The sequence below is a fragment of the Melghirimyces profundicolus genome (genome assembly GCF_003054245.1).
GTDB lineage: Bacteria > Bacillota > Bacilli > Thermoactinomycetales > DSM-45169 > Melghirimyces > Melghirimyces profundicolus.
Map to the genome: position 1 here is coordinate 1 of NZ_QBKR01000026.1, position 50270 is coordinate 50270.

The 50270-nt window shown below is 52.8% G+C and carries 55 protein-coding genes, 2 tRNA genes, 2 pseudogenes and 1 riboswitch; of the genes and pseudogenes, 39 read left to right on the forward strand and 20 right to left on the reverse strand.

Features of this window, described 5'->3' with window-relative positions:
• From C8P63_RS19390 to C8P63_RS15470, 4 genes are all read left to right on the forward strand, one after another.
• The coding region (locus tag C8P63_RS19390) for a hypothetical protein (protein ID WP_211308295.1) at nucleotides 1-211 on the forward strand (211 nt) is incomplete at its 5' end.
• 167 nt (nucleotides 212-378) lie between these two features.
• The gene (locus C8P63_RS15460; protein WP_108025554.1) at nucleotides 379-1044 is read left to right on the forward strand and encodes a haloacid dehalogenase type II; all 666 of its coding nucleotides are present in this window, start codon (nucleotides 379-381) and stop codon (nucleotides 1042-1044) included.
• 96 nt (nucleotides 1045-1140) lie between these two features.
• Nucleotides 1141-2040, forward strand: a complete 900-nt coding sequence (locus C8P63_RS15465; protein WP_108025555.1) for an LCP family glycopolymer transferase — start codon at nucleotides 1141-1143, stop codon at nucleotides 2038-2040.
• A 173-nt stretch (nucleotides 2041-2213) separates the two neighbouring features.
• Entirely contained in the window at nucleotides 2214-2747 is a 534-nt protein-coding gene (locus tag C8P63_RS15470) for a hypothetical protein (RefSeq protein WP_108025556.1), read from the forward strand.
• Nucleotides 2748-2967: 220 nt separating this feature from the next.
• Here C8P63_RS15470 and C8P63_RS20110 read toward each other — a convergent pair.
• The 3 genes and pseudogenes from C8P63_RS20110 to C8P63_RS15480 all read right to left on the reverse strand — a co-directional run.
• A pseudogene (locus C8P63_RS20110) lies at nucleotides 2968-3150 on the reverse strand (hypothetical protein); the annotation flags it as partial.
• An 18-nt stretch (nucleotides 3151-3168) separates the two neighbouring features.
• Nucleotides 3169-3477 carry a YnfA family protein gene (locus C8P63_RS15475; protein WP_108025557.1) on the reverse strand — a complete coding sequence of 103 codons (309 nt, stop codon included), beginning with the start codon at nucleotides 3475-3477 and terminating at the stop codon, nucleotides 3169-3171.
• 106 nt (nucleotides 3478-3583) lie between these two features.
• The gene (locus C8P63_RS15480) at nucleotides 3584-4411 is read right to left on the reverse strand and encodes an undecaprenyl-diphosphate phosphatase (RefSeq protein WP_108025558.1); all 828 of its coding nucleotides are present in this window, start codon (nucleotides 4409-4411) and stop codon (nucleotides 3584-3586) included.
• A 452-nt stretch (nucleotides 4412-4863) separates the two neighbouring features.
• On the opposite strand from C8P63_RS15480, the gene C8P63_RS15485 reads away from it, so the two are divergent.
• The 22 genes from C8P63_RS15485 to C8P63_RS15590 all read left to right on the forward strand — a co-directional run bounded on the left by C8P63_RS15485 (nucleotide 4864) and on the right by C8P63_RS15590 (nucleotide 28100).
• Nucleotides 4864-5673 carry a hypothetical protein gene (locus C8P63_RS15485; protein WP_108025559.1) on the forward strand — a complete coding sequence of 270 codons (810 nt, stop codon included), beginning with the start codon at nucleotides 4864-4866 and terminating at the stop codon, nucleotides 5671-5673.
• Between the two features lie 174 nt (nucleotides 5674-5847).
• A complete protein-coding gene (locus C8P63_RS15490) occupies nucleotides 5848-6789 on the forward strand; it encodes a DUF6454 family protein (RefSeq protein WP_108025560.1) in 942 nt (313 codons plus the stop codon).
• A gap of 184 nt (nucleotides 6790-6973) precedes the next feature.
• Nucleotides 6974-8404: a hypothetical protein gene (locus C8P63_RS15495; RefSeq protein WP_108025561.1), complete on the forward strand. Its 1431-nt coding sequence runs from the start codon at nucleotides 6974-6976 to the stop codon at nucleotides 8402-8404.
• Nucleotides 8405-8671: 267 nt separating this feature from the next.
• Nucleotides 8672-10057, forward strand: coding sequence for a polysaccharide pyruvyl transferase family protein (locus tag C8P63_RS15500; protein WP_108025562.1), 1386 nt, complete (start codon nucleotides 8672-8674; stop codon nucleotides 10055-10057).
• A 517-nt stretch (nucleotides 10058-10574) separates the two neighbouring features.
• Nucleotides 10575-12011, forward strand: a complete 1437-nt coding sequence (locus C8P63_RS15505) for a hypothetical protein (RefSeq protein ID WP_108025563.1) — start codon at nucleotides 10575-10577, stop codon at nucleotides 12009-12011.
• Between the two features lie 159 nt (nucleotides 12012-12170).
• Nucleotides 12171-13073 (forward strand): LCP family glycopolymer transferase, encoded by a 903-nt coding sequence (locus C8P63_RS15510; protein ID WP_108025564.1) that lies wholly within the window; start codon nucleotides 12171-12173, stop codon nucleotides 13071-13073.
• A 118-nt stretch (nucleotides 13074-13191) separates the two neighbouring features.
• The gene (locus C8P63_RS15515; protein WP_108025566.1) at nucleotides 13192-13941 is read left to right on the forward strand and encodes a YveK family protein; all 750 of its coding nucleotides are present in this window, start codon (nucleotides 13192-13194) and stop codon (nucleotides 13939-13941) included.
• Nucleotides 13916-14578, forward strand: coding sequence for a CpsD/CapB family tyrosine-protein kinase (locus C8P63_RS15520; RefSeq protein WP_245920959.1), 663 nt, complete (start codon nucleotides 13916-13918; stop codon nucleotides 14576-14578). Before C8P63_RS15515 ends, C8P63_RS15520 begins: the two co-directional genes overlap by 26 nt.
• Nucleotides 14579-14609: 31 nt before the next feature.
• On the forward strand, nucleotides 14610-15374 hold the full coding sequence (locus C8P63_RS15525; protein ID WP_108025571.1) for a tyrosine-protein phosphatase: 765 nt from the start codon (nucleotides 14610-14612) through the stop codon (nucleotides 15372-15374).
• Between the two features lie 20 nt (nucleotides 15375-15394).
• Nucleotides 15395-16285: a UTP--glucose-1-phosphate uridylyltransferase GalU gene (gene galU / locus C8P63_RS15530; protein ID WP_108025573.1), complete on the forward strand. Its 891-nt coding sequence runs from the start codon at nucleotides 15395-15397 to the stop codon at nucleotides 16283-16285.
• 12 nt (nucleotides 16286-16297) lie between these two features.
• Nucleotides 16298-16924, forward strand: coding sequence for a sugar transferase (locus C8P63_RS15535; RefSeq protein ID WP_211308296.1), 627 nt, complete (start codon nucleotides 16298-16300; stop codon nucleotides 16922-16924).
• Between the two features lie 127 nt (nucleotides 16925-17051).
• The gene (locus tag C8P63_RS15540; RefSeq protein ID WP_108025650.1) at nucleotides 17052-18341 is read left to right on the forward strand and encodes an oligosaccharide flippase family protein; all 1290 of its coding nucleotides are present in this window, start codon (nucleotides 17052-17054) and stop codon (nucleotides 18339-18341) included.
• Nucleotides 18331-19575, forward strand: coding sequence for an O-antigen ligase family protein (locus C8P63_RS15545; RefSeq protein WP_170109704.1), 1245 nt, complete (start codon nucleotides 18331-18333; stop codon nucleotides 19573-19575). Before C8P63_RS15540 ends, C8P63_RS15545 begins: the two co-directional genes overlap by 11 nt.
• Nucleotides 19572-20495 carry a glycosyltransferase family 2 protein gene (locus C8P63_RS15550; RefSeq protein ID WP_108025577.1) on the forward strand — a complete coding sequence of 308 codons (924 nt, stop codon included), beginning with the start codon at nucleotides 19572-19574 and terminating at the stop codon, nucleotides 20493-20495. The genes C8P63_RS15545 and C8P63_RS15550 overlap by 4 nt, the downstream gene beginning before the upstream one ends.
• 69 nt (nucleotides 20496-20564) lie before the next feature.
• Entirely contained in the window at nucleotides 20565-21686 is a 1122-nt protein-coding gene (locus C8P63_RS15555; RefSeq protein ID WP_108025579.1) for a glycosyltransferase family 4 protein, read from the forward strand.
• Nucleotides 21687-21803: 117 nt separating this feature from the next.
• A complete protein-coding gene (locus tag C8P63_RS15560) occupies nucleotides 21804-23000 on the forward strand; it encodes a glycosyltransferase family 4 protein (RefSeq protein WP_108025581.1) in 1197 nt (398 codons plus the stop codon).
• 21 nt (nucleotides 23001-23021) lie between these two features.
• Nucleotides 23022-24089, forward strand: a complete 1068-nt coding sequence (locus C8P63_RS15565; RefSeq protein ID WP_108025583.1) for an NAD-dependent epimerase/dehydratase family protein — start codon at nucleotides 23022-23024, stop codon at nucleotides 24087-24089.
• A 6-nt stretch (nucleotides 24090-24095) separates the two neighbouring features.
• Nucleotides 24096-24902 (forward strand): WecB/TagA/CpsF family glycosyltransferase, encoded by an 807-nt coding sequence (locus tag C8P63_RS15570; protein ID WP_108025586.1) that lies wholly within the window; start codon nucleotides 24096-24098, stop codon nucleotides 24900-24902.
• 17 nt (nucleotides 24903-24919) lie between these two features.
• A complete protein-coding gene (locus C8P63_RS15575; protein ID WP_245920961.1) occupies nucleotides 24920-25879 on the forward strand; it encodes a UDP-glucuronic acid decarboxylase family protein in 960 nt (319 codons plus the stop codon).
• Nucleotides 25880-25910: 31 nt separating this feature from the next.
• A complete protein-coding gene (locus tag C8P63_RS15580; RefSeq protein ID WP_108025590.1) occupies nucleotides 25911-27320 on the forward strand; it encodes a UDP-glucose dehydrogenase family protein in 1410 nt (469 codons plus the stop codon).
• A gap of 46 nt (nucleotides 27321-27366) precedes the next feature.
• Complete coding sequence (locus C8P63_RS15585; RefSeq protein WP_108025592.1) at nucleotides 27367-27651, forward strand: BC1872 family protein; 285 nt, start codon at nucleotides 27367-27369, stop codon at nucleotides 27649-27651.
• A gap of 254 nt (nucleotides 27652-27905) precedes the next feature.
• Nucleotides 27906-28100 (forward strand): hypothetical protein, encoded by a 195-nt coding sequence (locus tag C8P63_RS15590; RefSeq protein ID WP_108025594.1) that lies wholly within the window; start codon nucleotides 27906-27908, stop codon nucleotides 28098-28100.
• A 160-nt stretch (nucleotides 28101-28260) separates the two neighbouring features.
• On the opposite strand, the gene C8P63_RS15595 is transcribed toward C8P63_RS15590, so the two are convergent.
• The 5 genes and pseudogenes from C8P63_RS15595 to C8P63_RS15615 form a co-directional block, all read right to left on the reverse strand.
• A complete protein-coding gene (locus C8P63_RS15595; RefSeq protein ID WP_108025596.1) occupies nucleotides 28261-28761 on the reverse strand; it encodes a hypothetical protein in 501 nt (166 codons plus the stop codon).
• Nucleotides 28762-28828: 67 nt separating this feature from the next.
• Nucleotides 28829-29266 carry a hypothetical protein gene (locus tag C8P63_RS15600; protein ID WP_108025599.1) on the reverse strand — a complete coding sequence of 146 codons (438 nt, stop codon included), beginning with the start codon at nucleotides 29264-29266 and terminating at the stop codon, nucleotides 28829-28831.
• Nucleotides 29267-29455: 189 nt separating this feature from the next.
• Nucleotides 29456-29743 (reverse strand): hypothetical protein, encoded by a 288-nt coding sequence (locus C8P63_RS15605; protein WP_146172190.1) that lies wholly within the window; start codon nucleotides 29741-29743, stop codon nucleotides 29456-29458.
• A 215-nt stretch (nucleotides 29744-29958) separates the two neighbouring features.
• A complete protein-coding gene (locus C8P63_RS15610) occupies nucleotides 29959-30465 on the reverse strand; it encodes a hypothetical protein (protein ID WP_108025603.1) in 507 nt (168 codons plus the stop codon).
• 25 nt (nucleotides 30466-30490) lie between these two features.
• Nucleotides 30491-30795 (reverse strand): annotated as a pseudogene (locus C8P63_RS15615) (iron chaperone); the annotation flags it as partial.
• 145 nt (nucleotides 30796-30940) lie between these two features.
• Here C8P63_RS15615 and C8P63_RS15620 point away from each other — a divergent pair.
• A tRNA-Met gene (locus tag C8P63_RS15620) sits at nucleotides 30941-31016 on the forward strand.
• 29 nt (nucleotides 31017-31045) lie between these two features.
• Nucleotides 31046-31121 (forward strand) — tRNA-Ala (locus C8P63_RS15625).
• A gap of 80 nt (nucleotides 31122-31201) precedes the next feature.
• On the opposite strand, the gene C8P63_RS15630 is transcribed toward C8P63_RS15625, so the two are convergent.
• Nucleotides 31202-32056: an EcsC family protein gene (locus tag C8P63_RS15630; protein WP_108025605.1), complete on the reverse strand. Its 855-nt coding sequence runs from the start codon at nucleotides 32054-32056 to the stop codon at nucleotides 31202-31204.
• A gap of 288 nt (nucleotides 32057-32344) precedes the next feature.
• Between C8P63_RS15630 and C8P63_RS19225 the strand changes: the two genes are divergently transcribed.
• Nucleotides 32345-32494 (forward strand): hypothetical protein, encoded by a 150-nt coding sequence (locus tag C8P63_RS19225; RefSeq protein ID WP_170109705.1) that lies wholly within the window; start codon nucleotides 32345-32347, stop codon nucleotides 32492-32494.
• A gap of 39 nt (nucleotides 32495-32533) precedes the next feature.
• Here the strand turns inward: C8P63_RS19225 and C8P63_RS15635 are convergent, their stop codons facing one another.
• Nucleotides 32534-32845, reverse strand: a complete 312-nt coding sequence (locus C8P63_RS15635; RefSeq protein ID WP_108025608.1) for an ArsR/SmtB family transcription factor — start codon at nucleotides 32843-32845, stop codon at nucleotides 32534-32536.
• Between the two features lie 31 nt (nucleotides 32846-32876).
• On the opposite strand from C8P63_RS15635, the gene C8P63_RS18835 reads away from it, so the two are divergent.
• Nucleotides 32877-33110, forward strand: a complete 234-nt coding sequence (locus C8P63_RS18835; RefSeq protein WP_146172191.1) for a hypothetical protein — start codon at nucleotides 32877-32879, stop codon at nucleotides 33108-33110.
• Between the two features lie 134 nt (nucleotides 33111-33244).
• Here C8P63_RS18835 and C8P63_RS19230 read toward each other — a convergent pair whose 3' ends face one another.
• Both C8P63_RS19230 and C8P63_RS15645 read right to left on the reverse strand, forming a co-directional pair.
• Nucleotides 33245-33403: a hypothetical protein gene (locus tag C8P63_RS19230; RefSeq protein WP_170109706.1), complete on the reverse strand. Its 159-nt coding sequence runs from the start codon at nucleotides 33401-33403 to the stop codon at nucleotides 33245-33247.
• Nucleotides 33404-33899: 496 nt separating this feature from the next.
• Nucleotides 33900-34904: an aldo/keto reductase gene (locus C8P63_RS15645; protein WP_108025612.1), complete on the reverse strand. Its 1005-nt coding sequence runs from the start codon at nucleotides 34902-34904 to the stop codon at nucleotides 33900-33902.
• Nucleotides 34905-35211: 307 nt separating this feature from the next.
• On the opposite strand from C8P63_RS15645, the gene C8P63_RS15650 reads away from it, so the two are divergent.
• The 4 genes from C8P63_RS15650 (at nucleotide 35212) to C8P63_RS15665 (ending at nucleotide 37048) form a co-directional block, all read left to right on the forward strand.
• Complete coding sequence (locus C8P63_RS15650; RefSeq protein ID WP_245920962.1) at nucleotides 35212-35703, forward strand: PTS sugar transporter subunit IIA; 492 nt, start codon at nucleotides 35212-35214, stop codon at nucleotides 35701-35703.
• A gap of 169 nt (nucleotides 35704-35872) precedes the next feature.
• A complete protein-coding gene (locus C8P63_RS15655; protein WP_108025616.1) occupies nucleotides 35873-36247 on the forward strand; it encodes a hypothetical protein in 375 nt (124 codons plus the stop codon).
• 176 nt (nucleotides 36248-36423) lie between these two features.
• Nucleotides 36424-36609 (forward strand): hypothetical protein, encoded by a 186-nt coding sequence (locus C8P63_RS15660; protein ID WP_146172192.1) that lies wholly within the window; start codon nucleotides 36424-36426, stop codon nucleotides 36607-36609.
• A gap of 193 nt (nucleotides 36610-36802) precedes the next feature.
• Nucleotides 36803-37048, forward strand: coding sequence for a hypothetical protein (locus C8P63_RS15665; protein WP_108025621.1), 246 nt, complete (start codon nucleotides 36803-36805; stop codon nucleotides 37046-37048).
• Here C8P63_RS15665 and C8P63_RS15670 read toward each other — a convergent pair.
• Together C8P63_RS15670 and C8P63_RS15675 are read right to left on the reverse strand one after the other, a co-directional pair.
• A complete protein-coding gene (locus C8P63_RS15670; RefSeq protein ID WP_108025623.1) occupies nucleotides 37027-37644 on the reverse strand; it encodes a hypothetical protein in 618 nt (205 codons plus the stop codon). The genes C8P63_RS15665 and C8P63_RS15670 overlap by 22 nt on opposite strands.
• 511 nt (nucleotides 37645-38155) lie before the next feature.
• Nucleotides 38156-39157: a TIGR00341 family protein gene (locus C8P63_RS15675; RefSeq protein WP_108025625.1), complete on the reverse strand. Its 1002-nt coding sequence runs from the start codon at nucleotides 39155-39157 to the stop codon at nucleotides 38156-38158.
• 180 nt (nucleotides 39158-39337) lie between these two features.
• Nucleotides 39338-39446: riboswitch (SAM riboswitch) on the forward strand.
• Nucleotides 39447-39524: 78 nt separating this feature from the next.
• Here C8P63_RS15675 and metH point away from each other — a divergent pair.
• Together metH and C8P63_RS15685 are read left to right on the forward strand one after the other, a co-directional pair.
• On the forward strand, nucleotides 39525-43004 hold the full coding sequence (metH, locus tag C8P63_RS15680; protein ID WP_108025627.1) for a methionine synthase: 3480 nt from the start codon (nucleotides 39525-39527) through the stop codon (nucleotides 43002-43004).
• Between the two features lie 16 nt (nucleotides 43005-43020).
• On the forward strand, nucleotides 43021-44883 hold the full coding sequence (locus tag C8P63_RS15685) for a bifunctional homocysteine S-methyltransferase/methylenetetrahydrofolate reductase (RefSeq protein WP_211308298.1): 1863 nt from the start codon (nucleotides 43021-43023) through the stop codon (nucleotides 44881-44883).
• Nucleotides 44884-45137: 254 nt separating this feature from the next.
• On the opposite strand, the gene C8P63_RS19235 is transcribed toward C8P63_RS15685, so the two are convergent.
• Complete coding sequence (locus tag C8P63_RS19235) at nucleotides 45138-45314, reverse strand: hypothetical protein (RefSeq protein WP_170109707.1); 177 nt, start codon at nucleotides 45312-45314, stop codon at nucleotides 45138-45140.
• Between C8P63_RS19235 and C8P63_RS15690 the strand changes: the two genes are divergently transcribed.
• Nucleotides 45313-45516: a hypothetical protein gene (locus C8P63_RS15690; RefSeq protein WP_108025631.1), complete on the forward strand. Its 204-nt coding sequence runs from the start codon at nucleotides 45313-45315 to the stop codon at nucleotides 45514-45516. The genes C8P63_RS19235 and C8P63_RS15690 overlap by 2 nt on opposite strands.
• Nucleotides 45517-45736: 220 nt before the next feature.
• Nucleotides 45737-46702 (forward strand): 4-hydroxy-3-methylbut-2-enyl diphosphate reductase, encoded by a 966-nt coding sequence (locus C8P63_RS15695; protein ID WP_108025633.1) that lies wholly within the window; start codon nucleotides 45737-45739, stop codon nucleotides 46700-46702.
• A gap of 98 nt (nucleotides 46703-46800) precedes the next feature.
• Here the strand turns inward: C8P63_RS15695 and C8P63_RS15700 are convergent, their stop codons facing one another.
• The 3 genes from C8P63_RS15700 to C8P63_RS15710 all read right to left on the reverse strand — a co-directional run bounded on the left by C8P63_RS15700 (nucleotide 46801) and on the right by C8P63_RS15710 (nucleotide 48199).
• Nucleotides 46801-46980 carry a hypothetical protein gene (locus C8P63_RS15700; protein WP_108025635.1) on the reverse strand — a complete coding sequence of 60 codons (180 nt, stop codon included), beginning with the start codon at nucleotides 46978-46980 and terminating at the stop codon, nucleotides 46801-46803.
• Between the two features lie 120 nt (nucleotides 46981-47100).
• Nucleotides 47101-47796, reverse strand: a complete 696-nt coding sequence (locus C8P63_RS15705) for a tetratricopeptide repeat protein (protein ID WP_108025637.1) — start codon at nucleotides 47794-47796, stop codon at nucleotides 47101-47103.
• Between the two features lie 55 nt (nucleotides 47797-47851).
• Nucleotides 47852-48199: a winged helix-turn-helix transcriptional regulator gene (locus tag C8P63_RS15710; protein WP_108025639.1), complete on the reverse strand. Its 348-nt coding sequence runs from the start codon at nucleotides 48197-48199 to the stop codon at nucleotides 47852-47854.
• Between the two features lie 133 nt (nucleotides 48200-48332).
• Between C8P63_RS15710 and C8P63_RS15715 the strand changes: the two genes are divergently transcribed.
• Nucleotides 48333-48719 carry a DoxX family protein gene (locus tag C8P63_RS15715; RefSeq protein WP_108025641.1) on the forward strand — a complete coding sequence of 129 codons (387 nt, stop codon included), beginning with the start codon at nucleotides 48333-48335 and terminating at the stop codon, nucleotides 48717-48719.
• 169 nt (nucleotides 48720-48888) lie between these two features.
• Here C8P63_RS15715 and C8P63_RS15725 read toward each other — a convergent pair whose 3' ends face one another.
• Together C8P63_RS15725 and C8P63_RS15730 are read right to left on the reverse strand one after the other, a co-directional pair.
• Nucleotides 48889-49605, reverse strand: coding sequence for a 5-formyltetrahydrofolate cyclo-ligase (locus C8P63_RS15725; RefSeq protein WP_108025645.1), 717 nt, complete (start codon nucleotides 49603-49605; stop codon nucleotides 48889-48891).
• Between the two features lie 4 nt (nucleotides 49606-49609).
• Nucleotides 49610-49939: a DUF1811 family protein gene (locus C8P63_RS15730; RefSeq protein WP_108025647.1), complete on the reverse strand. Its 330-nt coding sequence runs from the start codon at nucleotides 49937-49939 to the stop codon at nucleotides 49610-49612.
• Nucleotides 49940-50270: the final 331 nt, after the last annotated feature.

Here is a 50270-nt window from a genome sequence, read left to right on the forward strand (position 1 = left end):
AAGTCTCGCCTGGGTCGCTTCACTCCCCGGTCTCGCTATGCACTCACAGAGCACAAGTCTCGCCTGGGTCGCTTCACTCCCCGGTCTCGCTATGCTGTCCTGCAGAGATGCAAGCACTGTCCGCTCCGAATCATCCGGCGGCGGGCAGGGGCAAAACGCCTTCGGATGCAACACAGAGAAGCTTTTGCCCCTGAACGCCCTTGCAGGCTGATTCTCCGCCGGGCAGGACAGCAAAGTCGCTATTTTGGGTAAACGCTTTTCCTTTTCTCGAAACGAACATTCAATCACAACGCTTCTGGGCCTGGTTTACTTTCGACCCAGTGTGGAAAACGAGGAGAGGAAGAAATCCCACACCGGAATCAAAGGAGGAAACGCAGGATGTCCGACCGTTATCAAGCTGTCGTATTCGATGTGTACGGAACCCTGTTCGATGTCGATTCGCTCACCGGGCGGTGTGAAGCGGCCGCCCCCGGAAAGGGAGAGGAACTGAGCCGTCTGTGGAGGAGTAAACAGCTGGAGTACAGCTGGCTTCGTTCCCTGATGGAGGACTACCGGGATTTTCGCGGGGTGACGGAGGAGGCCCTCCGTCACGCCGACCGCCGTCTCGGCCTGGGACTGTCCGCCGGGGAGCGGGAGGACCTGCTCGCCGCCTATGCCTGCCTCCGGGTGTTCCCGGAAGTGTCCCGGGTCCTGGAACGGCTGGCGGTCACGCGGGCGGCCTTTTCCAACGGTCCCCTCTCCGCGCTCCGGCCGTTGCTGGAGAACGGGGGACTGCTTCCCCTGTTCGACGAGCTGATCAGCGTGGATGAAGCGAAGGTTTTCAAGCCTTCCCCCCGGGCCTATGCGTTGGTGCCCAACATCCTCGGTGTTTCCCGGGAGTCGATCCTTTTCGTTTCCTCCAACACATGGGACATCTCGGGAGCCGGCCGGTTCGGCTTTTCCACCGCCTGGGTCGACCGCAAGGGAGAGGTCATGGATGAGCTGGGTCACCAACCGGACTACATGCTGAAAGATTTGTGCGGAATCGAAGAAATCCTTGGGTGACGGATGAGACCCTGTGAAGGATTCTCCGGACCAAAAAAGGGTTTTGATTCCCAATTCCAGAAAATGAAAGGTATTTCAGCAGAAGGGGTCTGATCGATGAAGTGGCTGAAGATTTTTTTCATCCTGGTCCTCCTCGCAGCCGGCGGAGCGGGCGGATACGCGTACTATCTGTACGATGCGGCCCAGGATGCGGCGAAACAGATGTATGAACCGGGCAAGAAAAAACCGTCCGCTCTCCGGGACGAGGATGTTTCCGTGGAGAACCGGGACCCGATCTCCATCCTGATCCTGGGTGTGGACGAACGGGAGGGGGACCGCGGCCGCACGGACACCATGATGGTGATGACCGTCAACCCGAAAGCGGGATCCGTCCTGATGTTCAGCATCCCCCGGGACACCCGGACGGAGATCCCCGGCCGGGGGCCGGACAAGATCAACCATGCCTACGCCTACGGCGGGGTCCCCCTGGCGATGCAAACCGTGGAACGTTTCCTCCATGTCCCGATGGATTACTATGTCAAAGTGAACATGGAAGGCTTTGAGACCATCGTGGACCAGTTGGGCGGAGTCGATGTCCACAATGAGTTCGCCTTCCACCTCGAAGGGTACGACTTCCCGGAGGGGAACCTCCACTTAAACGGAGCCGAAGCCCTGAAATACTCCCGGATGCGCAAAGACGACCCCCGGGGGGACATCGGACGGGGGGAGCGCCAGCAGGAAGTGTTGACCCAGGTGATGCGGAAAGCGAAAAACCCTTCCGTCCTGACCAAGCTGTCCAGCATCCTGGAGAGCCTCGGAACCAATGTGAAGACCAATCTTTCCCCGGACGAGTTGCAGGCGATGGCCGGCGACTACCGGTCTTCCATGAACGACATCGAGCCCCTGCAGGTGAACGGGCGGGGCGAAAAACGGGGCGGGGTCTGGTACTACATCGTCCCGGAAGCGGAACGGAAGCGGATCAGCGGGGTGTTGAACCGGCAATTGGGATTGTCTTGAGCGGCTGGGCAGCCGGACCCGGCGGTTTGATGAAGGCTGAAAACCAACCGGGGCTCCCCCCGGTTTTTTCTTGCCTTTATTTCATAACAGGGTTTCTAATCAGCATCAAAAAAGGTATATAATGTAAAAGGGGGTTTTTGGATCTTCCGTCCATGGATGAAGGAGGAAGAAGGATGAAGCTTCAGACCATGCTGGTCGTCGCGGTAGCGATCGGGGCGGTGTTTACGGGGGCCGTATTTGCCGAACCCCAACATAACCCCACCGAAAAGCTCACACCCGCCGAAACCGGATCCGGGGGGAAAGAGAACCGGGCTCCTGCCGATTCCGCCCGCCAATGGTTCGCCCGGATGGACGGCAATCTGGCGAAAACCAACGAGCTCGTCCAACGCTTTGAATTTCAGTTCCCGGAATACTCCGAGTACGACCCTGAGGACGGGAAGCGGCTGCTCCGGGATCTTGACGCCCTCGAGGGGAGAATCGAAGGAACCCGGCCGCCTCCGGGACCGAAGGAGCTCCGCGTCTTCGCCGCGGGCTTCCAGGAGCTCCTCTCCGACCGGGTGGGGAAGGTCCGGTACATGATCGAACACTACATGTCCGGCGACTGGAAGCCCGCCCAAAAAACCCGGGAAGCCTTCAAGAAAGAACGGAAATTTGAGGACGGGGTGAGCCGGTATCACAAGATGAAGGAATTGTACGGCCGTGAATGAGGCGGAGTGAGCGGCCGCCGGTCCATGGGAAGGAGCTCTTCGGAGCTCTTTTTTCTTTTGAGTGTCTTTTAATTGAGGGCTATAGCGGTCCCGGTTAAGATGGGAATATGGGTGGATCCTTCAACCTTTAAGAAAAATCGGCTCCTTCATGTCGTGGAGCCGGCCCGGTTATATCCCGAACATCATTCAGAACCATCTGTCCGTCTTCAATAACGTGGCTTTAAGACGAAACTTCCTTGCGACCGATGAACCGTCCAACAAAATAACCATAAACAAGGTGAAGTACCAGTGTCGCCACAGCGATTTTGGGTGAAATGGCCAAACCAAAAATCCCCCAGCCCAGTATGGGTAAAACCATAATCTGCATCACGAGCCAAAGAATCAACCCCAAACCGAGGCCTTTTTCAACCGCCGTTTTTTTTTAATTTCGTGGTCCCCATAACATCACAGCTACACCGATGAGACAAATTCCTGATCCAATCCAGTCATAGAGGTCCGGAGTTTTCTTGTCAATTCCCCATCCCCATAGTACAGACATAATAATGAATACTCCACCGTAAGCCGCGTAGACCCGACCGAAGGAAGGGAAGGTTTGAAACGTGGCGATGACTCCGTATAAGGCCAAAGCCAGGCCGCCAGCCAGTCCCCAATAAGAGGGTTTCCCCTCTCGCAGCCAAAGCCAGATCAAATAGCCTCCCCCGATTTCCGCCAACCCGGCTATTAAAAACAAAAAAAATAGCTTGGATCATGTCACGTTATTCCCCCTGAGAAACTTGGCCGCCAGCCGCTTCAGTTCAACCCCTTTTAGTGGTTTGCTCGAGATCGGAACGGTCTTTTTATAGAAAGACAAAGTAAATGAAAGCGGCCAGCACAATACGGTATACGGCAAAAGGAACCAACTTGATTCGATTGATTAACTTTAAAAAGAAACGGATGGAGAGGAGAGCAAAGAGAAACGCGCTGATAAATCCGGCCATAAAAAATGGGAGGGCATCAATGGAAAAATATTCCCAATTCTTAAGGAGCGAAAGTCCACTGGCTCCCATCATGATCGGAACGGCCATGATAAACGTAAAATCCGATGCGGCACGGTGGCTGAGTCCCAACAGGACGCCGCCGGAAATCGTGGAACCGGAGCGGGAAAAGCCCGGCCACAGCGAGATACATTGAAAGAGACCGATCCATACTGCTTGTTTGTAAGTAATCTGATCCACCGTTTGGACTCTCGGCCTCCCTGGACGAAACCAATCGGCGGCCATCATTAAAACGGCGCCGGCAGCCAGTCCAACGGCCACGGTTTCGACGGAGAACAGATGTTCATCAATATAATCCTCAAATAGAAATCCCAGAATGGCGGCCGGCAAGAGGCCGACGACCACTTGGCTCAACTTCAAATGGGATCCCCGCGTTTCTTCCGTTCCATCCTTTTCAAGCCCCAACAGCTGTCTGAATCTTTCTTTAAACACAATCACAACCGCCAAGATCGAACCCAGTTGAATCACCACTTTAAAGGTGTTTGCCACATCCGGTGAAAATAACTGTTTGGATTGCAATAAAAGATCATCGACGACAATCATATGTCCCGTGGATGAGACCGGCGCAAACTCCGTCATTCCTTCCACCAGTCCCAAGATCGCGGCCACGAATATTTCCCACAAATTCAATCCACTCACCTTTTCTGGCTGTAAGATAGGATCGTGAGGATGAAGGAGTGATGATATTTAATCTTCATTTAAAATCCCGTTTTTTCCAGCACAAGCAGTAATCGGAGACAGCACAACAGAGACCCCCATCATTATACCAAAGGCGTGAGGGGTTCTTGATACGGAAGAGGCACATTCATTCCATGCAAGCTGGGCAATCATGATCGGCACCGACAGAACGAGGGGGATCGAGGTCAACACAACGAACAGATCCTTGGAAAGAGCTCTTCGGAGTTCTTTTTTTATTGGTTGGAGAATAACGGGTGATCGCTTTGCGAAAGGGAGGATGGGAAACGGAAGTTGCGAAGAAAAAAATGATTTTTTTTTGATAAAAAAACGACCCCAAACGTCACGAAGCGCCCGAACTGCCCAAGAACCTGGAAGTCTCCGCCGCCCCGTATTTCGATGAGGAAATGGGCTTCTACACCGGCGATATCCGAGTCAAAGGGAAAATCCCCGGCGCCAAAAAAGGCGATGACGCCTCCGGAAACTGGCGTTTCGTCCTGAAGGATGCCGAAGGACAAGTGGTGGACAAGGTCGTCAAAAAGAATAAAGAAGGCATCCGGAAAGGAGCCTGGCTGTGGGCTCCCGAGAGCGGCACTTACAAAGCCGTGGTGGTTTTCAAAGGGACTTACAACGGTCAGGAAGTGAAGCTCCGCGGATCCGCCGAAGTGACCCTGGAAGTGCCGGAGTTCTTTGAGCCGGAGCACGAAGTGATATATGAATACAAGGACGGCAAGCACGTCGTGACCGCTTCCATCTTCGAAGGCGAGCATGTGATGGGTGAGTGGATGATCGGGATCTTCGACATGGAAGGGTACCCGGTCGTGGAACCCCGATTTTCCGACTTGATGCAGGAAGGAAAATCCTTTACCGCTGAGTTTGAAGATGAGTTGGAGCCCGGTACCTACTTTGTGGGGGCTGTCTACTACGGAACGGTGGACGGTCAACCCGCTGGTTTCATCGATGACTCCACCGTCTTCGAAGTGAAAGAGCCGGGCTCCGAACCCCAACCGGGTGACGGGGAAGACAACGGGAAAGAGGACGGCAAGGAACCGGTGAAGCCGACGGAACCCAAACAAGTGATGGACACCGTCAAAAACGGCGGCAAGATGCCCAAGACCGCCACCGACTACCCGCTGGGCATGCTGGTCGGCGGCGGCATCCTGCTCCTGGGACTGGCTGCGTTGGCCATCCTCAAACTTCGCCGGACCGCCGCGTAATCCAAAATATGAGAGTTGAGAAAGGGCCCTTCGGGGTCCTTTCTTGTTTTGCGGATTTGCAAAGTTTGTATAAACCCCCGCTAAAGTTCTTTTTAAAATCGGTCCTCCGGTCTTTCCCCTGCCTTCCGGGAGACGTAAGATAATCTCTGGACAAGACGGAAGGAGGAGACATCCTTGAAAAAAATCATCTGTTCCCTCAGTGTGCTTCTGCTGTTGGGTACCGTCACCACGGCACTCGTCGTCGGTCAGCCGGGCACGGTCGGGACCCAGGGACTGGATGCGACGGATACATTCAAAGAACTTTCCCGGAATACCCAATGGCAGCAGAAAGAACAGATCGACCTCCAGTTTGACGCGCATCACCCGCAGGGGATGACCCGGATCGGGGATCTCTTTTACATGTCTTCCGTGGAGATCATCGAAAAGCCGGAGAAATACGACCAACCCCGAAACGGATATGACCGGACTCCCGGCAAAGGGGTCGGACACCTGTTCGTCTTCGACAAAACGGGCAAGCTGGTGAAAGACATTGAGTTGGGGGAAGGCCACATGTACCACCCGGGCGGGATTGCCTACGACGGGAAGTCCATCTGGGTGCCGGTGGCGGAGTACCGCCCCGACAGCCGGTCCATCATGTATCAAGTGGATCCCGACACCCTGAAGGCGGAGGAAGCGTTCCGGGTGGATGACCACATCGGCGGAGTGTCCCGTGACAGTGAAAACGGGAAGCTGACAGGGGTCAGCTGGGGTTCCCGCCATTTCTACCAATGGAACGAACAGGGGAAAACCCTTAGGATGAAGACGAACCCGAGTCATTTCATCGACTATCAGGACTGTGAAAGCGCGGGACAGGGAAAAGCGATCTGCAGCGGGATCTCGGAACTCCCGAACCCCGAAGGTTCGAAGCCCTATGAACTGGGTGGGCTGGCCCTGCTCGACACCGCCACCCTGGATCTGCTTCACGAAGTTCCCGTGACGGAGTTTTCCGCCAAAGGACACGTCGCCACCCGGAACCCGGCCTTCCTGGAGAACACCGATCAGGGCATGCGCCTCTACGCCGTTCCGGACGATGATGAAGCCTCACTGCTGGTCTATGAAACACAGAACGAAGAGTAACCCCACCCGAAACTCACAAGCCGCTTGGACAGCGGCTTTTTTTTGTGGATACCTGTTTTTCCGCAAATCAGACATAAAAGTTAAATTATTTCACCAAATCGACTCAAAAATCGGAACCCTCTTACGAATAACTCCAATGGGGACAAAAATTCCCGGAAGAAAAATCTGAAGGGGGAAAAATAACGTGAGGAAACACAGTCGACGCATCGCTCTTGCCTGGCTGTTCGTCTTCACCATGGCCATGGTGATTTCGCCCTTCCAGGCGGTGGCTCATGACAAACACAACATTCAACTGGAGGTGACTACTGACGAATCCAGTATCACGGCTGATGCCGAGGTGATTAGCGGGGGGACTACTCCTACGGCGTTGGATGGAAAGTGGCGTTTTAATCTGATCAGTCATGAGACGAATGACAAAGCGACTGATCCCGGGAAATACGATGTGGATTATACGGACGAGACTGTTTCCCAGTCCCACACCTTTGAAACATTAGAACTGGAACCGGGGGACTACCAGGTTGTGGCCCGCTTTATGGGAAAGATCAAACACGGTGAAGATGAGAAGGTGGATCACGAACTGAGGGCCGAGTTTGACGTCACCATCCCTCCCGCCGATGATGGTGGTAACGGTGGTGACCAAGATGGAGACAGTGGAGCGACCGGCGGTGATGATGACGGCTCCACTGGTGGCGATGGGACCGGCGGCGATCAGAGTGACGGCGGCGAGGTCCCCCGGAATGTCAACATTGATGTGACGGTTACCTCCATCGATACCGAAGCCGGTATTCTGGAGAGCCATGTGGATGCTGAGCTGAAACTCGCCCAATCTCAATCTGCAGATGGATCCGGTATTAAAGGCGATTGGACCTTTAAAGCCACCAAGAAATCCGACGATTCTCTGGTGGACGAGAAGACATTACCGGACCAAGAAGGGCCCAAAGCTGACACAGCGTTGGATGTGACTGAGCCTGGAGAGTATCTCATTCAAGTTACGTTTGACGGAACAGTGGACGGAGAAGAAGTTCACGGTGAAGGTAACAAAGATTACGAAATCACCGAACCTGGCGAACCGACCGACCCCCCGACGCCGGGAGACGAAAAATTGAAGACAGGCTATTCCTACAAAGATGGCAAACATATTCTTCAAACCACCATGCTGAATGCCGAAATGGCAAAAGGCAATTGGGGAATTGCCATCGCCCACGAAACAGCTCAGTCTGAAGACGACATTCTCTACAAATATGTTGAAGATCATGAAGGTGTCATTGCCGAATGGGAATTCGACAAGCTTAAGCCGGGTCATTATTACGGAGTCTCCGTGTTTGAAGGAGAAGCAGACGGGGAAATCACGGCACTCTACGAGGAATTTGAATTTGTTGTTGAGGAAGACGGCACAATTACTCCCGATCCTGATAACGGGGATAAAGACAATGGCGGCAAGATGGATCCCGATGAAGGGAAAAAAGCCATCGAAGACATCAAAGGCGGTAAAATGCCCGATACCGCCGCGGAGCAGCCGACCTACATGCTCTACGGTGGCATCGTCACCGCTCTCGGCCTCCTCATTCTCGGCATTGTCTACCGGCGGAAACTCTTCTCCGTCTTCGGAAACTAAAGTTTCTCCACTCCTCAACCCCGGTGGGAATCACCGGGGTTTTTTGATTTCTGGATAAGGCATGGATGGCTCAAAAGTTAAATGGTGACATAAATCAACATTTATTTAATTTTGTGGACAGGAAATCAGATTGTCTGACGAATAACTATATATGGGGTTCAACATTTTGCATTTAACATTTGTCTGGGGTCTAATGGGTTCAGGATAACCACACTATTTTATACCCTCATATTCTGTTTTGTGTTTTAGAAAGGGGAAGTTCTTAAAATGAAGAACATTATCATTCGATCAGGTATGTCCCCGTTCGATAAATTCGATGTACCGCACATACTGCTGAACAATTCCATTGGAGGCAACGTAGGGAACCTTGTTTACCAATACAGTGTTTTCCGCACACTGATGACGGAAGGAACGACGATTACACCTGATTATTATGATTTCGATCCAAATCGTGCCGACGAAATCAACGAAAAGTATGATATGTATGTCATCCCGTTGGCTGATGCTTTCCGTGAACAGTTTGTGCCTTCACTGCGCAAGTATACAAAACTGATCAAAAAGCTGAAGATTCCTGTGGTTGTCATTGGTGTTGGACTCCGCGCACCTTTTGAGCCCAAATTAGATGAAGGATTCCCATTTGACCAAGACGTGAAAGACTTTGTCAGCGCTGTTCTGGAGAAGTCAAACATGATGGGTCTTCGTGGGGAAATCACGTCTAAATACCTGACCCGATTAGGTTTCCGTGAAGGAGTGGACCATGAGGTGATTGGCTGCCCTTCCATGTATTCCTTCGGCAGGGACTTGAAGATACGAGAAACAAATATCACAAAGGATTCAATTGTCAGCGTGAACTCTTCACGCCTGTCTCCAAAAAATGTCTTGGACTTCATTACAAGAAGCATGGAAGAATATCCAAATCACTACTTCATCCCGCAATGGATGAAAGAGCTGCAACTGACGTATACAGGATATCCACCCATCGCTCAATCCAGCGACAATTATCCTGTCAAAATGTCGGATCCGATATATATGAATAACAGAGTCATTTATCCTCTGAACGTGGACACATGGCTTGACTTCTTAAGATCAGCTGATTTAAGCTTTGGTGCCAGATTACACGGAAATATTACAGCAACCATTGTTGGGACTCCCAGCATCCTGATTCCAAAAGATGCCCGTATGAGGGAGCTGGCTGAATATCACCAATTGACTCACGTAATGGCAAATGAGATTACAGATCAGACCCGACTTGGCGACCTGATTGAGAAGGTTGATTTCCAATCACCGACCCGAAGACAGGCACAGAACTTTGATCATTTTGTAAACTTCCTTAACAAGAATAACCTCGATCATATTTATAAAGAGGATCTCGATCCATCCAATGTCCCGTTTGACAAGAAGATTAAAACGGTTGACCCGCTTCCGCCTGTTACTCCGATCAGCGGTCTCAGCATGGAGGAAATCGTGGAACGCTGGGAAACTTACCACCGGATTGAAGAAGCGAAAAAGGCTAAGCGTGGCAAAAAAGTGAAAGAGCTGGAGAAAAAGCTGGCTGAAAAAGATAAAAAAATCAAAAAGATGCAGGGTACTTTAAATCGAAAATCAGTACGCCTCGCTTTGAAAACGGCTAATTTGTTGGCTTTCAAGAAATAGCCAATAAATAACGGGGATAAAGAAAATGGCGACAAGGTGGATCCCGATGAAGGGGAAAAAGCCATCAAGCCGACCGACATGCTCTACGGCGGCATCGTCACCTCTCGGCCTCCTGATTCTCGGCTTTGTCTACCGGCGAAACGCTTCTCCGTCTTCGGAAACTGAAGTTTCTCCATATCCTTAACCCCGGTGGGAACACCGGGATTTTTGTGTGCGGAGATCCTTCCGAGGCAATGGTTTAGAAGCGTTGTGATTGATGGTCAGGCTTAGAAGAAGGGAAGCATTTACCCAAAAGCTCTGTGAGTGCAGTCGGAGCGGCTTCGGGTAAATGCTGCCGCTCGCTTTTAGTCCTTAGTCAGGATCTTTTATTACATCCTAAGATATATTTTTCCGAAAAAACGATCCGAAAATCCATTTTTCCATAAAAAACGACACAAAACCGAAAAGCCCTGACGAACAATCACATTGAGGGAATATTTTCCCTTTTAATCTATCGATTTGAAAGGGAGGTGAATTTGTGGGAAATCGGATTCGTCGCATGACATCGGCCTGGTTGTTGATCTTCCTCATCAGTCTCATTCTTACACCGTTCCAGGCTGTGGCTCATGACAAAGAAGAAGATCCGGACAACGTCCATTATTTGGAAATGACGGTGGAAAAGCCGGATGAAACAACGGTGGAAATCATCGGTGAACTGAAAGGCGGGGACTCTGACGCCGTATCAGCCTCCGGCACCTGGTCCTTCCAACTGATCAAAGACGGAGAACCCATGGGAGAAGCCCACAGAGTTCCGGCAAACGGGGATGCGGACAGTTTGTCTGCCGAAGCGTCTTTTAACGACCTGGAGCCCGGCGTTTACAAAGGGGAAGTTCATTTCTCCGGCACGGTGGTGAACCTGAAAGGGGAAGAAACCGAACGCCACGAGCTCACCGGGGTCACCGATGAAATCATCATCGCCGACCCGACCGCTGTCCATCCGGGAGGGATCACGGATGGGGAAGACGGCGAGGAACCCGGCCCTGAAGGGGAAAGCCCCGTCGGAGAGGATACCGATGCAACCGGGGATAAAGGTGATTCAAACGAAGAATCGACCGAACCCCTCCCCATCGAAGTGACCGTCGTTCCGCTGGACTCCGAAGATGCCGTGCAGAGGACTCAGGTGAAGGGGAGCCTGGTCGTGCCCGAGGGCGTCAAAGTCCAGGGAACATGGACCTTCAAAGCCACGGATAAAGCGGATGGTTCCACGGTGGATGAAAAAACCGAATCCGATGTGGAAGGCCCCGAAGGAACGACCCAACTGGATGTAACGGAGGCCGGGGAATATGTCATCGAGGTTTCCTTTGAAGGTTCGGTGGATGGAGGACAAGTGACGGGGGAAGGTTCTTTTCATTACTTGCTCCCGGAAGAACCGGACGCTCCTTATCCCGGAGATGAGGAACTGAAAACGGGTTACTCCCACAAGGACGGCAAGCACATCCTGCAAACCACCATGTTGAATGCGGAAACCGCGAAAGGGACCTGGGGGATCGCTTTTATCCATGAGAAGGACATCGATCACCCGGATCGAGCGAAGGGGGATTACCGTCCCAACCACGAAGGTGTCATGGCCGAGTGGGAATTCGACGAACTGAAACCCGGTCATTATACAGGAGTCGCCATATTTGAAGGGAAAGCAGACGGGGAAATCACGGCACTCTACGAAAAATTTGAATTCATCGTCAAAGAAGACGGCACCATCACACCGGGCCCCGACAGCGGGACTCCGAACCACGGCGGGAAACTGGACCCCGATGAAGGGAAAAAAGCGATTGCAGACATCATAGGCGGCAAGATGCCCGACACCGCAGCCGATCAACCGACTTACATGCTGTACGGCGGAGCGGCGACCGCCGCAGGTCTGGTGCTCCTCGGATTCGTCTGTCGCCGGAAAATCTTTTCCCCGTCCGGAAACTGAGGGAAATCGAGAGCCCCGGTGACTGAAACCGGGGCTTTTTCGTACATTTAACAAATTTTTTCTCAAAGACAGCCAAAAACGGACAAAAAACCAAACCAATCTACGAATAACTAATAATAGAAACAGAGGAAAAACCGATATGATAAGGAGATCGGAATCATGAAGTGGTTCAAGATCATCTCCATCATCATGCTGGTCGCCGCCGGCGGGGCGGGGGGTTACGCCTACTACCTTTACGACACCGTGAAAGACACCGCATCTCAAATCTACGAACCGATCAAAGAGAAAAAATCGGACCTTCGGAAAGAAGAAATCTCCGTGGAGAGACACGATCCGATCTCCATCCTGATCATGGGGGTGGACAAGCGGGGAAACGACCGGGGCCGCAGTGACTCCATGGTGGTTCTCACCGTGAATCCCCGGACCGACTCCACCCTGATGTTCAACATTCCCCGGGACACCCGGACGAAAATCGTGGGGAAGGGTATCCAGGACAAGATCAACCATGCCTATGCGTTCGGCGGGGTCCCCATGACGATGAAGACCGTGGAAAACTTTCTCCAGGTGCCCATCGACTACTACGTGAAGGTGGACATGGAAGGGTTCGCCCAAATCATTGACACCTTAGGCGGGGTGGATGTACATAACCAATTTGCCTTTCACTATGAGGGTTACTCTTTCCCCGAAGGGGCTCTCCACCTGAACGGAGTGAAGGCACTCAAATACTCCCGGATGCGCTATGACGATCCGAGAGGGGACTTGGGAAGGAACGAACGCCAGCGACAGGTGCTCCGGGCGGTGATGGACAAGGCGGCTTCCCCCTCCATCCTGGCCGATCTGACGGAGATCCTACGGAGTCTCGGCAGCAGTGTGAAAACCAATATCTCTCCCGATGAATTACAGAAGATGAGCCGGGACTACCGCACGGCCGTCCAAAACGTGAACACCATCGAAATCAAGGGAAGCGGCACCAAGATCAGCGGGATTTACTACTACATCGTTTCCGAACAGGAGAGAAACCGGATCAGCGAAGCAATGAACAATCAATTGGGGTTGAAATAAAAAAATAGTTTCATTGGTCAAAAATGACACAAAAGTCAAATCTATTAACGAATAACGGTTAATAGGGGATAAAACATGGTATTGACATTATCACGGTGACAGAGGAGCTTTGTTTTCCATGGAAAAAGAAATCGAGCTTTCCGAGCTGTGGAGAATTGTAAAGCAACGCTTAAAAATGATCTTTTTTCTTATGGTCCTCTTTGTGACTGCCACCGGGTCGCTCTGTTTCTTCGTTCTTCCCCAAAAGTATGAAGCGACAGCGACCATCCTGGTGCAGGTGACGGAATCGGACCAGAACTCATTCAATAATGTGATGGCCAATCAGAAACTCGTCAAAACCTATGGGGATATCATCAAGAGCCGCCAGGTGGCGGATGCGGTGATTCAAAACCTGGGTCTGAACATGAAGACGGAAGAGTTGCTCGACCGGGTGGAAGTTTCCGCCCCCAGCGAATCCCTGGTCACCTCCATCACCGTGACCGACGAGAGCCCGTCCATGGCGGCCAAGATCGCCAACGGTTTCGCGGCGACCTTTCATCAAAAAATCCAAATGATTATGAAGGTGGATAATGTTTCGATCTTGGACCGGGCCAAAGTGGGCCCCAGTCCGGAACCGGTTTTCCCTAAGCCGTATCTATTTATGGGAGCGGCGGCGGTCATTGGCATGATGGTGGGAATCGCGCTGGCGTTCCTGTTCGACTACATGGATAAGTCCGTCAAGACGGAGGAACAGGTGGAACAAATCCTCGGCGTGCCGGTTTTGGGGGCCATCGCCGATTTTGAAAAGATGAAGATCAACCCCGGGTCCCTGCGAGTGGACAAGAGAGGAAGGAGGTCTGCCCGTGAGGTCCGAGGAAGCGTCAGCTAAACTGATCAGCCATTACGATCCCAAGTCTCCCATCTCCGAGTCCTTCCGGACCTTGCGGACCAACATTCAGTTTGCCGGCATCAACAGGGAGATCAAGTCCATCATGGTGACCTCCGCCGGGCCGGGGGAAGGGAAGTCCACAGTCATTTCCAACCTGGCGATCACCATGGCCCAGGCCCGCAATCAGGTTTTGCTCATCGATGCCGATCTTCGCAAACCTTCGTTACATGATACGTTTCAGTTGACCAGCCGGAAAGGGCTGACCGATCTCCTGATCAGCCAGGCGAACCTGGATCAGGTGGTATGTGAAGGAACCGATGTTTTCTTGGACATCATCCCGGCGGGGAAGACGCCGCCCAATCCGGCCGACCTGCTGGGGTCCCGAAGGATGAAGGAACTGCTGGAGGAGTTCAGGACGCTGTACGATATCATCCTGATCGACGCTCCTCCGACCCTCGCGGTGACCGATCCGCAGCTGTTGGCCAACTGTGTGGACGGAGTCCTGCTGGTGATGAAGAGTGGTGGTACACACCGGGAAGATGCCAAAAAAGCGAAAGCTCTCCTCGACCATGTGGGGGCCAATATCATCGGGGCAGTCCTGAACAGCAAGAAGGTTGAAACGATGGCCTACTACTGAATATCCTGCTTCGAAAAGAGGGTTAGAGTCTATGATCGACCTCCATTGCCATATCCTCCCGGAGATCGACGACGGTGCCCAGACCGTGGATGAAGCTTTGCAGATGGCTTGGCACGCCGCCAGGGACGGGATCACGGACATGATCTGCACCCCCCACAGCTATGACGGAATGTATAGGAACCCACTGGAGGATGTGTTGAGAGACGTCCACCGTTTTCAGGATCTGTTGAAAAAGAGAAGGATCCCCCTCCGGGTTCACCCGGGCACGGAGATCCACATCCATCCCGATCTGGTGGACCACGTCATGAACTTCCAGGCCCTGACCTGCAACCAGACGCACTATGTACTTGTGGAACTGCCCGCTCACCATATTCCGACCTATACCGATGACGTACTTTACGAAATGAAGGGGAACGGACTGGTGCCAGTCATTGCCCACCCGGAGCGGAACGTCGTATTGCATGAAAATCCGGAAATCCTGGCGGAATGGATCGAAAAAGGGGCCATCGCCCAGCTGACGGCGGGGTGTCTGACCGGAGAAAAAGGAGAGAGGTTAAGAGCGGTGGCGGAGGACATGATTCAAAACCACTTGGTTCACGTCATTGCAACCGATGCCCACAACATGACGAAGAGACGGCCGGAGCTCCGGGAGGCGTATGACCGGATCTCCCAACGGTTCAGCTTCGAAGAAGCCAAGCGGTTTATGTACAATTCCCATGCGGTTTTGAAAGGAAAAGAGTGTGTCGTGGACCCGCCGGTGGTCACACCCAAGAAAAAGAAATGGGTCATATTTTGAACAGAAATGAGGGGTGTCAGATGAAACAAGTCAGAAAAGCGATCATCCCGGCGGCGGGACTGGGGACCCGCTTTCTTCCCGCCACCAAAGCCATGCCGAAGGAAATGCTCCCGATCGTGGACAAGCCCACCATCCAGTACATCGTCGAAGAAGCGGTCCAGTCCGGGATCGAGGAAATCGTCATCGTCACCGGCCGCAGCAAACGGGCGATCGAGGATCACTTTGACAAGAACTATGAGCTGGAATCCAACCTGGTGGAAAAAAAGAAGGATGACCTCTATAAGATGGTGCAGGACATCAACAATCTGGTGAACATCTACTATGTCCGCCAACAGCAGGCCCTCGGCCTGGGTCACGCCATCTGGTGCGCCCGCGGGTTTATCGGAAACGAACCCTTCGCCGTCCTCCTCGGGGACATGATCATCGACGGCGAAGTCCCCTGTCTGCGGCAGATGATCGAGGTTTACAACAGACATCAGTCCAATGTGGTGGCGGTAAAGCCCGTGGACTGGGAGGAAGTGGGCAAATACGGGGTGATTGACGGGCATAAGGTGGACTTCAAGGTAAACCGGATCCGAAACTTGGTGGAAAAGCCCAAGCACAATCCCCCGTCGAACTTGGCCATTATGGGTCGCTACATTCTGGAACCGGAGGTCTTCGACATCCTCGCGGAGACCAAACCGGGGGTCGGCGGCGAGATCCAACTGACCGACGCCATGCAGGAACTGGCCCAACAGCAACCGATGTACAGCTACGCCTTCGAAGGGACCATCTATGATGTGGGAAGCAAGCTGGGCTTCCTGGAAGCCACCATCCAGTTCGCCTTGAAGAACCAGGAGCTGGGGGACCACTTCCGCGAGTACCTGAAGATGCTGAAGGAGAAAAAGGACTCATCCAAAATTATCGTGTGACGGTGAGTGACCATGGAACCACTGGCAAAACCACTATACAGCCGAACCGCAATCTATCGCGCCAAAAGCTGGTACGTCAACATGGGAAAGCCCCTGATGGATGTCACCGTAAGTTTTTTTGGTTTGCTGCTCACCTTTCCTCTGATGATGGTCATCGCGCTGTGGATCCGGTTGGACTCCCCCGGCCCCGTTCTGTTTCGCCAAAGCCGAATCGGCAAGGACGGAAAAGAGTTTCAGATCTACAAATTCCGCACCATGCATGTCCACGTACCCAGTCAGGGGCGCTCTCCCGAGAGCAACCGGGACCCCCGGATCACCCGGGCGGGCCACTTTTTAAGAAAAACCAGCCTGGATGAACTCCCGCAACTGATTAACATCCTCAAAGGAGATATGAGCCTCGTCGGTCCCCGGCCGGAGCAGAAATTGATTGTGGAAAAATATTATACCTGGCATGAAAGACAACGGTTTCTGGTCAAGCCGGGGATCACGGGCCCCTGGCAAATCAGCGGAGATCGGACCAAGCCGATCCATGAAAATCTAGAACATGATTTGCGTTATATCCGGACAATTTCACTAAAGACCGACCTGAAGGTGCTGATCCAAACCTTGTTGGTCATGATCCGCAGCAATACTTACTAAATATTTAGTCTGAAAATTGCAGGGTGTGGGCTGCAAGATGGAAATGACGATCTGGTCGGACGAGAAGCCTCCTGTCTGTGAAGAAAGGGAGGTGTTCATACTAACATCTTAGAAACCGGGTGTGACCATGGTGCTACATAGGATAAAAAACAACTTATTAGCCAGAAATACGCTATGGACCTTTCTTGGGATGGGGTCTCGGATCGGGATCCAGGCCGTTTATTTCGTCATCATCGCCCGCGCTTTAGGGAGTGAGGGATACGGGAGCTTTGTCGGTGTGGCGGCCCTTGTCGCCATTCTCGCCCCCTATGCGAGTCTGGGCACCGGAAATTTGATAATTAAACATGTGTCAAGGGACCCCGGTGTGTTTCGCCGATACTGGGGAAACGCGTTGGCGATGACCCTCTTCCTGGGGGGGGGGTTGGTCGTGCTGGTTTTGGTAGTTTCGCGCTTTCTCCTCCCCTCTGCCGTACCCACGACCTTGATTGTTACCGTCTCTTTATCAGATATTGTGTTTGCGAGAATGTTGGATGTCAGCAGCCAGGCATTCCAAGGGTTTCAGCGTATGGAGAGGGTGGCGCTGCTGCAGGTTTTGTTCAGTATATCCAGACTGGGAGCCGCGCTGGGTCTTCTATTCATTGGCGGATCCAACTCGCCGGAGGAGTGGGGCTGGTTATATCTCCTCAGTACGGCAGTCAGTGCATTGATTGCAATGTTTCTTGTTTGTAAGGAACTGGGGTTTCCGGGATTGGATCTGTCTAGCTTGCGTTCTGAAGTTAAAGAGGGATTTTACTTTGCGGTCAGTCTTTCGGCTCAGGGGATCCACAACGACATCGACAAAACCATGCTGGCTCGCCTTTCCACCTTGCAGGCGGCAGGTATTTACGCAGCGGCGTATCGGATCATTGATGTGGCCTTTGCTCCGGCACGTTCTCTCATATATGCATCTTATGCAAGGTTTTTTCAACACGGTGCCAATGGGATCAATGGAAGCTTTAACTATGCTAAAAAGCTTCTTCCGATAGCGGGCGGATACGGTCTGTTTGCTGGATGTGTGTTGTTCGTGACAGCTCCGATTCTTCCTTATGTATTGGGAGATGATTACAGAGTTGCAGTGGAAGCCATCCGTTGGTTGGCCTTAATTCCGCTGATCAGGGTTTTTCAGTATTTCGGAGCCAATGTTTTAACCGGAGCCGGTTATCAAGGTATTCGAAGTTTGATGCAAGTGTCGGTAGCCGTATTCAACGGAATCATCAATCTGTATTTGATTCCCGCTTATTCATGGCAGGGAGCGGCTGTCGCCAGTTTGGTATCTGATGGACTATTGGCATTGGTTGTGTGGGGAGCGGTATGGCATTACAGGAACATCTCAACGTCCATTGGTACTATTAGTGAGGGGAAAAGTATTGCGGATTAAAGTAAAAAGTTTCTCTATCTCGTTAGAAAAAACTATAATTATCTTTATACTCTTTCTAGAGACAGGTGCTTTATTACCGTTGTTACGTCTTAAGGGTCTTTTGCCTCAAAGACTAGATGATGTTTTGTCGATTGGAATTAATGGAATCATTGCCTTGTTACTTCTATTTAAATTTCCTTATATTATACGGATTAAAAAAAATTTATCGATATTACTACTTACATTTTTAGCATTTATTTCTATTATTTGGTCTGTCGATTGGGCAACTACTTTGATTAGAAGTCTCAAATTGTTTTTAATAACCGCATTCGGTATTTATATTTCATCTCGGTATAAATTGGATGACTTTTTAAGGTTTCTTGCTTGGACATTCGGTTTGGTCATTTTTTTAAGTTTAATTTTCGGGTCTTTATTTCCTGCTTATGGTATGAATCAGGGTTTGCACGAAGGAGCTTGGCAAGGAGTTTTTGACCACAAGAATGGCTTGGGCCGGATGATGACCTTAAGCGCTACTTTGTTCCTGGTCATATGTTTCAGGGTCAATCAAAAACGTTTGATATACTTTTCGGGATTTGTTCTATCTACTCTTCTTATTTGGCTGTCAACTTCAAAAACAGCCTTGGTTATTTTCTTGACACTTTTGGTAGTGTTTTCGTTAATTTTTTTATTACGCACTCAGTATAAATTGTTAATTTCCTTATTAATCATGGTTCTTCTATTAGGAGGTGGAGTGCTGACTTGGTTTCTAAGTTATGCTGAATTGGTTGCAAGCTATTTAGGGCGGGATCTTACTCTTACGGGTCGCACAGCCCTTTGGGAAGCTGTTTATATGATGATCGAACAGAGACCTTTTTTTGGGTATGGTTATAATGCCTTTTGGACTGGATGGAGTGGTCCATCCGCATATGTCTGGGAAATAGTTCGTTGGGAAGCCCCGCATTCACATAATGGCTTATTTGACCTATGGTTGAATTTAGGATTGGTTGGAGTTACTATATTTATTTTAGGGTTTATAAGGAATTATTTTCATGTTGCTAAGTATTTTCGATACGTCAGCAAAGATGAAAGTATGTGGCCTTTAATGTTTTTTTCGTTTTTCGTGCTAAGCAATATTACCGAGAGTCAGTTATTAGGCGCGAATTTTTTGTGGTTGGTTTATGTTGTTATTTCTAATTCAATGTTAAAAAACAAAAAACTAATAGAGAAAAATGTAGTGGAGGCTAAAATCTTATGAAAGTAACAATATGTGTTGCAACATATAAAAGGCCGGAAGGGTTAAAACGTCTCTTGGAGGGATTAAATCAACTTGAGTTTATGAAATCTAAAAAACCATCAATAGAGATTGTTGTTGTTGATAACGATTCAAGAGAATCGGCTCGCTCCATTTGTGAGGAAATAGATCATGTGCTGAGATGGCCGCTAAAATATGACATTGAGATTAAGCGCGGCATTTCTTACGTACGCAACAAAGCCATGAAAATGGCAGGAGAGGTTGACTTTATTGCCTTCATCGATGATGACGAGGTACCCGATCCTCGTTGGTTGGATGAGCTTTTGTTTGTGCAAATGAAATATCATGCGGATGTTGTTACAGGTCCAGTAATACCGAGTTATATAGAATCAGTTCCCAGTTGGGTAATCAAAGGTAAATTTTATGAAAGGCCGCGCTATCCGACTGGATACCGCATGGATTGTGCTGGAACTGGTAACGTCCTTATTCGATACAGCTTGATCCAAAAAATGGACATGACGTTTGATGAACGTTATGCCATCACCGGGGGATCAGATACGCATTTTTTTATCCGACTGCATCGGGCTGGATGTAAAATAATCTGGTCAGATGAAGCCATTGTCGATGAATGGGTTCCCAAAAGCCGTGTAAACGTTAAGTGGATCCTTCAGCGGGCTTATCGTACTGGCAATACTTATAGCTTGGTTTTGTCTGATTTAGATGACTCGTTCCATATTCGTTTTAAACAGATCATGAAGGCAAGTGCTTTTCTTCTACTGGGCTTTATTTTCCTGCCGTTGTCTGTATTCGGTGGACGCCATATATTGATCAAGGTATTACGCACTATATTTCATGGTTTTGGACGTCTCGCCGGTGTTATTGGTATACGTTATAAGGAGTACAGGACTACACACAACGTATAAACGGTTGCAGCCTGAGAGGGTCACTTTTCGATGGAAAAAACCTTTTTATTGTACTATTAGGGGGCTCATATGCGAGATTATAGACATCGCCTCGCAATCTTAAACAATAACATTTCACCGTATCGGATACCTGTTTACTCTCTCATCGGGGAGAATTTCAACACAACAGTTCTATTCTCTGGTCGGGAAGATAACCGGACCACTTGGGCCGGTCTTGAAAACAGGCTTCGGGAAAAGGGTTTGTCTGCAAAACGTTCTTGGGGGTTTACCATCAAGTATAAACGCAAACGGGATGGTCAGGTATTCGACAGACATTATTTACACATTAATCTGGGTTATATATGGGATTTGTTTCGTGAAAGACCGGATGCGGTGATCACGATAGAAATGGGTTTTAGAACCATTGCCGCTTTGGTTTATGGTGCTCTTTCAAGAAAACCTGTTTGGGTATGGTGGGGTGGTACTCTTCATACCGAGTCAACCCGTGGACCCTTTAAGCGTATTGTAAGGAGGTTGCTTGCCCGGTGGGTCAGGCACTGGATCAGTTACGGGCAAACTTCCACCGAGTATTTAATGAGTATTGGCGTGTCCCGTGAGCGAATCCTTCAGATTCAAAACTGCGTGGATGAAACTTTTTTCAACCGTCCCGTAAAACCTGCCATTATGCTTAAGCAAAAACCCGTGCTTCTATACGTGGGACAATTGATCGGTCGGAAAGGAGTGCGGTTACTTCTTGAAGCGGCAGCCCGTATGCAGGAAGAAGGTCATCGTTTCTCATTGCTGTTGGTTGGGGAAGGGGCTGAAAGAGAATCTTTAGTCTCATACGCCCGCGAGCTGGGGCTGGTTGATGTTTACTTTCACCCGGCTCAACCTCCGGAAAAAATGCCCGCAATTTACCGTAGTGCGGACTGTCTGGTATTCCCCACTCTGGAGGATGTGTGGGGTCTTGTGGTAAATGAAGCGATGTGGTCCGGCATACCGGTGTTAGCTTCCAAATATGCTGGTTGCGCTCCTGAAATCGTGCCAACAAAGCAGGGTTTTGATCCATTGAATCCATCCGATTTTGATCGAGCATTGCGACTGGCGCTAACGGGTGAACTCAATCCACCGGATACCTCGTCGCTAAAAACCTACAGGCAGGTTGCCGATATGATTATTAATGATATTCAGCGGGAGGTACAGAAAAGATAAACAGACCTCTGATCTTAACTATGTTAACCAATCGGCAATAACACAACGAGCATTTATATCTAAATATTGGAAAATAAAGTGTAGGTTAAAAATTCATTAGAAGAAGGGCTTGAAGCAATGCGGATCTTGTTGGTACATAACTACTATCAAATTCCCGGAGGAGAAGAACAGGTATTCGCTGAAGAAACGAAACTATTGCAGGATAAAGGACATGAAGTAATAAAATTCACTTTGGATAATGATGACATTCAACATATGAGCCGTTTGTCCCTGGGCTATAAGACCATTTGGAACAACACTGTTTACGGACAACTAAGGACTTTAGTCCGGAAGGAAAGACCCCAGGTGGTGCATTTTCACAACACTTTACCTCTGATTTCACCCGCGGCCTACCACGCTGCAAAAAATGAAGGAGCCACCGTGGTTCAGACTCTGCACAATTACCGGTTACTCTGCTCTAACTCCTTATTATTTCGTAATGGACAACCATGTGAAGAGTGTCTGCGAACACGTTTCCATTGGCCGGGTATCAAACATGCATGTTATCGGAACAGCAAAATTGCGACAGCTACTGTTGCAACCATGATTTCAACGAATAGGCTTTTGGGAACATGGAGGGACAAAATTGACTTATATATCGCATTGAGCGGATTCTCTAAAAACAAATTTATAGAGGGGGGAATACCGGAGGAAAAGATTGTGGTTAAACCTAATTTTATTTTTTCTGATCCGCAACTGGGCTCTGGAAAAGGAGAATATGCCCTTTATGTTGGGCGATTGTCCCAAGAAAAAGGTCTGGACACTCTTTTATCCGCATGGGGGAAATTAGAGAATACAATCCCGCTTAAAATCGTTGGTGATGGTCCCTTACGGGATCAGGTAATTGGGATGACTGAAAAAACCCCGGAAATTAAGTGGTTGGGATGGAAGCCCCTCAATGAGATTTATCCTCTTATGGGAGAAGCTAAAGTTCTGATCTTCCCTACCAAATGCTACGAAAATTGTCCGAGAGTTCCTTTAGAATCTTTTGCAAAGGGAACGCCAGTTATTGCACCGGACCTGGGGGCTACAGCAGAACTGATCGATCATCGACGCACCGGGTTATTATTTCGTCCGAATGATCCCTCTGATTTGGCTGAAAAAGTAAAGTGGATCTTCAGCCATCCGGAGGAACTAGCCAATATGTGCAGAGAAGCCCGTGTTGAATACGAAGCCAAATATACAGCTGATCGAAACTATGAAATGCTGATGGAAGTTTATCAGAAAGCCATGGAAGTCTCGGGGAACAGCGTTAAAACCAAGATCACCACTTAAACACACACTGGAGGTAGTCTCATGTCCGTTGTAGTCATTACCGGCTCCGCAGGTCTGATCGGTTCAGAAGCAGTGGAGTTTTATGTTGGGCAGGGTTACAAAGTTGTGGGAATCGATAACAACATGCGCCAAACCTTTTTCGGTGAAGAAGGGTCTACCGTTTGGAACCGTCAACGGATGGAGAAAACATTTGGATCCAGGTATGAACATCATGATTTGGATATCCGGGATGGACAAGCCTTGGATAAACTTTTTCAACAATATCAAAAGGACATCGCCCTGATTATTCACACAGCGGCCCAGCCATCCCATGATTGGGCGGCCCGTGATCCCGTCACCGACTTTGGAGTGAATGCCAATGGAACGTTGAATCTTCTGGAAGCGATGCGGCATCATTGCCCGGAATCAGTCTTTATCTTTACATCCACGAACAAAGTTTACGGGGATAAACCCAATACGTTGCCTCTGGTGGAGAAAGAGACCCGGTGGGAGATTGACCCCTCTCATGAATACCAAAACGGGATTCCGGAAGATATGACGGTGGACCAAAGTATGCATTCCCTGTTTGGGGCTTCCAAACTGGCGGCGGATGTGTTGGTTCAGGAGTACGGACGTTATTTCGATATGAAGACCGTCTCTTTTCGGGGGGGAGTGCTGAGCGGAGCCCGGCAATCCGGGGTTCAATTGCATGGTTTCATAAATTACTTAATGAAATGTGTGATGATGGAAAAATCGTATACGATTTTTGGATACAAGGGTAAGCAGGTGCGGGACGTGATTCATTCCCACGATGTGATTTCCGCTTTCCATACCTTCTTCCAAAACCCGCGCCGGGGAGGAGAAGTTTACAACCTGGGCGGTGGCCGGTTCTCCAATATTTCCATGTTGGAAGCCATTGATATGGCCCAGCAGATTACCGGGAAGAAATTACATTACACTTATTCTGATCAACACCGAGCCGGTGACCACATCTGGTATATCAGCGACCTGGCCCGATTCCAAACCCATTTTCCGGAGTGGAAACAGAAATATAATATCCGAATGATCATGGAAGAGATTCATTCGGAAAACCTGGTGCGGTGGAGTTGAAATGCCATGATAAACAAAGGAAAACACCCCATCCTGGGGGTCCGGATTTCAGCGGTGGATTATGAGTATGCCGTTCACAGAATGATGGAGGCGGCGGAAAAACAAGACCCTTTGGCAGTATCGGCCTTGGCGGTTCACGGAGTCATGACCGGATATATGGATATTGTGCATCGGCGCCGTTTGAACGGATTGGATTTGGTTGTTCCGGACGGACAACCTGTTCGTTGGGGTCTTCGCTGGCGGCATGGTGTCCATCTGCCGGATCGGGTATACGGTCCGGAGTTGACCCTGAAAGTAGCGGAAGCGGCAGCCAAAAAACAGATTCCGATTTACCTCTACGGAAGTACGGAGAAAACGTTAAGCCGATTTGCTGCCAATCTGGAATCCAAGTTTCCGGGTTTAACGATTGTAGGTAAAGAGCCTTCCAAGTTCAGAAAACTGGAACCTCACGAAAAACGGGAAGTGGTGGATCGGATCAAAAAAAGCGGAGCCCGTATCGTTTTGGTCGGGTTGGGATGTCCCCGGCAGGAAGTATGGGTGTACGAGTACCGAAACCTGTTGAATATGCCGCTTCTAGCCGTCGGAGCCGCCTTCGACTTTCATGCCGGACTCTTGAAACAAGCCCCGCCATGGATGCAGAAGAGAGGGCTGGAGTGGCTGTATCGGCTGATCCAGGAACCCAAGCGGCTTTGGAAGCGGTATATGGTTCTGAACCCTCTTTATGTCCTGAATCTTCTTGGTGAAATACTGAAAGTCCGGAAAATCCCTGTTGAAATGCCCACTTGGAAAGAGAAAGAAGAATCCTTTGGCTGAGAATGGAGAGGGTTTATTTGAGAAAGATCGTCGTCACCGGAGCCGCCGGCTTTCTGGGCTCCCACTTGGTGAGAGACCTCTTGGGGAAGGGTTACCAGGTTATCGGGATTGACAATTTATCCACCGGTCGATTGGAAAACTTCAATGGTGTGAAGAACCATCCTGAATTCACCTTTTATAAATTCGATGTTTCCGATCCAAATGTACTGAAGTTACCGGAGTTGGCAAATGTGGATGAAGTTTATCACCTGGCATCTCCGGCATCACCCAAGTTTTATCAGGCTTCTCCCTTTGAAACCATCGCGGTGAACACAACGGGGACCCAGTATATGTTGGAGCTGGCCAAAAACTATCAGTCAAAGATTGTCTATGCCAGCACCAGCGAGGCTTACGGAGATCCGGAGGTACATCCCCAGCCGGAGGGATACCGGGGGAATGTGAACACCTGGGGGCCACGGGCCTGTTATGATGAGGCGAAGCGATTGGGTGAAGTGATCTGCTATGAGTACTTTCATCGTTTTAACGTTGAGGTGAAAGTGGTTCGGATCTTTAACACTTATTCGGCTGGATTGCGAAACGATGACGGCCGGGTAATCTCCAATTTCGTCACCCAGGCGCTCACCGGACAGGATCTTACTGTGTACGGAGATGGAAAACAAACCCGTTCTTTCTGTTATGTGGATGACAACATCCGGGCCTTGCAGTTGGCGATGGAGAAGGATGAGGCGAACGGGGAGATCATCAACATCGGAAACCCGAAGGAATACACAGTGCTGGAAGTGGCGGAAATGGTGAAACGTTTGACCGGATCGAACAGCCGGATTACGTTCCACCCTCTGCCTCCCGATGATCCCAAAGTTCGTCGGCCTGTAATTGATAAGGCGAAGAAGCTGTTGGGGTGGGAACCGGTGATTGACTTGGAGGAAGGGTTGAAACGAACCATTGAAGCGTACCGTGCACAAATGGTTGCTCAATGAGGGATAAAAAAAGATGGGGAGGATACATACAATGAACGTGGTATGCATCGGATCGGGGTATGTCGGAAGTGTGACGGGAACGGCTTTCGCGGTGTTGGGGCATCCTACGACGGTGATTGATCTGGATCAAAACAAGGTGGATCAAATCAATGCCGGAGCCAGCCCGATTTATGAGCTGGGTCTGGATGAACTGATCCGAAAGACCATCGGGAAGACCCTGTTTGCCACCACCTCCTATAAGGCGGTACGGGAAGCGGACGTGGTGTTCATCGGGGTGGGGACGCCCTCCCGTGAGGACGGGACAGTGGATTTGTCCTATATCAAGTCGGCGGCCCGAAGCATTGGGGAGTATCTCAGCCCGGATCGGTTCACGGTGGTGGTGGACAAATCCACCGTGCCGGTGGGGACGGCGGACCTGGTGACGTCGATCATCGAGGAAGCTTCGGGGCAAACAGCGGAAGAGGATTTCACGGTGATCAGCAACCCCGAGTTCCTCCGGGAAGGATACGCTTTGGAAGACGTCTTCTTCCCGGACCGGGTGGTGATCGGGACAAGCCACCCCCGGGCCCGAAAGGTGATGCGGGAGCTTTATCATAATCTGCTGGAACGGGTGAACTACGAAGAGCTGTCCAAGGACTTTACATTCGCATACAACTGGAATTCCCCGAAAGCGACGTATTTTGAGACCGACGTGAAAAGCGCGGAGATGATCAAGTATGCCTCCAACGCTTTCCTCGCGGTGAAGATCAGTTACATCAACGAAGTGGCCCGTCTTTGTGAAGCTCTCGGGGCCAATGTTCTGGACGTGGCCAAGGGGATGGGGATGGACTCCCGGATCGGAGAGAAGTTCCTGCAGGTATCGAGCGGTTGGAGCGGCAGCTGTTTCCCCAAGGACACGGCGGAATTTCTGGAGACCAGCCGGAAGTATGGAAGCGAGCTGTCTGTGGTAAAGGCAGCAGTTCAGTCCAATGAAAAAATGCACCACTTTGTGGTGGAGAAGATGCAACGTCATTTGAAAACCCTCAACGGAAAGACGGTGGGGATTCTGGGCCTCACCTTTAAACCCAACACCGATGACGCCCGAAAGACTCAGGCTTCAACCATTATCCGTCAATTAATCGATCTGGGGGCCAACGTCCGGGTTCATGATCCCAAAGGGATGGAGATGTTCCGGGAACTGAACCCCAAGCTCCCGGTTGGCTATTGCGACCGAGTGGAAGATGTGGCCCGGAGAGCGGATGGAGTGGTTCTGTTGACCCACTGGAAGGAGTATCTTCAGGCGGATTGGAAGAGAATTCAGGGGGAAATGCGTTATCCCTATCTTCTTGATACCCGTAACTTTTTACCGCATAAAATGCTTGTAGAAATGGGGTACATATATGAAGGTTTGGGAATTGGAAAGGAATTAATCAAAGAAAACGTTGCCCCCCTAATGATATAAATCTAATTGCTGATTATTAATTTAACTAAAATGAAAGGGTGAGATGATGAATGTTTTAAAAATGAAGGTTGGTAAAGAATTGGATCTTATGGTAGCACAGCAGGTTATGGGATGGAACGTGGATCATCATGACATTCCTGACTTTTCAAGTGACATTAAGGATGTGTGGGCTGTTGTAGAAAAATCGAGGGTCTTACAGTTTCCCAACAAATTTTTCAAGGACTCTCAAGGTAACTGGTGTGTTGAGCTTGATTCAGGGTTGGTGATCAAAGAAAAAAGCGCTGCACTGGTTATCTGTAAAGCAGCTTTGATAAAAAACAGTAAGAGATAATAATTATAAAAAGCCGGACTTCCGCCCGGCCCTTTTTATCAGTTGGCGTCTGTACTTGACAGATGTCAACTTAATTTAATTTCAGCTGAATTCGCTGGCAAGGCCTCCGGGACGGATACACATACAAAGAGGTAAGTGACTGACTAAAAATATCCAAACATCCCCATGGAAAATGTCAACAAAATCAATACTTCTTTCGAATAACAAAGTAGGTGGAATGAAGGAGACTACATACGAGTGGGGATGGATGCAGCTTGAATAAAGAGCTTCTTCTGGCTCTGGCCGATGTGCTGGATGGCTTAACCTTAGAGAAGCACGGATTTGAAGTGGTGGCCTTCTGGAATGGGATCTATGTTGTGGAAGACTCCAAAGGAAATCGGTACTCAATCAGCACTTCGAAAGGCGCACCCCGTCCGTTGCGGTTGTTGGAGGGTGTCGGTTTGCAGTGAAGGAAATGGAGCCTTGAAGGCTCTTTTTAGTGATGCGTAAACGGACGGTGGGGCTTTCTCATGAATCAACACCGCAGATGGTACGATCAGAATACAGCTTCTGCCCTTTTGCAGGCAGAGGATTGCAAAAAGCCGAGGAGGGATCCTCGGCTTTTCGTGCTTACTCCGTAGCGGTTGGTTCGGTATTTTCTTGGGGCTGTGAGGATGTGTCTTGAGTTGGTTCAGTGTGGGGGGAGGGAGCTTTTGGGGTCACGCTGGCAGCATCCTCTTTCGCCTTGCGGATTTGTTCGGCTTGCTCTTGGTGGATCTCTTCTTTTCCGCGTGTTACGCCCTGATCCATTTTGTTGTTGATGTTTTTCCGGGTCTCCCGGTAAATTCGGTCGATCTCTTTCTTTCCTTTATTGCGGCTTTCCTGGGCATACCGATCCAACTCCCGATAGGCTTCATCGAAGCGTTTATCCGCCCACTTGCGGAGCTCTTTTTTCTTTTTGGCTCTATAACGCTCCAGATCCTGACCCATTTCATCTGCTTTTGCCTCACCGTAGGCGGCCAGCTTGTCGGTGATCCACTTCTTCAGTGAATCTTCTGCTGCGTAACCGGTTCCCGTCCCCAATAGGAAAATGGACAGGGCGGCCGCGGTGATTTTTACATGCTTTCGCACTCTCGGCAACTCCTTTTTAGAGGAAACGCCCCTGGACAGGGGCGTGTATTTAAATCACGATTGTTGTTTATTCATGGTAGCTGCCTTCGCCGAAGTGTTCTTCAACGAGATTCTTCAGGTCTTGTTTTTCAGCCGCCACTTCTTCGGTTTTGGCTTGTTCCATGGATGAATAGGCACGCTGTTTACCAGCCTCAATGCCTTCTTGGGCCTCGCTGTAGACTTTGTTGTACTCAGCGTTGATTTCCTTCTTCCCTTGGTTGGTGAATCCATCTTTCCAAGCATTCAAGGTGGAGTTAATTTCATCCGATTTTTGAGCGGCCCATTCTCTCAAGGCTTGTTCTTTCATGTCACCGTGCGCATTGACGGCCTCCGTTACTTGACCTGCTTTCTGCTCCCCGGCAGAGGCGATCCACTCTTCGATTTGGTCGTGGAAAGCGAAAGCTCCGGTAGCACCCAACAACATGGATCCGGCCGCGGCGAACGCAGCCACTTTTTTCTTGATCAATTCAATCCCTCCCTGAGAATATCTACCAGCTCGAACTGGCAAGAACAATAATACACCACAGTTGCTTAAAAGGGAAGGGATTTGGAAATTTAATGTAAATGTAATAAAAAAGTGGACCAAAAAACCAAATCCCTTACGAAAAGAAGAAAATACTCCCGGAGCGTTACATCAGGAGTCATTTCAATCTGTTCATTTTTGTCGACGCTTTGGGCGCATGGCTTTGTCCGGAGGATGCACAATTAACTCCCACTGATTGAGAGTGGCGACCCAGGTACGCCCCACCTTTTTGGGGTAGTCCAGATTGGATTTGTCATAGGCATGACGGGCCAGACGGGACACCCAACTCCGGGACAGTCCAAAGCCGATCCCTGCGGTGGCCGCATCGACAAAATCATCGGGAGTGAAGTTTTCACCGGTTTCTTTTCGGATTTTTTCGGCTGCTTCGGATGCTGTGATGTATCCTCCTGCTGTCATCACCGTCATATCCTCCTCGCACGGTTGGTTCACTGCAGTTGCTTAATCTCTCCGGAATGATCCGTCTCTTATGTCCATCATAAACGAAAACTATCATTATATACCTTCCAACTATTGATGCTATCCCCTGATCAACCGTCTGTCCACACACATTCTACGGAGAATCCAGGGGAAATCCGGTTTTTCCTGAAGGGAATTCCCGGTAGAGTAAGAGGAAATCAACTTAACAGAGGAAATTTCACAGGGACTATGAGCCGGGTTTGGATGAACTCATAGGGAAGAGACGGCGGATTGGGTTCCGGGTTGGCCGGTTTGGGGCCATATCGCACTTTCACGGTGTAATCCCTGGGGGAAAGGTTGGGATCGGCATTTTTGAGATAGGGATTTCCACTCCCGGTATCCGGTTGGATCAGATAATCCGCCAGCGAGTCGATCGGTTGGCCCAGGGGATCATAAGCATTGAACGACATGTAGCGGGCGTAAGGGAACTTTCCTTTCATCGTCAATGAATCCCCTGCTGCCAGGTTATATTTACCCATATAATAGATCACGTTCGTGTCCGGAAAGGCCACATTGACCACCGTCGGGTCCATTTTTACCGTCCAAAAACACTTTCCTGTGGACGTGTCCGCGTGGGCGTCCCTTTCTAAGCCGGCTGCGACGGAAACGAAAAAGAGACTCGCCGCCAACAAAACTTTGAACCATACGCTTCGGGACCAGTACATCAGTCAACCGGGATATCCTATTTTTTCATTTCCGCCAAAAAGTTGAACAGTCTGCTTTATCCTGAATATTAAATTCAATCATTTTCTCAAGCAATTCGTAATTTACCGGCTTATTCCACGGAATTCGAAACAAGCCTTTGGTTGCGCTGTAGCCAGCTTGGGCAATGTCATCGGCAAAGTGCCAATGCCTACTTCTTCGGGTGAAACGCTCAAATGATGCTTCGCTGTGGAAAAGCCGATGATAAATGTGCCGTGATCGGTAAACATTGGCGTATTCCACTTGATTTGCGGTTCCAAATTTGGGAATTTATTAGCAACCCACGCCAAAAGGGAAATGGAGGTTGGTTTCTAAAGAAGAAAACCCCGGGGCCGTACTCCACCCACAATGGATGGCCTGGTTCCGTTTCACTTTTTCCTGCACATCACCCTTGACATATCCACCCCAACCCTATATAATAAATCTTGTCGTCATTGGCGCGGGGTAGAGCAGTTGGTAGCTCGTCGGGCTCATAACCCGGAGGTCGCAGGTTCGAGTCCTGCCCCCGCAACCATACATATCCAGATCCACTTGCTTTCACATGGGGCATTAGCTCAGCTGGGAGAGCGCTACACTGGCAGTGTAGAGGTCAGCGGTTCGAGTCCGCTATGCTCCACCAAGTGAGGAACCGCCGCGTCCATTCGCGGCGGTTTTTTCGTTGTGAAAAAGAAATCACTGCGGCAGGCCGCAGTGAGGGGGTTATGAGGACTGATCCCAGGTTTGGGTCGGGGGTTCCGATTGTTCCAGGGCTTCCAGCTTCTCCAGGATCCGGCGTTTGCGGTACATCATTTGGCCGGTCTCGGCCACTTCTTCAATGGTGGACTTGTTGATCCAGGCACCGAAGAGAATTCCGGCGATGGGGACGAGCTGGAACAGTTTCTTCCAGCCGAAGGTGTCCCGGTAGGTGGCCAGCACTTCCCGCCAGCCTTGGAGCTGGGAGAAGGATTCCCGGTCGACGTCGCCGCGGTGGAAGGCGGAGAGGTTTTGCAGGATGGACTGCTTGCCGACGTAGTCGGCGGAGGCGAACTGCAGACACTGGACGATGAAGATTCGCTCCCGCTTTTCCCGGGGGTCGTAGCCGTAGGCCAGGGCCATCTCCTGGATGGTCTTGAGGGAGAGGCCGAGGAGGACCGGGATGTCCACGGTGAGGGTGAAGAGACCGCCGACGCCGGTGGTGGCGCCTTGGTACTTGGCCACTTCGACCCGGGATTCTTTCAGTTGGTCCGAGGCCCGGTTCATGACCGCGAGGGGGAGGTCGGGGACCCGGGACAGGGAGAGGGAGCCGGGGGGCTCTCCCGCTTCCCGGGCCAGCTTGTCGAGGACGCTGTTTTCATGAATCAGATATTGGCCGCCGGTGTGGATGTAAGAACCGAGTTCGTCCAAGGCCTGGCCGATCCAGTCCCGGAGGCTCTTCGGGGTGAGCTTATCCAGCAGGGCGAACGGGTAGCGTCCGATCTTTTCCCAAAACCAAAGGTCCTTCTGTTCTTCTTCCCAACGTTCGATCATCCGGAGTTCGATCGCCAGCTGCGCTCTGGAATCTTCCGCGTGTGGCATGTCGCAGGTTGCCCCCCTCATCCGTAGGTTCTCTTGGATTGACGAAAATATTCGGAAATACCGGACCGCGCCCTTCATGTGTCCATGGCGCTTGTTTTCAGTATAGCTTTTCCGACGGGGGTTGGACAGGGGGAGGGAGTAATCTCCCGTGACCTCTTTTCCCTTTTTGTGAAGTCGGGACAAAAAAGGAAATCCATTACGAATAACTTAAATGAAAAGGCGAAAAATGCCGTCGGAATGACGGTGCAGTGACAGAAGTTTACATCAGACAAAGGGAGAAGAGAAGCCATGATTAAGAAGGTCAAGACCGTGAAACCGGAGGAAGTGGCGGAAATCATGAAAGTGCTCAGGATGTTGGGGATCCGATACAGTTTCAAATGGGTTCCGGATCAAGACGCGTTTGATATGACGTATTGGATGAGTCACCACCAAGATTAAAAGCCAGGCAAGGGTTCATCCCGCCCGGCTGTTTTCAGCTTATTGGTTCTGTCCATAAGTCGTCTCCATCGTGTGGATGAGGGTTTTCAGTTGGTCAAGGGCGCCATCGAGGGAGAGCGAGTGGCAGCGTTGGGTCCCTTTCTGTTCCGTGGCCACCAGCCCCGCATCCCGGAGCACTTTCAGGTGGTGGGAAATGGCGGGCCGGGAGAGGGAGGACTTCCCGGCGATGGCGTTGACGCTCATCGGCTCCTTCTCCGCCAGCAGCAGGATGATATCCTGTCGGGCCGGGTCGGAGAGGGCCTGGAACAGCGGGATGGCGGACCGGAAGGTTTGGACGGTTTCCCGGGACATATCGGATTCCTCTTTTGTTTACGAAGGATGGATGATTTCGGCATCTGAACCTGTCCCACGGGGGACCCGCCGGCGGGGCAGGAAGCGGATCCGGAAGGTGGAGTCGGGATCGCGCCCCGGGGATCCCCCTCGCTTTTCCTTTCCGGAATTCATCGTAAGATGTTTCCACCTCCATGACGCCGCTGTCGAAGCGTTTGAACCGGTCCAGACCGGCGGCATCCCCGAAACGGTGCGCGTGGGGACGGGGAGAGGGCGGGGACGGTGACGCCGGTTCCTCTTATTATATGTTTAAACATATAAACATAAGACCGAAAAGAAAAGCCCCTTTACCCCGACGGAGGTTCCGTCTTTGTTTATTTGTTTAAACACATAATAACCAGCCGATCCATCACCCAAGCTTTATTTGACCGCGCAGGCCGGCTCTCCTTTGGGCTGTTGATCCGGTTCTTGGTCAGGCCGGTGTTTCGGGAGTTCCACTTGTTCCTTCACATACCAGATCCCGGTGAATATCAGTGTCCCGGCAACGAAAGCGAGAACGCCAAGGTCCAGAATCGTCATGGGGAACCACAACCTCTCATCCATTTGTCTATAAGGTAACACATCCTTCAGTATGCTTTTTTAAGGCAGTGTTAATTCCTGTTGTATTTCCTGTTTCAAAACGTTTTGTGACAAATGTCGCCGGATATTTCCGGGGAAATGAGGAGGAAATCGTCGGCGAAACACAAAAAAGAACACCCCGCGCGGGGTGTCTTGTCGGTACCGGATCAGTAACCGTAGCCGTAGACTCCGACCAAAGCAAAGATTGTGGCGATTACAAGCAGGAAAAGCAGGAGTCGACGCAGACCAAAGCCGTATCCATAACCGTAACCCATCTTAACCTCCTCCTTTTGTCGGTGTCGCTTCATCATATACAGGTGGGGGAGTGTGAGTATGGGCGGGAGCACCGAGTCAAACGCCCTTTTTTTCTGCTCGGCGGAACCGGAAGCAACAGGCGGCGGTTCCAAGCAAAAACCCCGGAAGATCCGTTCTCCGGGGATGGAAATCCGGTCGGTTTTCAGGCGGTTCTCCCGTCCCGGCTGGGAGGAGCCATGAACCCCGGTCCCACCGGATCGGTTAAATTCCGATCCAAAATCGTCTCGATGTCCACCCGGTCTTCATCGGTGAGGTTCCAGTCATCGATCTCAGGGACGGGATCCAGTTGCTCCGGCCGCCGGGCGCCCCAGAGGGCCACTCCGACTCCCGGATGATCCAGCACCCAGCGGAGGGCCAGATGGATCACCCGTTTGCCGTAACGGGCCTGGACCCATTTGTCCAATTCTTCCACCGCTTTCAGGTACGATCCGAATCGGGGTTCCTGAAGCTTCGGATCCGCCTGGCGGAGATCGTCCCTTTTAAAGCTCCGGTTTTTGCTCATTTTTCCGCTCAGGAGTCCCCGGCACAGGCTGCCGTAGGTGAGGGTGGTGAGGCCTTTTTCCCGGGCGTGGGGGAGGATGTCCTCCTCGATCTCCCGTTCAAACAGATTGTACGGGGGCTGAAGGGTTTCCAGGGGTGCCGCGTCCCGGAAGCGATCCAGCTGTTCGGGGTTGAAGTTGCTGACGCCGATCGCCCGGATCTTCCCGTCCCGGTGCAAGCGGTACATGGCTTCCGCCGTCTCTTCGATGGGCACGTGGGGGTCGGGCCAGTGGACCTGGTGGATGTCAATCACGTCGGTTTGCAGGCGACGGAGGGAGTCTTCCACTTCCTTCATGATCCGCTCCCGTGAAGCGTTGCGATAGACATTCTCCCCCTCGGTCCAGTCCATGCCCGCTTTGGTTGCCAGGATCGCGCGCTGCCGTCGTCCGCCCTCAGCCAGGGCTTTTCCCACGATCTCTTCGGAGCGGCCGAACCCGTATACCGGGGCGGTGTCGATCAGGGTGATGCCTTCATCAAGGGCCTTGTGGATGGTTTGGATCGACTCCGACTCGTCCGTTCCGCCCCACATCCAGCCCCCGATCGCCCAGGTTCCCAGGCCGATGCGGGAGCTGACGAGACCGGTGCTTCCGATTTTGATCGTTTCCACGAAATCGCCTCCTCGTGGTTTTTTGGCCTTTTCCCTTGTCCGGCGGGGGTTCTCCCGTTAAGATGGGAAAGGGTTGTGGTGTGGTTTTTCCACCCGAACCCGATGGTTAAACGAACAGATTCGGGATGGCGGCGGGGCCATCGATCGAATTCCCCCCCATCCCTGCCTTCACGGGATACGGGCTCCCCCCTTTCTTTGCGGGAGAGTGTTTTCGCTTTCGCGGGAATGGAGGACTCCACCCGGTATGGCATCACGTGAAGCCCCCCGACCGGCTTCAAGCCGGCCGGGTGTCAAAGGAGGAAGAACGTTGCTGAAGAAACTGTTTGGGAAAAAAGAACGAATCTTGACGGTACAGGCTCCACTCAAGGGAAAAGTGATGCCGTTGAGTGAAGTGCCTGATCCCGTTTTTTCCGACAAGATGATGGGGGACGGGGTCGCGATCGAACCCGGGGAGGCGGTGGTCCGGGCCCCTGTGGACGGGGAGATCATCCAGCTTTTTCATACGAAGCACGCGGTCGGCATCCGCACTGAAGAAGGGCTGGAAGTGTTGATCCACATCGGGTTGGAGACGGTCTCCATGGAAGGGGAAGGGTTCACGGCCAAAGTGAAGGAAGGCGACCGTGTCCGGGCCGGTCAGCCTCTGATCGAATTTTCCCTGGATGCCGTTCAGGAGAAGGCGAAGAGCACCATCACCCCCATCGTGATCACCAACATGGACAAGGTGGAGAGCCTGGAGCCGAAGGTGTCGGAAGAAGCCGAACCGGGAGACCCGGTTATGGAAGTGAAGGTGAAGTCCTGATCCATCGAACCCTTGCCACACAAAAAGGAGCCTGCGGGCAGGCTCCTTTTTGTGTGGCGGGCAGCGGGTGAAAACGGGAATGGATTCTATCAGCGGAAATTTTCATTGAATAGAATAGACAACCCTCTCATAGGTTCATACTGGGTAGTGAACGAGGGAGGGAGAATCAATGGAATGGGTGAAAGGTTATGTCATCATCCCCTGGAATTCCATCCTGGGAAGAAGCAAACCCCCGATCCAAAAGCGTTTCATCCGGTTTACCAACCGGTATGCCCTGGTCGACCGGACCACCAAGGGACTGGTGAAAAACTACCACTCCGCGGAGGAAGCGATGTTTGACGCTTCGGTGCGATACGCCAGGGAGCTGCACAATTACCATGTCGATGCGCGAAAATGGCGGCCGGCGGCCATCGAACTGGCCTCCCGGTTTTACGCTCCGGAGGTGCTGGCCCGGATGAGCGACAAGGAACTGGGCAGCCTGGTCCACAACACCGACTGGCACCAAAAGAGAAAACACGGAAAGAAAAAGGTGGCGTCTGAATGAACGGCCCGATTTAAGTGCTTGGCTGGTTGGGCTCCTTATGGGTAAGACCGATGACCCAAAGAGGGGTAACAAATCCTTGGTTTTGGGGAAAAATGGAGGAAACGGAGAGGGAATGAGGCTTGGATGTGTGATAAAATGGAGGTAATCAATCCATTATGAAGAGGGAGCCGAAACCCTTGTCTCAATTGAAAACCCGGGACGAAATCGTGAAACGCCGGATGGAAGCGGCCCTCGGCACTCTGAAGCATGAGGGAATGACCTTGAGACAACGGGAGAAGGAACTATTGGAAGCCAATCTCAGAGGGGAAATCTCGGACGAGGAGTTTTTCCGTCGGGCCTGTGAGATCGCCAAAAAATCCTGAAGAGGAGCGGCGGATTCGGGGAAATACGTCTATCCGGGAGCGTACGGGATCGAATGAGGGATCCAAAAGGGGTCTGCCAAAAAAGGCGGATTTTTTTATACCTTTAAATTTCTTTACGATGTGGTTACATCTTTTGTTGTAAGATAGACATAGTGCCATAGGAGGCATTCTTTTCTTGAGGAGGAGGGAGACCTTGAGTCGACGTTGTATTATCGGCCTGATCTTGGCTTCCCTTCTGTTGGTCCTTTCAGGCTTTTGGTGGGGGGTTCAGATGCAAGAAAAACAGCCCACCGAAGGATTGAAAAGAGAACCCCGCGTTCAAATGGAGGAAGGGTCGTCCGAATGGCGATCCTTTTTCTTTGCATTTCGGGTCTTTCTTCCGCCTAATCAAAAAGACCGGGGCTTTACCCGGCCGTTTCACCGACTGATCCGAAGTTGATCTTGCAGGCGTTCCGTAAGGCTCGGATCCTTTTTTGGTTGCGAATCGGTTGCCTCTGTTTGTTCCTTTGATTCATCCTGGGACGAAGTCGAAAGTTCGGAGGAGTTGGTTTCCACCCGTTCAATGAGTGAGCTCTCCTGAAAACCTTTGAGTACTTTGGGATCCACCTTGACCAGGACGATATCTCCCCCGAAGAGGCGTTTGACCACTTCACCCTTCCACTTCTGAAGAAAGGCTTGTTGCTTCTCTACACTGACTCCCTCGCGAAAGTCCAAAGCCACAAGGTTGGAATCTGTGATGGATTCCGGGGCCGGTTCAGGCTTGGGATTGGGTTTCGGTTGGGCTTTGACACTCGCATCGGAATCAGAATCAGAAGGGGGGGTCGGCTTCTCTTGTTTCTTCGGCGTCGGTTTTGGTTCCGGCTCGTTTTCTTCCACCACCTTATGGACATGGACGACCTTCACCGTTTTCGTCGGCGGATTCGGCTGAAAGGTGGGATGAGACGATAAATCGTCTGGCTTCATGGCGAAGGTTCCCGCCACCGGAAGACTTAACCCCGTGAACACCATGATCGCTCCCAACACCATCTGTTTCATGGATCGCCCTCCATTGGATGTTTTTTCTTTTTCGCTGACATTGTTTCACCTTCTAGCCTATCGAAAATGGCGTTATTTTCAAAGGGGAAGTATTGTTTTACGGTTTCTGGATGCCGGGGAGTGGCGAGGCTGGCGGAGAAATGGTTCGATGCGGACCCCTTTTGACACAGGTGGGATCACCGCCATGGGAACATAAACAAAGAGCCCCGGTCACGGGGCTGTTTACATGAGTGAAAAGGGAGGTGGAACCGGGGAGTACGAGGCGCGAAAGCGGGGGGCCGGCGGTTGAATGGGGGCGGGAAAATGGGGGATCCGGGGATTGTGCCACCATGGCCCCCACCACCCTCCCGCCATCGGCCGGCAAAAAGGCATTCCGGTCCAATACCAAGGGAATATGGGCTTCAACCCCCTTCTTTTTAACTTACTTCACATTATGTCGGGTGGCCGTTCCTGTGAGACGATGGACCGTGCATCCAAAAAAACGGTCGAATGGCCGCTTTTTTTGGAGTCGTCAGCGACGCACCCCCAATATCGCCAGAATCAAAAACAGACAGCTCAATCCGAAAAAGAGAAGGGAGTATTTGCGGGAGGTATTGGCCCGCTTGATCTCCCGCCATCGGGTCGGTTGAATGCCGCTGGACCAGAAGAAGAGGATGCCGGAGAGAAAGATGGAATTCAGGTTGACCAAAAGCAGAAGAAAAGGAGTGAGCGCCATATCCGGGAGGCCGGAGCCGAGGGCAATCCCGAGGACACTGGCGGGAGGCACCAAGGCGACCGCCACCATCACGCCGACCAGTACTCCCGGCCTCCGCTTCAGGAAGGAAAGGGCACCGGCGGCACCGGAAGCGAGGGCGGCGATGATGTCGATCATTTCGATGTTCGTCCGGGACATGAGCTCGGTGCTGTACACGGGGACATCGGTGAACGTCCCGAAAAGGACCGCCACCAGGATGGGCACGGTGATGCCAAAGAGAATGGTGCCCGCCAGACGGAACACCAAGCGGATGTCCCCCAGAACGGCGGCAAAGGAGAGGGAGATCGTCGGGTTGATCAGGGGGGCGATCACCATCGCTCCGATCACGGTGGCCGGACTGTTCTTCAGAATGCCGATCACCGACACCAAGGACGAGAGAGCGACGAACCATATGTATCCCTTTGACATCCGGGCGGCATCCTGCACCACGGAGTAAAGCTCCTGACGGCTGGCTCTCACCAGTTCCTGGTCCTCTTCGGTCTCCCTTTCTTCCTCTTCTTCTTTTTCTTTTTTCTCTTCGGGAGACAGGTACGTTTGGACCGGGAAGAGGAGGACGTGGAAGTTTTCCTCTTTCATCATCCCTTCCAGGTAGTTCAGGATGGCTTCGGCCTGCCCGGTTTTGACCAGGATCCGGATCAGCCGGGTCTCCCGGGTTTCCGAAGTGACCCAATAGGACACATGGTCGAGTTTTTTCAGTTCCCGGTCGATCATCGAGAAATGTTCGTTGGGGCAATACACTTCCACCAATTGAAGTTCCATGGGGGGCGTTCCTCCGGATGGGCTCTATTCTGTCAGTGTTGCCGATCCGGCAGGAATCAAACGGTTCGGGACGGGGAGGTTAAATTGGTTGCTTGACAACAACCTCTTGATTCCATATAGTGAATACAAAATTGCCTGCCGTTTTCAAATGCACGTCCACAAATGAATATCCGTAAATTTCTCTTATCAAGAGAGGCGGAGGGACTGGCCCGATGAAGCCCGGCAACCTACCGTGAACCAGACGGTGTGGTGCCAATTCCTGCAGAGTGCAATCTCTGACAGATGAGAGAGCTGACGAATCAAACCCCGGCCTTTCATCTCAGGAGATGAAGGTCTTTTTTATTTCATTCAAAGGGGTGATGGGCGTATGAAAAGCACGGATTCCAAAAAACCGATCCAAGAACGGCTGAAGGAAAAAATCCTCATCCTGGACGGGGCGATGGGGACCCAGTTGCAGGCGGCGGACCTCTCTCCGGAGGATTTCGGGGGCGAAGCTTATGACGGGTGTAACGAAAACCTCAACCTCACCCGTCCCGACGTCATCCGAAAGATCCATGAGAACTATCTCGAAGCCGGCGCCGATGTGATCGAAACCAACACCTTCGGCGCCACCTCCGTGGTGCTGGCGGAGTACGGCTTGGAGGACCGGGCCCGGAAGATCAACCGGGCGGCGGCGGCGTGCGCGGTGGAAGCGGCCGCCCGTTACTCCACGCCGGAGCGTCCCCGGTATGTGGCGGGGGCGTTGGGCCCCACCACCAAGACGCTTTCCGTCACCGGCGGGGTCACCTTCGACGGGCTGGTGGAAGCCTACCGGGAACAGGCTCTCGGCCTGATGGACGGGGGGGTGGACCTGTTGCTCCTGGAAACCTCCCAGGACACCCTGAACATCAAAGCGGCCGGCATCGGGATTCGAAAAGCCTTTGAGGAGGCGGGAAGGGAGTTTCCCCTGATGATTTCCGGCACCATCGAACCCATGGGCACGATGCTGGCGGGGCAGAACGTGGAAGCCCTCTACCTGTCCATCCAACATCTGAAGCCCCTGACCGTGGGGCTGAACTGCGCCACCGGACCGGAGTTTATGCGGGACCACCTCCGGACGCTTTCCGGCCTGGCCCACTGCGGGGTCAGCTGCTACCCCAACGCGGGGCTTCCCGACGAGGACGGCAACTACCATGAAACCCCGCAGGGCCTGGCGAAAAAACTGGCCGCCTTTGCCGACCAGGGGTGGCTCAACGCCGCCGGGGGCTGTTGCGGAACGACTCCGGAACACATCCGGGCCATTGCGGAGGCGCTGGAAGGGAAGGCGCCGCGCCGGCCGAGGTTCGAACCCGTCACCGGTGTGGCGGGGATCGAGCCGTTGTTCCTGGAAGAGGACAACCGGCCCGTCCTGGTCGGGGAACGGACCAATGTGATCGGTTCCCGGAAGTTCAAGGGGCTGATCCGGGAAGGGAAGTTTGAAGAAGCCTCCGAGATCGCCCGGCGCCAGGTGAAAGGAGGAGCCCAGGTGATCGATATCTGCCTGGCTGACCCGGACCGGGACGAGGGGGAGGATATGGAGCGTTTCCTGCGCTATGCGGTCAACAAGGTGAAAGTGCCTCTGATGATTGACTCCACCGACCCGGCGGTGATCGAACGGGCGCTGAAATACTCCCAGGGGAAAGCGATCATCAACTCCATCAACCTGGAAGACGGCGAAGAACGCTTCACCGAAGTGGTTCCCCTGCTCCGCCGTTACGGTGCCGCCGTGGTGGTGGGGACGATCGACGAAGAGGGGATGGCCGTGAAGGCCGACAAAAAACTGGCCGTTGCCAAGCGGTCTTATGACCTCTTGGTGAACCGGTACGGAATCCCGGCTGAGGATATCATTTTCGATCCCCTCGTTTTTCCGGTCGGGACCGGTGACCGGGCCTATATCGGTTCCGCCGCGGAAACGGTGGAAGGAATCCGCCGGATCAAGGAAGCGCTGCCCGACTGTCAGACGGTGCTGGGGATTTCGAATGTTTCCTTCGGACTGCCTCCCGCCGGCAGGGAAGTGCTCAACGCCGTCTTCCTTTACCACGCGACCCGGGCCGGGCTGGATTACGCCCTTGTCAACACCGAAAAATTGGAGCGTTACGCCTCCATCCCGGAGCGGGAGCGGGAGATGGCGGAGCACTTTCTGTTCGGGACCGATGAGGCCAACTACGACACCGTCCTGGCGGAGTTTGCCGACTTTTACCGGGGCAAAAAGAGTGCGGTGAAGGATCCGGTCGAAAGCCTGCCCCTGGAGGAACGGCTGGCCCGTTACGTGGTGGAAGGAAGCAAAGACGGGCTGATCCCGGACCTGGAAGAGGCACTCGAACAATACGAGCCCTTGGAAATCATCAACGGCCCCTTAATGGCGGGAATGGACGAGGTGGGCCGCCTTTTCAACGACAACCAGCTGATCGTGGCCGAGGTGCTGCAGAGCGCCGAAGTGATGAAGGCATCGGTGGCGTTCTTGGAGCCCCATATGGAAACGACCAGCACCGAGAAAAAGGGGAAGATCCTGTTGGCCACGGTGAAAGGGGATGTCCACGACATCGGGAAAAACCTCGTGGAAATCATCCTCTCCAACAACGGCTACGAAGTCGTCAACCTGGGGATCAAGGTGCCGCCGGAGCAGCTGATCGAAGCCTGCCGCCGGGAAAAACCCGACGTGGTGGGGTTGTCGGGGTTATTGGTGAAGTCCGCCCAGCAGATGGTGCTGACCGCCCAGGATATGACAGCAGCCGGTCTGGAGCTGCCGATCCTGGTGGGCGGGGCGGCCTTGACGAGGAAGTTCACCGACAACCGGATCGCCCCCCAGTACAGCGGACCGGTCCTTTACGCCAAGGATGCGATGAACGGGTTGGAATTGGCCAACCGCCTGCGGGATGCGGAGAAACGGGAGCAACTGGTGGAAGAATTGCGCCGGAACCGGGAGAAAGCCTTGAAGCGGGCGGAAAGCGCCCGTGCCCGGGAAACCGGGGGAGGCGGTGGGACCGTGGTGACCCTCCGCACTTCCACCGTCGACCGGGAAGCCCCGGTCTACTCCCCGCCGGATGTAAAGCCCCATATCCTGAGGGACTATCCCTTGACCCACCTGGCACCCTACATCAACAAGCAGATGCTCTACGGGAAGCACCTCGGGATCAAAGGGAATGTGGAGCAGCTCTTGGAAGAAGGAGATGAAAAGGCTCTCCGGCTGCAGCGGGAGATGGATGACATGGTCGCCGAACTGCGGGAGAAAAAGGAGCTCCGGGCCGACGGGATGTACCAATTTTTCCCATCCCAGTCCGAAGGGGACTCCATCCATGTGTATCACCCGGACCGGCCCGGGGAGGAAATCCTGGAGACCTTCACCTTCCCCCGCCAGACCAAAGAACCGTACCTCTGCCTGGCGGATTTTCTCCGTCCGAAAGATTCCGGAGTGATGGACTACGTCGGCTTTCTGGTGGTGACGGCCGGCTGCGGGATCCGGGAACGGGCGGAGAAATGGAAGCAGTCCGGGGATTACCTTCGCTCCCACATGGTTCAGGCCTTCGCGCTGGAACTGGCCGAGTCTTTCGCCGAGCGGCTTCACCACGTGATGCGGGACGCCTGGGGATTCCCCGATCCGCCGGAAATGACGATGCGTCAGCGTTTCGCCGCCCGTTACCAGGGGATTCGGGTTTCCTTCGGTTACCCCGCCTGTCCCGATCTGGAAGATCAGGCGAAACTGTTCCGACTGATGAAACCGGACACGATCGGGGTGAAATTGACGGAAGGGTTCATGATGGAACCGGAAGCGTCGGTCTCGGCGATGGTGTTTTCCCACCCCGAGGCGAGATATTTCAACGCGGAATGAAAGGAGGGAGCCTATCATGACAAGCCGACCCGATCTTCGAAGGGCTCTGGCCGACGGCTTGTTGACGGGGGACGGGGCGATGTCCACCTACCTCTATCAGCAGGGGATCCCCGTGGGCGTGACGGCAGAGGAACTCTCCCTCTCCCGGCCGGACTGGATCGAAGAGGTGCACCGCCAATACCTGGAGGCCGGAGCTGAGATCTTGGAGACGAACACCTACGGAGCCAACCGGGAGCGCCTCGCCCGATACGGTCTGGAAGGGAAGGTGAGCCGGATCAACCGGGAGTCGGTCGCCATCGCCCGCCGGGTGGCGGGGGAGAAGGCCTATGTCGTCGGCGCCGTGGGCTCGATCAATGCCGGCCGGGTTCCCAATTGGTCCCGTGCGGAATACCGGGATTATTACGAAGAACAGGCGACCGCCCTCCTTTATGCGGGCGTGGACGGGTTGATCCTGGAAACATTTTTGGACTTGGAGGAGCTGACCCTGGCGCTGGAGGCGATTCGTCCCCTGACGGATCTCCCGATTCTGGCCAACGTGGCCATGCTGGAGGTGGGGCGGACCCGGGACGGACACACCCTGACGGAGGCTTTTGCCCATATGCAGAAGCACGGCGCCGACGGGGCGGGACTCAACTGCCGTCTGGGTCCCTTGGAGATCCAGCGGGCTCTGGAAAAGACGGTGGTGCCCGAAGGACTGATTCTGTCCGCTTTTCCCAACGCCGGTCGGTTGGGGTTGACCGAGGGGGAATTCCGGTACAAGTCCACTCCGGAATACTTTGGTGACCGGGCGCGGGCGTTGCGGGAGCAGGGAGTGCGGTTGATCGGGGGATGTTGCGGGACCACGCCGGAACATATCCGGGAGGTGGCACGGGCCTTGGAAGGATTGTCTCCCGTCCCCCGGGATAACCCGGAGCTGCCGGAAGAAAAAGAGGTGCGTCCCCGTGTGGAAGTGCGCACCCGTCCCACGGTGGCGGAAAAGGTGCGGCGGGAGACCACGGTGATCGTGGAATTCGATTCCCCCAAGGATCTGGATATCACCGGCTACCTTCGCGGAGCGGAAGAGCTGAACCGGGCCGGGGTGGACGCCATCACCCTGGCGGATAACTCCATGGCGACCACCCGGATGAGCAATATGGCCCTCGGCTCCATTGTCAAAGAGCGGACGGGAGCGGAACCGCTCGTCCACATCACCTGCCGGGACCGGAACCTGATCGGCCAGCAGTCCCATTTGATGGGACTTCACGCGCTGGGGATCGACCAGATCTTGGTGGTGACAGGGGATCCGACCCGGATCGGAGACCTGCCGGGGGCCAGTTCCATTTACGATGTCAATTCCTTTGATCTGATCCGCATGGTAAAACAGTTGAACAATGGTATTTCCTTCTCGGGGAAACCCTTGAGGCAGAAAGCCCGGTTTACGGTGGGGGCCGCCTTCAACCCCAACGTTTCCCGGATCGAAGCAGCGGTGCGGCGGTTGGAGAAAAAAGTGGAAGCCGGAGCGGATTTCATCATGACGCAGCCGGTTTATGACGCGGAATCGATGCGAAAAGTCCATGAAGTGACCCGAAACCTGCCCATCCCCGTTTTCATCGGGATCATGCCCCTGACCAGCCATCGGAACGCCCTGTTCCTTCACAATGAACTGCCCGGGGTCAAAATCCCGGATCCGGTGATGAAACGGATGGAAGGATTGAAAGGACCGGAAGCCCGCCGGGCAGGGGTGGAGCTGGCCAAAGGCTTGCTGGATGAAGCCCTCCGGTACTTTCGCGGCATCTATCTGATCACTCCTTTCCATTACTGGCCGATGACGGCCGAATTAACCCGCCACATCCGGGATCGGCAAAGGCGGGATCAGGCCGCCGTCATGAGCCGGAACTGAAACCCTCATCCAAACCCCTTCCTCATACTGGGTCAGGAAGGGGTTTTTACCTGTACAAACGGACCGGTTTTGTAGTATATCCGGGGAAAGAGTATCCACTTTGGAGGGAGGGGCCCGAATGCCTTATGCAGATTTTCTGAATGTCAATGTGCTGCTGTTCTTCATGATGGTGATCTGCGTGATCCTGATGGTCCTTTACATACGGGAGCGGGGCAAGAACAAATAACACAAAAAACCTCCCCGTAAGGGAGGGTTTAGCATCCGCAGTGGCTGCTGCCCATGTACATGGAGCTGGAGCTCTCCCGCATGGGAGGGTAGCCGCAAGACATCATGTATTGCCCCATCATATGGCGTTCCATGCGGTGACACATTCGCATCTGTTGGTACATCATACAGGGATCCATCGCGCCAGGATCCATCGGGGCCATCATGTACGGCATCTCCGGCATCGCCGGCATGTACGGCATCTCCGGCATCGCCGGCATGTGCGGCATCTCCGGCATCGCCGGCATGTGCGGCATCTTCGGCGGCGGCCTGTGCGGGATCTTCGGCGGCGGCATGTGCGGCATCTTTGGCGGCGGCATCGGCGGCAACGGCATGGGCTTTTTCACGGGCGGCATGGGGGGGATGTAAGGTTTCTTTTTTTCAGCCAAGGGGTGGTTCACTCCTTTTGATGGATGGTTTACAAGACACAATGTATCCTATGTGCGCCGGGAGGCGGCCGTACCGGTGGTACGCGCCCATATTTTTCACGTATGTCACGGCTCCCCGCCTTGGTCAAACCCGCTGAAGTGCGATATAATAACAGAGAATGTCTTTGAACGGCCCCTGACCGGGCCGGGGAGGGATACTGATGGATGTGTTGCGAATCACCCCCCGGGGATACTGTTACGGTGTTGTGGATGCCATGGTGTTGGCCCGTGAAGCGGCGAAAAACCTGGATCTGCCACGCCCGATCTATATTCTGGGAATGATTGTTCACAACCGGCATGTGGTGGATGCCTTTAAAGAAGAGGGGATCATTACACTGGACGGGGAAAACCGGCTGGAACTCTTGGAACAGGTGGATAAGGGGACGGTGATTTTCACCGCCCACGGCGTTTCTCCCGCAGTGCGGAAGCGGGCCAGGGAAAAAGGACTCACCGTGGTGGACGCCACTTGTCCCGATGTGACGAGAACCCATGATCTGATCCGGGAAAAGGTGGCCGAAGGCTATGAAGTGGTCTATATCGGAAAGAAGGGCCATCCGGAACCGGAAGGGGCGATCGGGGTGGCTCCCGACCACGTTCACTTGGTGGAAACAGAGGAAGACGTGGACGCTCTCAAAATCCGGTCGGATAAAATCATCGTCACCAACCAGACGACGATGAGTCAGTGGGATACCCGCCAGCTGATGAAAAAAGTGCAGGAGAAATATCCCCAGGCCGAAATCGTCAATGAAATTTGCCTGGCGACCCAGGAGCGGCAGGAAGCCGTGGCGGAGCAAGCCGCAAAAACGGATTTGGTGATCGTGGTGGGGGACCCCCGTTCCAACAACTCCCGCCGACTGGCTCAGGTGTCCAGGGAAATCGCCGGTGTGGAAGCCCACCGCGTCAGCGATGTGACGGAAATTGACATCGAGTGGCTGAAAGGGAAAAGCTATGTGGGGGTGACCGCCGGGGCGTCGACCCCGACACCGATCACCCGGGAAGTCATCAAATTCCTGGAGCAGTTTGACGAGAACGACCCCTCCACGTGGAAACCGGAGCGAACGGTGAAGAAAGACAAACTGCTCCCTCCCGTACGCAAAAAGAAGACGGCGAAACGCCGGGCGAACTGACCTTGAAAAAACCGCGGTCATCGGAGACCGCGGTTTTTTTCATGCCCCATCGGGCGCCTTCTGGATCCGGTCAGAGAATCCCTCTTGGAAATATTCTGTCAAATGGGAGGGTGTTGTTGTTGGCGTTCTTTGCGGGAAATATAGGAGTAGCATTGGTTCATGGAACCCCTGAACTCCACCCGGTGATCTTTTTTCATGGGGTTGTACCACTGAAAGTACTGATCTTCATGAAGAATCGACGGGGGATATTTTTCCGAATCCTGGATGACATAATACATCCGGTATTCCACCTCCTATTCGGTATTATGGTCGAAAATGCCTCTTCATAACCATTTTTTTACACATACTTTGTTGTTGCCTGCGTATAAGGAAAGCACCCGCCCGTCGGCGGGTGCTTTTCAGCGGGAGCGTCCGGGAGAGGGAAGGAGGCCCAGGCGGAAGCTGGAGCGGAGGGCCCAGGGCCTTTCCGAACGCTTTTTGTATTTGGGGAGGGAGCGGTAGATCTCGATCGCCTCCTGATAGGCATGCCGGCTTTTTTCCGGTTGGTCCAGATCCGAATAGACCCGCCCCAGCCGATAGTAAGCTTCACAGGAGGAGGAATGGATCTCACGGAACTTTTCCAGGTAGTAAAGGGCTTTTTCCCGGTCCTTGGACCGGAGAGCTTCTCCCAGGCGGAGATAGGGCTCGCCGTAATAAACACGGGGGTCGGCTTCCAGAGCGGCGAGAATTTCCTGTTCGCCTTCGCGGAGGTTTCCCGTTTTCAGATGGCACAAGCCGATGTCCGCCCGCACTTCGGCGGAATCCGGCATGGCTTTCCGTACTTCCCGGAGATAAGAAAGAGCTTCACGGTACTGTTTTTTCTCCATGAGCAGGTGGGCCAGTTCCCGTTTGTCCGAAGTATGGTGGGGATTCAGGCGCAGGCCCTGTTTCAGGCGCCGGATTCGTCCGTTTCTGCGGAAGGGTTTGGTAAGACTGGGAAAAACCCCGACGAAACGCCGGTCGAGAAGATAGATGATCAGAAAAAGAATGAGAAGTGCGACGAAGGGATTTCCGGTCAGAAACCACAAAATCGAAAAGGTGAAAAATTTACCCATTCCATCCCCTCCTTATGTAACGGAAAGAAGCCCGCCGTTACCGGAAAGCGGGCGTTCAATCCCCGGGCGTGTCAACCGGATCGCACCATTTTTCGGCCCAGTTCTGGACTTCGTCCATGACGGGCTTCAGTGCTTGGCCTTTTTCTGTCAAGGCATATTCGATCCGGACGGGGGTCTCCGGGTAGATGTTACGGGTGAGAATGCCGGCGGATTCCAGTTCCTTGAAGCGTTCAGCGAGCATCTTGTCACTCATACCGGGAATCATCGCCGAAATCTCCTTGAACCGCTTGGGTCCGTCCAACAGAACCCGGATAATCAACCCGGTCCAGCGTTTGCCCAAAAGTTCGAAGGCAAATTCAAATTTAGGGCACAGTTTGCGATGATGGGGTTCATGGTTTGCCATTTGCACCACTCCCAACCCTATTTTACCATATCCACTTGACAAAAGTAAGTGACTGATTTATGATAACAAACGAAAAGTAAGTGATTAACTATTATCCAGTTACTATTATTTATATTAGAAAGGAGATTGCGATATGGCAGATTTGGGTCTGTTGATCATTCGTCTGGTGTTTGGTCTGACCTTGGCCGGACACGGCGCCCAAAAATTGTTCGGTTGGTTCGGGGGTCACGGAGTGAAGGGAACCGGGGGGTTCTTTGAGTCCATCGGGATCCGTCCCGGCGTCGCGATGGCGGTGATCGCGGGACTGGGTGAGCTGATCGGCGGTCTGTTGTTTGCCGCCGGGGTCTGGATCCCCGTCGCCTCCGCCCTGTTTGTGATCATTATGCTGGTTGCCATCGCGAAAGTTCACGCTAAAAACGGGTACTGGGTCACCGAAGGCGGAATCGAATACAATGTGGCTTACATTGCGGTCGCCATCGGGTTGGCTCTGACCGGTCCGGGGGCCTATACCCTGTTTTGAACCAAATCCTGTTTCATTAAACCCCAAAACCGCAACGGATTTGCCGCTGCGGTTTTCTTACGCGGAGAATCCTTCTTTCGCGTCGGGGTCATCAGGGAGAAGGCGGTCAAGGGATTGATGGTCGCTAAAAAGCAAAAACCCCGGTAAGGGGTTCGGTGGATGCCGGATTTCATTTGCGGGTGAGCTCCTCGATTTCCCGGAGGACGGGCATTTTTTCTTTCTCTTGGTCCGACACCCGTTCCCAGTCCAGACCCGCCGGTTTGGGATGGGGGCTGTGGGTGGGAAAGAGTTCGTCTTCCGTGGCGATCCAGTCCACTGTCAGATCGTGGGGCTCCACGGGGATTTCGTCCTCCACCAGCTGAAGGCTGTGGACGGTGGAGACGACCGGCACTCCGGGATTGCCCAGTTCCCGCAGAATCGCGTACTCACGGTCGGCGTACCCTTCCCCTTTTCCCAGGCGTCGTCCGTCCCGGTGGAGGGCGACGGAGCCGACGACGATCAGGTCGATCCGGGGAATCCGGTCGAGGGGAAGCACCGATCCGTATGTTTTCATGTGGGACAGGCTGGCCGCTTTTCGCTCCTCTCCCCGGGGAACCGCTTCCGGGCGGATCCGGATAAAACCGGCTTTCAGGCGGGGGGTGGGGATGAGGAGCGTTTTTCCGTCTTTCAATATCCGGGCGCGCAGGGGAAGCTGTGGGGCGTCGGGGTTCACTTTGACCGTCCGGGCGGATGAGTAGGCTTCCAGTTCCGTCACCCGGAGGGCGGCCCGTTCCGCCCCTTTGAAGTTGGGGATGCGCCCTTTCAGCGGGAAGGGGAAGCGTCCCGCTTTTTCTTCTTCAAGGCGTTTCCAAACCTTCTCTCTGATGCGTTGTTTATCCGCGACCATCCGTTCATTCTCCTTCGGAGGGATTCGGCGGCGGGACCGGTTTCAGGATCCCGATCGGAAGGGCCGATTCGATTTTTTCCCCTTCCCAAAAGCCCCATGCCATCACGCCGTTCAGTCTCTCCACCCGGAAGCGGCGGTCGTCCCCTTCCACCGCGTACCATCCGGGGCGGATGGTTGCCGGATCGGTGAGGTAGGATTTGGCAAAGTTGATTTTTTGGCGGATCACCGCTTCTTCCCCGGGCATCGCGGAGCGCCGGGCCCGGGTTTCTTCCTCCTCCAGGCGACGGATTTCCTCTTTCAGCTCTTTCCGGTTCATCCGACTGTATCGGTTCATGGGATCGCCTCCCGGATCCACAAGGGTTCAGGATAGTCGTATTATATCAGAAATCCTGTATGGGGTTGGCAGATCGTGATCCGATCCCTATTGACAACTGGAAGCGTTGTGAAAAAGGCAGCATTTACCCAAAGCCGCTCCGGCTGCACTCACAGAGCACAAGTCTCGCCTGGGTCGCTTGTGCTCCCCGGTCTCGCTATGCACTCACAGAGCACAAGTCTCGCCTGGGTCGCTTGTGCTCCCCGGTCTCGCTATGCACTCACAGAGCACAAGTCTCGCCTGGGTCGCTTGTGCTCCCCGGTCTCGCTATGCACTCACAGAGCACAAGTCT

Excerpts from the sequence above, each read along its gene's own strand:
- C8P63_RS15460 (WP_108025554.1), top strand. The coding sequence starts at position 379 with ATGTCCGACCGTTATCAAGCTGTCGTATTCGATGTGTACGGAACCCTG.
- C8P63_RS15465 (WP_108025555.1), top strand. The coding sequence starts at position 1,141 with ATGAAGTGGCTGAAGATTTTTTTCATCCTGGTCCTCCTCGCAGCCGGC.
- C8P63_RS15470 (WP_108025556.1), top strand. The coding sequence starts at position 2,214 with ATGAAGCTTCAGACCATGCTGGTCGTCGCGGTAGCGATCGGGGCGGTG.
- C8P63_RS15485 (WP_108025559.1), top strand. The coding sequence starts at position 4,864 with ATGGGCTTCTACACCGGCGATATCCGAGTCAAAGGGAAAATCCCCGGC.
- C8P63_RS15500 (WP_108025562.1), top strand. The coding sequence starts at position 8,672 with ATGAAGAACATTATCATTCGATCAGGTATGTCCCCGTTCGATAAATTC.
- C8P63_RS15510 (WP_108025564.1), top strand. The coding sequence starts at position 12,171 with ATGAAGTGGTTCAAGATCATCTCCATCATCATGCTGGTCGCCGCCGGC.
- C8P63_RS15515 (WP_108025566.1), top strand. The coding sequence starts at position 13,192 with ATGGAAAAAGAAATCGAGCTTTCCGAGCTGTGGAGAATTGTAAAGCAA.
- C8P63_RS15525 (WP_108025571.1), top strand. The coding sequence starts at position 14,610 with ATGATCGACCTCCATTGCCATATCCTCCCGGAGATCGACGACGGTGCC.
- galU (WP_108025573.1), top strand. The coding sequence starts at position 15,395 with ATGAAACAAGTCAGAAAAGCGATCATCCCGGCGGCGGGACTGGGGACC.
- C8P63_RS15535 (WP_211308296.1), top strand. The coding sequence starts at position 16,298 with ATGGAACCACTGGCAAAACCACTATACAGCCGAACCGCAATCTATCGC.
- C8P63_RS15540 (WP_108025650.1), top strand. The coding sequence starts at position 17,052 with ATGGTGCTACATAGGATAAAAAACAACTTATTAGCCAGAAATACGCTA.
- C8P63_RS15550 (WP_108025577.1), top strand. The coding sequence starts at position 19,572 with ATGAAAGTAACAATATGTGTTGCAACATATAAAAGGCCGGAAGGGTTA.
- C8P63_RS15555 (WP_108025579.1), top strand. The coding sequence starts at position 20,565 with ATGCGAGATTATAGACATCGCCTCGCAATCTTAAACAATAACATTTCA.
- C8P63_RS15560 (WP_108025581.1), top strand. The coding sequence starts at position 21,804 with ATGCGGATCTTGTTGGTACATAACTACTATCAAATTCCCGGAGGAGAA.
- C8P63_RS15565 (WP_108025583.1), top strand. The coding sequence starts at position 23,022 with ATGTCCGTTGTAGTCATTACCGGCTCCGCAGGTCTGATCGGTTCAGAA.
- C8P63_RS15570 (WP_108025586.1), top strand. The coding sequence starts at position 24,096 with ATGATAAACAAAGGAAAACACCCCATCCTGGGGGTCCGGATTTCAGCG.
- C8P63_RS15580 (WP_108025590.1), top strand. The coding sequence starts at position 25,911 with ATGAACGTGGTATGCATCGGATCGGGGTATGTCGGAAGTGTGACGGGA.
- C8P63_RS15585 (WP_108025592.1), top strand. The coding sequence starts at position 27,367 with ATGAATGTTTTAAAAATGAAGGTTGGTAAAGAATTGGATCTTATGGTA.
- C8P63_RS15610 (WP_108025603.1), bottom strand. The coding sequence starts at position 30,465 with ATGTACTGGTCCCGAAGCGTATGGTTCAAAGTTTTGTTGGCGGCGAGT.
- C8P63_RS15630 (WP_108025605.1), bottom strand. The coding sequence starts at position 32,056 with ATGCCACACGCGGAAGATTCCAGAGCGCAGCTGGCGATCGAACTCCGG.
- C8P63_RS19225 (WP_170109705.1), top strand. The coding sequence starts at position 32,345 with ATGATTAAGAAGGTCAAGACCGTGAAACCGGAGGAAGTGGCGGAAATC.
- C8P63_RS15635 (WP_108025608.1), bottom strand. The coding sequence starts at position 32,845 with ATGTCCCGGGAAACCGTCCAAACCTTCCGGTCCGCCATCCCGCTGTTC.
- C8P63_RS18835 (WP_146172191.1), top strand. The coding sequence starts at position 32,877 with ATGATTTCGGCATCTGAACCTGTCCCACGGGGGACCCGCCGGCGGGGC.
- C8P63_RS19230 (WP_170109706.1), bottom strand. The coding sequence starts at position 33,403 with ATGACGATTCTGGACCTTGGCGTTCTCGCTTTCGTTGCCGGGACACTG.
- C8P63_RS15655 (WP_108025616.1), top strand. The coding sequence starts at position 35,873 with ATGGAATGGGTGAAAGGTTATGTCATCATCCCCTGGAATTCCATCCTG.
- C8P63_RS15670 (WP_108025623.1), bottom strand. The coding sequence starts at position 37,644 with ATGAAACAGATGGTGTTGGGAGCGATCATGGTGTTCACGGGGTTAAGT.
- C8P63_RS15675 (WP_108025625.1), bottom strand. The coding sequence starts at position 39,157 with ATGGAACTTCAATTGGTGGAAGTGTATTGCCCCAACGAACATTTCTCG.
- metH (WP_108025627.1), top strand. The coding sequence starts at position 39,525 with ATGAAAAGCACGGATTCCAAAAAACCGATCCAAGAACGGCTGAAGGAA.
- C8P63_RS15685 (WP_211308298.1), top strand. The coding sequence starts at position 43,021 with ATGACAAGCCGACCCGATCTTCGAAGGGCTCTGGCCGACGGCTTGTTG.
- C8P63_RS15690 (WP_108025631.1), top strand. The coding sequence starts at position 45,313 with ATGTACGGCATCTCCGGCATCGCCGGCATGTACGGCATCTCCGGCATC.
- C8P63_RS19235 (WP_170109707.1), bottom strand. The coding sequence starts at position 45,314 with ATGATGGCCCCGATGGATCCTGGCGCGATGGATCCCTGTATGATGTAC.
- C8P63_RS15695 (WP_108025633.1), top strand. The coding sequence starts at position 45,737 with ATGGATGTGTTGCGAATCACCCCCCGGGGATACTGTTACGGTGTTGTG.
- C8P63_RS15700 (WP_108025635.1), bottom strand. The coding sequence starts at position 46,980 with ATGTATTATGTCATCCAGGATTCGGAAAAATATCCCCCGTCGATTCTT.
- C8P63_RS15705 (WP_108025637.1), bottom strand. The coding sequence starts at position 47,796 with ATGGGTAAATTTTTCACCTTTTCGATTTTGTGGTTTCTGACCGGAAAT.
- C8P63_RS15710 (WP_108025639.1), bottom strand. The coding sequence starts at position 48,199 with ATGGCAAACCATGAACCCCATCATCGCAAACTGTGCCCTAAATTTGAA.
- C8P63_RS15715 (WP_108025641.1), top strand. The coding sequence starts at position 48,333 with ATGGCAGATTTGGGTCTGTTGATCATTCGTCTGGTGTTTGGTCTGACC.
- C8P63_RS15725 (WP_108025645.1), bottom strand. The coding sequence starts at position 49,605 with ATGGTCGCGGATAAACAACGCATCAGAGAGAAGGTTTGGAAACGCCTT.
- C8P63_RS15730 (WP_108025647.1), bottom strand. The coding sequence starts at position 49,939 with ATGAACCGATACAGTCGGATGAACCGGAAAGAGCTGAAAGAGGAAATC.